This is a genomic window from Pseudomonas sp. NPDC087817 (assembly GCF_044742875.1).
Lineage (GTDB): Bacteria > Pseudomonadota > Gammaproteobacteria > Pseudomonadales > Pseudomonadaceae > Aquipseudomonas.
Genome location: NZ_JBIUVJ010000021.1, coordinates 1 through 57,671 on the forward strand (window position 1 = coordinate 1; position 57,671 = coordinate 57,671).

Consider the following 57,671-nt stretch of genomic DNA (forward strand, 5'->3'; position numbering starts at 1 on the left):
TGATGGGCGTGGCGGATGCGGTACATGATCGGGTCGCGCAGGTTCATGTTCGGCGAGGCCATGTCGATCTTCGCGCGCAGCACGCGGGCGCCGTCCGGGAACTCGCCGGCACGCATGCGGGCGAACCAGTCGAGGTTCTCTTCCACCGAACGGTCGCGGAACGGGCTGTTCTTGCCCGGCTCGGTCAGGCTGCCACGGTATTCCTTGGCCTGCTCCGGAGTCAGGTCGTCGACGTAGGCCTTGCCAGCCTTGATCAACTCCACCGCCCAGTCGTGCAACTGGTCGAAATACTGCGAGGCGTAGCGCACTTCGCCGGACCATTCGAAGCCCAGCCATTTGACGTCGCTTTCGATCGCGTCGATGTATTCCTGGTCTTCCTTGGCCGGGTTGGTGTCGTCGAAACGCAGGTGCGTGACGCCGCCGAACTCCTGGGCCAGGCCGAAGTTCACGCAGATCGACTTGGCGTGGCCGATGTGCAGATAGCCGTTGGGCTCAGGCGGGAAACGGGTGACGATCTGGGTGTGCTTGCCCGAGTCCAGGTCTGCCTGGATGATCGGCCGCAGGAAATTGACCGGCACGGCAGGGCCGGACTTGGCATTCGAGGTAGGGTCGACAGTGGGCTTGCTCATAGGATCCTTGACTTACATGTGCGCGGCCGCAAAGGGGGGCCAGACAAAACAAAGCCGCTATCATAGCCGATGCTGTCAAGGGGCTGACAGAGCACGGCCTATAAAGGAGCGCATTTAATCGCCGGGATTTGAAAAACAGCCTCGAAATTCGCGCCTGTCACGCTAAACTGCGCACCTTGGCCGATGCAGGCTGAACCGGTTGCGGGGCCTGGCGCTCCAAAACCACGAATTCCTTATAAAGAGTAATGACCATGACTCAAGTCAAACTGACCACCAACTTCGGTGACATCGTCATCGAACTGAACGCCGAGAAAGCCCCGATCACCGTGGCCAACTTCATCGAGTACGTCAAAAAGGGTCACTACGAGAACGTTGTGTTCCACCGTGTGATCAAGGGTTTCATGATCCAGGGCGGCGGTTTCGAGCCTGGCATGAAGGAAAAGAAAGACAAGAGCCCAAGCATTCAGAACGAAGCTGACAACGGTCTGAAGAACGAGAAGTACACCCTGGCCATGGCTCGCACCATGGAGCCGCATTCGGCATCGGCGCAGTTCTTCATCAACGCCACCGACAACAGCTTCCTCAACCACACCGCCAAAACCGCTCAGGGTTGGGGTTATGCCGTATTCGGCAAAGTGGTTGCAGGCACTGACGTTGTCGACAAGATCGAAGGCGTTTCCACCACGTCCAAAGCAGGCCACCAGGACGTACCAGCAGACGACGTGATCATCGAGAAAGCCGAGATCATCGAAGCGTGATACTGCTGATTTCAGACTTGCATCTGGAAGAGGAGCGCCCGGACATTACCCGGGCGTTTCTGGATTTGCTCGCCGGACGCGCCCGCTCGGCGAGTGCGTTGTACATTCTGGGCGACTTTTTCGAGGCGTGGATTGGCGACGATGCCATGACGCCCTTTCAGCGTTCCATCTGCCAGGCCCTGCGCCAATTGAGCGACAGCGGCACGGCGATCTTTCTGATGCACGGCAATCGCGACTTCATGCTCGGCAAGGCCTTTTGTAAACAGGCCGGCTGCACACTGTTGAAGGACCCGAGTGTCGTGCAGTTTTACGGCGAGCCGGTGCTGTTGATGCACGGCGACAGCCTGTGCACTCGCGACGTTGGCTATATGAAGCTGCGGCGCTATCTGCGCAACCCGATCACCCTGTTTATCCTGCGCCACCTGCCGCTGAGCACCCGGCACAAACTGGCGCGCAAACTGCGTAGCGAAAGCCGGGCGCAGACGCGGATGAAGGCCAATGACATTGTTGATGTCACGCCTGAGGAAATCCCGCGGATCATGCAGGCATTTGGTGTGAAAACCTTGATCCACGGGCACACCCATCGTCCGGCGATCCATAAGCTGCAGCTCGGTGAGCAGGCGGCGAAACGGATTGTGCTGGGGGATTGGGATCGTCAGGGTTGGGCGTTGCAGGTCGATGAGAGCGGGTATGCCTTGGCGCCGTTCGACTTCGCCCCGCCGCCAGCCCTGCCTGCCCCCGCCCTCTAAAGATCACTACTATCCCTGTGGGAGCGGGCTTGCCCGCGATGAGGCCATCACATTCAACACCTCTGTTGACTGGAAATCCGCCATCGCGGGCAAGCCCGCTCCCACAGGTTATGTATTGCCTTAATGTCCAGAAGCGGCCGGACCGGCCTTCGCGGCAAACGGCGGTTTCGCCAGCCACACAATCAGAATCAACCCCATAAAGCCCCAGCCCAGCAACGTGAAGTAATCCACGGTGGAGAGCATGTACGCCTGGCTGGTCAAAATCTGATCCATCTGCGCGTAAGCCGATTGGCTCGCGCCGCCTAAATGGTTCAAGGTCTCGCGGGTCGCCGGCTCATAGGTGCTGATGCTTTCACTCATGTACGCATGATGCTGATCAGCCCGACGAATCCAGATCCACGTGGTCAGCGATGCCGCAAAGCTACCGCCCAGCGTTCGCAGAAAAGTCGCAAGCCCGGCACCGTCAGCGATCTGGCTTGGCGGCAAGTCCGACATCAGGATGCTCAGGGTCGGCATGAAGAACAGCGCCACGCCAATGCCCATGAACAGCTGCACCAAAGCGATGTGCTGGAAGTCCACTTCATTAGTGAACCCGGCGCGCATGAAGCAGCTCAAGCCAATCGCCAGAAACGCCAGACCGGCCAGCAAGCGCAGGTCGAACTTGTTCGCGTACTTGCCGACAAACGGCGACAGCAGCACCGGCAGGATACCGATTGGCGCCACCGCCAGCCCCGCCCAGGTCGCGGTGTAGCCCATCTGGGTCTGCAACCACTGCGGCAGGATCAGGTTGATGCCGAAGAACCCGGCGTAACCCAACACCAACACCAGCGTGCCGATGCGGAAGTTGCGATGGGCGAACAGGCGCAGATTCACCACCGGGTGCTGATCGGTCATTTCCCAGATGATGAACACCGCCAGCGCGATCACCGAAATCGCCGCGCCGATGATGATGAAGTTCGACTCGAACCAGTCCAGGTCATTGCCCTTGTCGAGGATCACCTGCAAAGCGCCGACGCCGATGATCAGGGAGATCAGGCCAACGTAATCCATCGGCTGACGGCTGGTTTCCACCGGCCGTTTGGCCAGTTGCGAACGCACCACCATCACCGCGAAGATGCCGATCGGCACGTTGATGAAGAAGATCCACGGCCAGCTGTAGCTGTCGGTAATCCAGCCACCGAGAATCGGCCCGGCAATCGGCGCGACCACCGTGACCATCGCCAGTAACGCCAGAGCCATGCCGCGCCTCGCGGGAGGATACACGGCGATCAACAGGGTTTGCGTCATCGGGTACAGCGGCCCGGCCACCAGACCTTGCAGGACACGGAAGCCGATCAGCTCCGGCATCGAAGTGGAAATACCACAGAGGAACGAGGCCAGTACGAACAGCATGGTCGCCCAGAGAAACAGCTTCACCTCACCGAAACGGCGGCTGAGCCAACCGGTCAACGGCAGCGCAATCGCGTTGCTCACGGCAAATGACGTAATGACCCAGGTGCCCTGCTCCGAACTCACCCCAAGGTTGCCGGATATCGTCGGCAGCGCCACGTTGGCGATGGTGGTGTCGAGCACCTGCATGAAGGTCGCCAGCGACAGGCCGATGGTGCTGAGCAACAGGCTGGGCGGCGTGAAAGAGGCGTTATTGCTCATTGTGAATCCTATGAAGCAGGGTTGGCGCCGCGTCTGTTAAAGACACAGCAGCACTTGTAGGAGTGAATCCTGTGGTGAGGGGATTTATCCCCGATGGGTCGCGAAGCGGCCCCTCTTTTGATGGAAAAAGCCGGGCCTGCTGCGCAGTCCATCGGGGATAAATCCCCTCACCACAAGGCTCACTCCTACAAGGTCAGTGCAGATCAGCGTTGCGCGGTTTTGCTGACCGCAGCGCTGTTGTCGTGGATCAGTTGGGCAATCATCGCGTCGGCTTCGGCCAACTGCCGGTCGTAGACGTTGGTGCTGAACGAAGCTTTTTGCGGTGGCTGCTGAGCCAATACCGGGCCGCTCTGGTCATGCAGGTTCACTTCAACGTTGGTCGACAGGCCGACGCGCAGCGGATGCTTGGCCAACTCTTCGGCGTTGATGTGAATGCGCACTGGCACACGCTGAACAATCTTGATCCAGTTACCGGTGGCGTTCTGCGCAGGCAACAAGGCAAACGCGCTACCGGTACCGGCGCCGAGGCTGTCGACGGTGCCGCTGTATTTCACGTCGCTGCCATAGATGTCGGACTCGATGTCGACCGGCTGACCGATGCGCATGTCACGCAGTTGGGTTTCCTTGAAGTTGGCGTCGATCCACAACTGATCCAGCGGAATCACCGCCATCAACGCGGTGCCCGGCTGTACGCGCTGACCGAGCTGCACGGTGCGTTTGGCCACGTAACCGGTGACCGGCGCGATCAAGGTGCTGCGCGCGTTGGTCAGGTAAGCCTGACGCAAATCGGCGGCGGCCGACATCACGTCCGGGTGCGACGACACCACGGTGTCATCAACCAATGCGCTGGTGGTTTTCAGTTGCTGCTTGGCGTTGGCCAGGGCGTTTTGCGCCGAGGTCAGGTCGTCGCGGGCGTGGGACAGTTCTTCCTGGGAAATCGCCCCGCCCTGCGCCAGGTTTTTCCGGCGGTTGTAGTTGTCCTGGGCTTTCTGCACTTCGGCCTGTTGCGCGTTGACCTGGGCTTTCATGCCGTCGACGTTGCTATACAGACCGCGCACCTGACGCACGGTGCGCGCCAGTTTCGCCTGCGCGCTTTGCAGGCCGACTTCGGCGTCATTCGGGTCGAAGTTGATCAGCACCTGACCTTCGTGAACCAGATCACCATCGTCAGCACCAATGCTGACCACGGTGCCGGTCACCAACGGAGTGATTTCCACGACGTTGCCGTTGACGTAGGCGTCGTCGGTGCTTTCGTTAAAGCGCCCGATGAACTCGTGATAGGCCCAGACGCCAGCGCAGGAGAGAAGGACGACAACGGCCAGCACCACCAGCATGACTTTGCGTTTGCGCGGATTGCCGGTGTCGGGGGTGTTGTCTTGAGCTTGAGTGTTTTCGGCAGTGGCCATGACAAATACCTTGAATTAGTTGTGCGGCGTGGCTGGGCTGGCGTTGGCTGCGGTCAGGGTTTCACCCTGGAAGCCGCCGCCCAGCGCTTGCATCAGTTGAATCGACAGGTCGATCTGCTCGGCATTGAGGTTGGCCAATTGACGCTGGGCCTGCAGCAATTGCTGCTCGATGCTGAGCACGTCCAGGTAGTTGCCGATGCCGGAACCGTAACGCTGGACGACGGTGTTGTAAGAGTCCTGAGCAATCTCGGTGGCGTGCTGCTGCGCGCCGATCTGCCGGCCGATGTCACGCAACTGATTGATCGTGTCGCTGACATCGCCCAGTGCTTTCACCAGACTTTTGTTGTACTGCGCCACCGCCAGATCGTAATCGGCGTCGCGCGCATCGAGGTTGGCACGCAGGCGCCCGCCGTCGAAGATCGGCACCGAAATGGTCGGGGCAATGTTGAAGAAGCGACTGGCCGAACCGAACATCGCGTCACCCAACAAAGATTCGGCACCGGCCGAGGCCGTGAGGTTCAAGTTGGGATAGAACTGAGTCTTGGCCGAATCGATGTCTTTGCTCGCCGCTTCGACGCGCCAGCGGGCAGCAACCAGATCCGGGCGACGACCGAGCAGTTCTGCCGGCAAGACCGACGGCACCGCGACAGCGCTGGCTTGCAGGACTTTCGGCCGGGCAATTTCATTGCCGCGATCCGGGCCTTTGCCGAGCAACACGGCCAAGGCGATCTTCGCGCTGTTCAGGCGCTTTTCCGCATCGATCAGGCTGGCTTCGGAGCTGGCCTCCAGACTTTGGGTTTGCTGGAACTGGTACTGACTGTCGATCCCCGAACTCAGGCGACGCTGGCTCAGGTCGAGCATTTGTCTGGTGCGCTTGAGGTCGTCGTTGGCCAGGTCATAAACGATGTGCGCCTGACCGAGATCGCTGTAGGCACGGGCGACGTCGGCAGCCAGCGTCAACTGCGCGGCCTGACGGTCGACTTCAGCGGCGCGGGCCTGACCGAGTGCAGCTTCCCACGCATCGCGCTGGCCGCCCCACAGGTCGAAGTTGTAATTGAATCCGGCGCTGACGTTACGCACGGTGGCGTAGGCATCGCCCTGCCCGCGCGGATCCTGATCCTTGGCCAGACGCGAACGGCTGATGCCGGCGCTGGCGTCGAGGGTCGGATAGCGTGCGGCGTCGGCGGCATACGCGGCGGCGCTGGCCTGATGGGCGCGGGCTTCGGCGATCTGCATGTCCGGGCTGTCGTGCAGGGCTTCGCGGATCAAACCGTCGAGTTGCGGATCGCCGAGGCTGGTCCACCAGTCGCTTTTTGGCCAGGCGGCCGGCGACAGGGTCACGCCGTTCAGGGACTGGCCGACTTTCAGGCTTTTCGCATCAAGGTTCTGGCCGTGGGTATCGAGGCCGCTGTAGTTGGCGCAACCGGCGAGGATCATCGCCGACAGCACCAGCGTCAGGCTGCTGCGCAAGGTTTTACCGCTCATTGTGTTCACCTAACCGCTGGATAGTGATCGGGTCACCGGCTGCCAGCAGGATTTTCTTGAGAATGTATTCCAGGGTTTTCAACTCGTCCGGGGTCACGGCGCCGGCCAGTTCATTCATGGCGTCGGCACCAATGTGCGGCAGGCGATCGGCCAATTGCTGGCCCTGTTCGGTGAGCTTGAGCTGCACCTGACGGCGATCGCCTTCGCTGCGTTGGCGAGCCAGAAAGCCTTTCTGCTCCAGACGATCGAGCATGCGCGTCATCGAACCGCTGTCCAGCGAAAGGTGCCGGCACAGCTCGGCCGGGGTATCGACGCCGAATTGGGCCATGATGATCAACACCTTGAACTGCGCGGCGGTGATGCCGTGGGGTTCCATGTGAGTGTCGATGATCTTGTCTTTGAGCAGCGCAGCACGGCCAAGCAACAGGCCGAGGTGGCAGTGTTTGAATTCGTCCGGGGTGAAATGCTTCATTTGCTCACCTAATAACTGCCTAGGCAGTGAATGTATGTCGAGATGTTACTGCCTAGGCAGCGAATGTCAATGGAATAGTTAGGAGGCTTGGTAATTAGTTGACCAGTGGACTGGGGTTTTCTTTTGCACAGGCGGACGCCATCGCTGGCAAGCCAGCTCCCACAGGGATCTGCGGTGAACACAAACTCGGTGAACACCAGAGAAACCTGTGGGAGCTGGCTTGCCAGCGATTGGGGCGACTCGGTGGAATACCGGTCAGGACTTATCGAAAGGGTTCGCAGGCGGCTGCACCGGATGCACCTCACGCCCACGCAGGGCCGTGGCGACATACCCGCAGGCACGTTTGGCGCCCGCGTACAGGCCATGCCAGCCCGGTGGCGCCGGCTCGATGGCCGCATGCAATGCCCGCGCATAATCGAGCACCAGCCCCGGCGTCCAGGCCATCGCCTCGGCGCGTTTGCGCACTTGCGCCGCCACCCAGAACTCGGGGCTGGTAATGATCCGGGCGAAATCAAGCATGCTCGACTGGCCCCGATTCATCGCCCCCTCAAGGGCCGCTTCGAGGCTATGGGCGACGGCACTGGAACAATTGCGGCTGGTGAGGTTGTACGTGGTGTTCTGCCGATAATCCGCCCAGAACGCCGCCAGCCGCCGGGCATCGTAATGGGCAAAACTGACCTGCACCGAAGACGGACACCAGTCCGCCACCTCGCCCGCATAGTCGGGCAAAAACCTGCCGGCGACATCGTTGTTCGGCGTCGCCCGCAACAACCGGACGAAATCCCCCGCCGATCGATCAATGTCGTCCAGCGGGTAATGGCTGATGTAGATGTCCGGGCCACATGCCAGTGCCGCGTGGCCGGCAGAGATCACGCCGTTGATGTCGACCGCCGCGATATAGCGGTTGAGCAGGCGGTTGCGTACCAAGGTGTCGTCAACTGTGCCACTCGGTGTCCAGACGTGGATCACCAGCGCGGTGCTGGGTGCCGGCGCGCTGACCGAGAAAGGGCTTAACGGCGACTGCCAGTTTTTGAAGCGCAAAGACTGCCGCAGCAAGGCGCCGCCCGAGAGAAAGAGGCTCATGCCAATGCAGAACGGCACAGTGCCCTTATAAAGCGTCGGGTACGGTTCGAGGATGAACAGGCCAAAGCCGATTTCGAACAACCCCGTGAGTAATGACACTTGCCAACCGACAAAGCGCACCACTACCGCCGCCGCCAGCCGAAAGCCGCCATCAAGCAGAAACGCCACACCACACAGCACTGCCAGAATCAGGCTGGCAGCATGTTGCCTGTCGACGATCAGCAGTCCAAGTATCAGGAAAGCCAGACCTCGCACTTTGCGCAGAGCAGTAGCAGTGGCGGTGCCGGTTTGCGGTGCCGGCACCAGCAGAATGATCAGAGCTTCGAGCAACAACAGATAGCCGAACACATGCAGCGGAAAATACAGCACGCCGTCCAGCGCATCGATGAAGATGGCCACGCCGGCCGCCCCCCAGACGATGCCCGTCAGCGCCAGCGCCGACCAACGCTTGCGGACAAAATCGTTACCGAGCAAAACCATACTCAAGCGAACCATAGGCTTCCCTGTTGTCTTCGGGCAGCCGCAAACCGCGCAGCTTTCGAGCTGCGCTGAGTCTAATACATTCGGGCAATGCCGGATCGCTGCGGTGCGATCCGGCGATGGGGAGCGCGACCTAGAAATCGCGCTTGTAGAAGATATCCAGCGAGCTGGCGACGCCACTGGCCGCCTCGACATAAACCTTCTTGCTCAGTTTGTAACGCAGCGCGATGGTGTTGGCCGGCTCAAACACGCCGACGCCATAACGCAAACTGAGTTTTTCGGAGATGTTGCCGCTGGCGACCACGCTGGTGGTGTTGCCGCTGCCCTGGGTGTCGAGCTGGAAGTCCTGAATCCCTAGATCCTTGGCCAGGCTGCTGGTCACCCCGGAACTGCCCATCAAACCCAGACCCAACGCCGCTTGCGCGAGCATGTTGTTGTCTTCGCCGTTGGTGCTCAGAGGGCGGCCCAAGACCAGATAGGACAACGCCTGCTCCTGACTCATGGCCGGCTCGGAGAAGATCTGCGTGGTCGGTTGCTCGGCGCTGCCGCTCAGGCGAATACCGGCGATGACGTCGTCGGTCTGGCGAATCGCTTCGATGTCCAGATACGGCTGGTCGATGGGCCCGGCAAACAGCAGGCGCGCGCGGCGCACCGTCAGGCGTTGGCCGTAGGCGCGGTATTTGCCGTCGTTGAGCCACAGCTCGCCACGGGTGTCCATGTTGTCGCCGATGTGCACATGCCCTTGCAGGTTGGCGGTCAGGCCGAACCCGGCGAAGCTGAGTCTGTCCTCGCCGACCACCACGTCGATGTCCATTTTCATGGCCATCGGCGGCTTGCCCTCTTCGGTCTGCGCACCGACGATGATCGTGTCGTCGGAGACTTTCACCGTGGATGGCGGCAATTCACGCACGGTGATTTCACCTTTGGGCACCAGCACTTTGCCGGCGATCTTCAGCTCGTCGCCGGCCATGGAGATTTTCAGATCCGGCGCCACTTCCAGCTTGGCGTACGGTTCGACGGTGACCGGCAGTTGCGTGCCTTTGAGCGCAAGATCGACCATCAGCGCCTGGCCCCAGGCGACGTTACCGTTGAGGCTGCCCTGCCCGGTCTTGCCGCTTTTCCAGCCGCCGTCCAGACGCAACGACTCACCGGCAATCACCGCTTTGAGTTGCAGGTCCTGCAGCTCCGTCGGCAATTCGGCGCCCGATACCTCGCCATCGCTGAGTTGCACGGTGCCGTTGACCAACGGCGCCAGCAGGCCACCGGAAATCGTGCCGCTACCGTTCAGGCGTCCGGTGAGCTTTTCGACCATCGGCACAAACGGCCGCGCCACCGACAGGTCGAGCCCGGTGAGACGGAACGAGCCGCTTAGCGGTTTGTTTTTCGGCAGCGGATTGAGCTGCGCCTGCACCATCAGTTCACCGAGTTTGCCGCCGACGAAATTCAGTTCGGTATCGACACGCTTGGGCGTCAGTTTGCTGGTGAGTTTCAGGGTCTGGTAAGGGAAATCCAGCCACTGATCCTTTTCCTTCATGCGCAAGGTGCCGCCGCTGGCGTCGATGCTGATCACACCGTTCGGGCCGCTGGCCGGCAGATCCAGTTGCAGGTCGGCGTTAAGCTTGCCCTGCCAGGCGAAATCCTTGGGCAGCCATTGCGCCAGGCTTTCGATCGGGAATTGCTTGAGGTGGTAACGCAGTTTCGGATCGGGCATCAGCCGTTGATCCTCACCACACAGGCTGGCGCTGCCGGACATCCAGCAATGGGCGCCGAAGTTGATTTTGCCGTCAGCCAGACGTTCGAGTTTCGCCGGGTTTTGCAGCTTCCAGTCCTGACCGCCGGCCTGAATATCGCCGCTGGCCAAGCGCCCGCGCCAGTTGCCCTTGTCCAGATTGCCGTCCAGACCCAGAGCCAGTTTCAGCTTCGGCCCGAGCAGGTCGAGACTGAGTTTCTGGTTCTTGATGTCGCCCTGAGCGCTGGCGGTCAACACGCCCAGATTGGTATCGCCGGCCTGAATCCCGCTGCCCTTCAGATCGATCTTGGCTCGTTGCGCACTGTCGAGCGTGGCGTCGAGGTTGAGGCTTTGCAGGCGATTGTCCTGAAACGCCAGTTGCGAACCTTGCAGACCGAGTTTGCCTTGCGGCGCCTTCAGCGTACCGGCGACGTTGACCTGACCGTTGATCTGCCCGCGCAGTTCTGGCCACAGCTGGGCCAGCCGCGACAGCTTGATGTCGATCTGCCCGGTGAGTTTCTGTTGCAAGCTGCCTTTGCCATTGATGCTGTTGTCGCCGAGGCGGATTTGCAGAGCATTGAGGTTCCACTGTTCGCCAGCACCATCAGCCTTGGCTTGCAGAATCGCCGGTTGGCCGCGCAGTTTGCCCTTCAGGTCGAGATCGGCGGTCAGGCTCAGGCGTTCGTTTTTCATTTCGCCCTGGCTTTTCAGCGGGCCGGCTAAAGTGCCCGGCAGCTCGGCGACCCAGTACGCCGGGTTGAGCGCCGACAAGTCCAACGCGGTGTCCCAGGCGATACCGTCAGCGAACTGCACGTTGACGTGACCTTCAGCCTTGCCCTGCCCGGCTTGCATTTGCAGTTGCGGCAAAGCGATCTGTTTGAGGTTGCCACTGAACGGACTGCTCAGACTGAATGCCCCCGCCGGGCCGTCGAGGGCGGCGGCGAAGTTACCGATGTATTGACCGTCGGTGTAGGAGACTTCGCCAGTGAAGGTACGCAAGGCGACTTGCGGCTCGTCGATTTCGTTATAGAGCCGATGCCACGGGAAGTCCTGCCAATTGACGTTGGCTTGCGCCGTGAGGCCTTTGCTCCAGTCGACGCTGCCGGTGAGTTTGAGGCTTTGCTTGTCGTTGGCCGTCAGATCGAGGCCGGCGATCTGCGCGCCGCTGGCGTCGACTTTGCCGGTGAGCAGCAGCGCCACCGGGCCTTTATCCGCCGGCAGCGTGGCGGTGCCGTTGAGCTGGTAACCGTTGTTCAGATCGCCTTCGCCGGTCAGCACCAATTGATTGAGTTGCAGGGTGTCGGGAAGATCGACGCTCGGTTTGAAGGCCTCGCTGGTGATGCGCACCTTGGCCGGGAGGTTTTCCGCCAGCGGTTGCAGCTCGCCAGTCAGTTGACCGTCGAGGTAGCCATGGCTGTCGGCGTGCAAGTTGAGGGTTTTCAATAGATCGCCGTCGATTTTCAACGCCAGCGTCCAGGGACCGGTGCCGGGAGACGGCAGGGTCAGATCCCCGGCGATGTTCAGCGTCCAGTTACCGGTCGGCGTGAGTGTTCCGGACAGGTTCAGGCTGAGCTCGTCGCGCTGCAATTTCACGCTGTCGATCTGCATGCCCTGGGCCGTCCAGTGCGCCGCCAGTTGCAGGCCCTTGAGCTGCTCGCTGCCGTTGAACAGCAAGCTGCCGACCTGCACGTCGCCGAGTTCGATCGCTACGGGCAGTTGCAGATCCGGCAGTTTGATCGGACCGCTTTCAGTGCTTTCTTCACTCGGCGGGAATTGCAGGATGACCTGATCAGCCTTGAGCTGTTCGATGCACAGTGTCATGCGGGTCAGGCACAGCGGTGACCAGGCGAAAATCGCCTTGTTCAACTCGACACGACTGCTGTCCTGCTGCCACAACAGATGATCGGCGCTCCACTGCCCAGCGAGCCGGCCCTGGAAATTCTCCACGCTCAAGCCCGGCACCAGACCCAGCACCCAGCGGCTGCCCGCCTGGGTGCCGAGCACGGTGGCGATGCTCAAGACAACAAAAAGCACCAGCGCCAACAGCGCCAGCGCCGCAATTTTCAAACCACGCTTCACAGCTCAGGCCCCATGGAAAAGTGCAGCCGGATGCCGCCATCGTCGTCCAGCGCATGGGCCAGGTCGAGGCGGATCGGCCCCACCGGCGAGACCCAGCGCACACCAATACCGACCCCGGTCTTGAGGTTCGGCAGTTCGAGTTTGTTGAAAGAGTTGCCCTGGTCGACAAAGGTCGCGACCCGCCATTTCTCGGCAACCGAGTATTGATACTCGACGCTGCCGGCGACCATGTAGCGGCCACCGATGCGGTCGCCGTCGGAGTTTTTCGGCGACAGGCTCTGGTAGTCGTAACCGCGCACGCTCTGATCGCCACCGGCGAAGAAGCGCAGCGACGGCGGCACCGAGTTGTAACCGTTGGTGGCGCTGCCGCCGACCTGCACACGGCCGAGGAAACGGTGTTTGTCGAACACCGTGGTCAGGCCTTTGACCAGCGCGGTGCCATACAGCAGGTTGTTGTCGGAACCGACGCCCTCCTTCGCCACTTTGCTTTCAAAAGTCAGGCGATAGCCGTTGTGCGGGTCGATGCGGTTGTCGCTTTTCAGGTAGGAATAGCTGATGCCGGGCATCAGCAAAGTACTCAGGCCGGAGTCGTCGCCGAGTTCATATTCTTCGCGCTGCCATTTCAGCGAGATCACGCGCTGCCAGCCGCTGGGCAACTTGCTGTGCCATTCCGGGCCGAAGGTCAGCAGTTTGCTCAACGTGTCGGAGCCGTCGATATCTTCAAATTGATAGCCGCCGGCCCAACGCAATTTGTCAGTCAGTGGCGGGTCGAGCGGAATGTCATAGAACAGCCCGACGTTTTGCCGTGGCGCAGAGATTTCCGCTTCCCAGCCATAACTGTCGCCTTGCGGGTTGACCCAGTGGCGTGTCCAGTTGGCTTTGACCCGCGGCCCGACGTCGGTGGAATACCCGAGGCCCAGGCCCATGGTGCGCGGCTTGCGCGTGTCGAGTTTGACGTCCACCGGGATCACGTCGTTTTTCGCCGCGGTCGGTGCGGCATCGACGCGTATGCCTTCAAAATAGCCGCTCGATTGCAGGTCGCGATTGAGTTCGGCGATCAGCTCGGAGTCGTAGGGCTCGCCTTCCTTGAACGGCACCATGCGTTGCAGCAGGTCTTCGTCGAACGGCGTGTCACCCTCGAATTTGACTTTACCCAGCGCATAGCGCGGGCCGCTTTCGTAGATCAATTCGACATCGGCGACGCCAGCGCGTGGGTCGACCAAAAGTTTTTGACTGGTGAAGTGGCCGCTGAAATAACCGAAGCGCGAAGCCTGATTCTGGATCAGGCGCTTGGCGTCCTCGTAGCGACCATGGTTGAGCACCGCGCCGGATTTGAGCACGTCGCTGTTCGGCACACGAAAGGATTTGAGGGAGGCAGCCGGGCCGTCGACGCGAATGGTGACGTTGCGCAGGCGAATCGGTTCGCCGGGATCGATTTTCAGGACAAGACGCGGTTTGTCCCCGCCCTTGACGTCGCTTTCGATCTGCGGCTGATAGTAGCCCAACGCCTGAGCCGCCTTGCGCGCCTGCTCTTCGGCGCCGCGACTGAAGCGCAGCAAGGCTTCTTCGTCGCGATCGCCGAGGCTGCCGATATAGCCTTCTATATTGGCCTTGAGTTCATCGTTGGACGGTTTGATCCGCACATCCAATTCACTTTGCGCCAGTGCCGCACAGCTGGTTAACAGCATGAGCACGCCACTGGTAAATCTTCCTGGAAACTTCATAGGCGCGGATGCTATCACGAGCTTGGGAGCGTGATAGAGCCTGGGGTGCCGGTAAAGTTCGACCTCTAAGCCGTTGCAGTTTGTAACACTTGTGGATTGGCGTGAAAAAATACGTGTTCTCGCACTGGGCCGACGGCAACTTCGCCAATCTCCTCGTAACCCTGACGTTTATAAAATTCCAGGTAACGCGGGTTACCGGTGTCGAGCACCACGCCTTGTGAGGTTTCATCGACTGCGCACCAGTTATGTACGGCGGTCAGCAGTTGTTCGCCGAAGTGTTTGCCCTGGAACTGCGGGTGTACACCAAGCAGCGGCAGCATGTGCACCGAATCGCTGGGCACACACGCGGCCACGGCATCGTGATATTCCAGATAGCGCCGGGTGCAGCGAAAACCGGTGCTGAGCACCATGCGCAAGCGCCACGCCCAACTTTCGGTGATGCCCAGCCGACGTTGCGGCGGTGCGATCAGGGCGATGCCGATCAAGCGGTCGTTGACCAGCAGGCCGATGGCCGGCAAATCCTGAAGGAAATGTTGTTTGACCAACTCGCGCACTGTCGCCCGCACACGCTGCTCATAGCCGGGACGCTCGGCTTCGAACAGGTAACCGAAAGTCGGCTCGTGGCGATAAGCCTGATACAGCAAGGATCGGGCTTCGCGGGAGTAGCCGCGATCAAGCATATGTATGTCGGCGATGGCGGTCTGGGTTTCAGGCATGACGATGATTCTCCCCGGGGCACGGCTCAATTGGCTGCGCTCTTGTTGGTACGAACCCTTTGGCGTTGGCACAGTTCCCCACAGGTATAGACCAACCATGGATCTTCATCGACTGGACTGGCCCTATCGCTGGCAAGCCAGCTCCCACATGGTCCGCGTCGTACACAACATTCCTGTACACCCGAGAAACTTGTGGGAGCTGGCTTGCCAGCGATGAGGCCAAAACAGGCACCGCCCATCCCACAGACCAAAATGATTTCTCCCACACTGGCCCCCATCCCCCATGTCAGCTAGCATCGCCCTTTTGCCAGGACTGCCGACCATGAAGATCGTTTCCTTCAACATCAACGGACTGCGCGCCCGTCCGCATCAGCTGGCAGCGCTGATCGAAAAACACCAGCCAGACGTGATCGGCCTGCAAGAAACCAAAGTCCACGACGATCAGTTCCCGCTGGAAGAAGTCCGCGCCCTCGGCTACCACGTGTATTTCCACGGTCAGAAAGGTCATTACGGCGTTGCCCTGCTCTCGCGCCAGGAACCGATCGCGATCCACAAAGGTTTCGCCACTGACGAAGAAGACGCCCAGCGCCGCTTCATCTGGGGCACTTTTGCCGACGCCAATGGTGTGCCGGTGACAATCATGAACGGCTATTTCCCACAGGGCGAAAGCCGCGACCACCCGACCAAATTCCCCGCCAAACAGCGCTTCTACAGCGACCTGCAAGCGCTGCTGGAAAGCCAGTTCCACAACGAACAGCCACTGGTGGTGATGGGCGATGTGAACATTTCTCCGGAAGACTGCGACATCGGCATCGGCCCGGACAACATGAAGCGCTGGCTGAAAACCGGCAAATGCAGCTTCCTGCCGGAAGAGCGCGAGTGGATGGCCCGCCTGAAAAATTGGGGCCTGACCGACAGCTATCGTCACCTGAACCCGGACGTGACTGACATGTTCAGTTGGTTCGACTACCGCAGCCGTGGCTTTGAAGATGAGCCCAAGCGTGGACTGCGCATTGATGTGATTCTGGCGTCGCACGGTTTGCTGCCACGGGTGAAAGCGGCGGGCGTGGACTATGAACTGCGCGGCATGGAAAAGCCTTCGGACCATGCGCCGATCTGGCTTGAACTGGCCTGACCTTGAAGCCACCACATAATCACATTTGACAATGAGGTTCTGTGGTCGGCTGACCTGTGGCGAGGGGATTTATCCCCGATGGGGTGCGAAGCGCCCCCAAAATTTTTCCTGTTAAACCGCATTCACGAGTTTTGGGTCGGCTTCGCCAACCATCGGGGATAAATCCCCTCGCCACAAAGGCTCCTCTACATTGAATGACTGTCACGTTTTGGTCATACGTCTGACTTAATCTCCCCGGCAATCCCCTTGGCTTGATTCGGTGCCGGCATGACCCTGCGTGTTCTGTGCGTTTTTCTATTCAGTGCATGGCTGTCGGTCTCTGCCGCGGCCCTGCCAATACCCGAAAACGGCCCGGCGCTGCGCATTCAGGGCTCCAACACGATTGGCGCGGAACTCGGCCCGGCGCTGGTCGAAGGCTTGCTGCAAGAGCAAGGCTTGCTGAAGGTCCATCGCGAAACCCCGGACACCGCCAACGAACTACGCGTCGTTGGGCAGACTGCCGACGGCAAACGCGTGGTCGTCGACGTCACCGCCCACGGTTCCAGCACCGGTTTCACCGCGTTGAAAAACGCCAGCGCCGATGTGGCCGCCTCTTCCCGCGAGATCAAAGACAGCGAGTTGCTCGGCCTGCAAGCGCTCGGCGATCTGAAAAGTCCCAGCGCCGAGCAAGTCATCGCCATCGATGGCCTGGCGATCATCCTTCACCCCGACAACCCATTGCAGCAATTGGATACCGAGCAACTGGCGCGGATCTTCGCCGGTGAAGTAAAAACCTGGGAAGACCTCGGTGCCCGTGGCGGGCCGATTCATTTATATGCCCGGGATGATCAGTCCGGCACGTACGACACGTTTAAGGAACTGGTCCTGAGTCGTCGTGGGAAAAGTCTGAGTACTTCAGCGAAAAGGTTCGAATCCAGTGAGCAATTGTCCGACGCCGTCAGCACTGATCCGCAAGGTATTGGCTTCATCGGTTTGCCCTACGTGCGTCAGGCTAAAGCGGTGGCGATTGCCGATGGCGCGTCGCAATCGATGCTGCCGCTCAACAGCCTGATCGCCACCGAAGACTATCCACTGTCGCGACGGCTGTTCTTCTATCTGCCACCGGACAGCAAGAACCCATGGGCCAAAGCGTTGGTGGCATTTGCGCAGAGCCCTCAGGGCCAGGCGATTGTCGCGGCCAACGGTTTTATCAGCCAGACCGTGCAGGCCATGACGGTCGCACCGAATGCGCTGATGCCAGAGGGTTATCAATCCCTCAGCCGGCATGCCCAGCGTCTGACAGTGAATTTCCGTTTTGAAGAAGGCAGCGCGACCCTGGATAACAAGGCGCATCAGGATCTGGCACGGGTACTCGACTATATAAAGCGCCATGACAAGACCGAACGCGCAGTGACATTGGTCGGATTTGGCGATGCCAAGGACGATCCGGCGCGGGCAGATTTGCTATCGAAGCTGCGGGCGATGGCGGTGCGGCGCGAGTTGGTGAAGAACGGGGTGGTTTTACGTGAGGTTCGCGGCTTTGGGGCGCTGATGCCGGTGGCGGCGAACAATGCGGATGAAGGGCGGATCAAGAATCGGCGGGTTGAGGTTTGGGTGTATTGACTTGCGCCTGATCGTTCCCACGCTCCGCGTGGTAACGCCGCCATGGACGCTCCGCGTCCGCTGTGACGCGGAGCGTCACGGGATGCATTCCCACGCAGAGCGTGGGAATGATCAGGGGTGAAGTTCTGGCTCAGCGCTCGCTACGCAACATTTCCTTCGGCACATACTTGCCGATCTCGAACTTGCCGATCGCCGCACGGTGCACTTCGTCCGGGCCATCAGCCAGGCGCAGGGTGCGTTGCATGGCGTACATGTAGGCCAGTGGGAAATCGTTGGAAACCCCTGCCCCGCCATGGATCTGGATCGCCCGATCGATCACGCGCAGCGCAACATTGGGCGCAACGACTTTGATCTGCGCAATCTCGCTCTTCGCCACCTTGTTACCCACGGTGTCCATCATGTATGCCGCTTTCAGCGTCAGCAGGCGCGCCATGTCGATTTCCATCCGCGAGTCGGCGATCTTGTCGACGTTACCGCCCAAACGCGCCAGCGGTTTGCCGAACGCGGTTCGGCTCACCGAGCGTTTGCACATCAGTTCCAGTGCACGCTCGGCCATGCCGATCGAACGCATGCAGTGGTGAATCCGTCCCGGGCCAAGGCGACCCTGAGCAATTTCGAAGCCGCGCCCTTCACCCAACAGGACGTTTTCGTACGGCACCCGCACATTGTCGAACAGCACTTCGGCGTGACCGTGCGGCGCGTCGTCGTAGCCGAACACCGGCAGCGGACGGACGATTTTCACCCCGGGGGTATCAACCGGCACGAGGATCATCGAGTGCTGGGCGTGACGGGGTGCATCAGGATTGCTCAGGCCCATGAAGATGAGGATTTTGCAGCGCGGGTCGCAGGCGCCGGAAGTCCACCACTTCTTGCCGTTGATCACCCACTCGTCACCATCGCGCACGGCACGGGCGGCCATGTTGGTGGCGTCGGAAGAAGCCACGTCCGGCTCGGTCATGGCGAAAGCCGAGCGGATCTCACCGCGCAACAACGGTTCGAGCCAGCGCTGTTTCTGTTCTTCATTAGCGTAGCGCACCAGCACCTCCATGTTGCCGGTGTCCGGTGCCGAGCAGTTGAACGGCTCAGGGCCGAGCAGCGAGCGGCCCATGATTTCCGCCAGTGGCGCGTATTCAAGGTTGCTCAGGCCGGCACCGAGTTCCGACTCTGGCAGAAACAAATTCCACAAGCCCTCGGCCTTGGCCTTGGCTTTGAGCTCTTCCATGATCGCTGTCGGCTGCCAGCGATCGCCTTCGGCAACCTGGCGTTCGAACACCGCTTCAGCCGGATAAACGTAAGTGTCCATGAACGCGGTTACGCGCTCACGCAGTTCTTGCACCTTGTGCGAATAAGCGAAATCCATGAGCAGCTCCCGATGGTTGGCAGTTCTTCAGCAGAGGTTGTTTAAGGCATGCAATCGATGCTAGAACAGCGCTGATAATTTACCTAGCCTATTCTCGGCGTGTATAAACATTCATCACCGATATATGATCCAGTGATCGTCAGCCCTTAAAACACCGCCCTGAATAACAAGAGAAGCCGCGTTATGAATCTGAGCAAGGTCGACCTCAACCTTTTCATCGTCTTTGACGCGATCTATACCGAAGCCAACCTGACCCGCGCCGGGCAGATCGTCGGGATCACTCAGCCAGCGGTGTCCAACGCACTGGCGCGACTGCGCGAGACCTTCAACGACCCGCTGTTCGTGCGCACCGCCCAAGGCATGGTGCCGACGCCGATGGCGCAGAACATCATCGGCCCGGTGCGTAACGCGCTGTCGCTGTTGCGCGTGTCGGTTCAGGAAAGCCGGATTTTCAACCCGGCACAAGCGGTCAAGACCTATCGCATCAGCATGACCGACCTCACCGAAGCGGTGATTTTGCCGCCGCTGTTCCAGCGTCTGCGCCGTCTGGCGCCGACGGTGATCATCGAAAGCTTTCTGTCGAAACGCCGCGAGACCACCAAGGAACTGGCGGCCGGACGCCTGGATTTTGCCGTGGATGCACCGCTCAACACTGACCCGCAGGTGCGTCACGTCAAGCTGATGGAAGACCGTTACGTCTGTGCGATGCGCAAGGGTCATCCGATGGCAGGCAAGGAAAAACTGTCTCTCGATGATTATCTGTCGCTGACCCATATCCACATTTCCAGCCGCCGCAGTGGTCTGGGTTATGTCGATCTGGCGCTGGGCAAAATGGGCATTCAGCGCAAGATCGCCCTGCGCTCGCAGCATTACCTGATGGCGTCGCAGGTGATGCAGCAAACCGATATGGTCATGACCGTGCCGGAGCGCTTTGCCCGCCGGCATGAACTGCATGCATTCAATCTGCCGGTCAACGATGTACCGCCGGTGGAGACGCATTTGTACTGGCATGAAAGCACCGACCAGGACCCGGCGAATCGCTGGATGCGCGAACAGATGATCGAGTTGTGCCAGCAGGTGACGGCGCATGAGAAGAAGCTGGATAAGGTGTAAGACTTTAAACCGAGGCGCGCCCATCGCGAGCAGGCTCACTCCTACAGTTGACCGTGTTTCATCTGAAGAAATGCAACCAATTGTAGGAGTGAGCCTGCTCGCGATGAGGCCAGCATGAACACCACAGATCATCCCGCTTGACGTAAACGTCAACCTGCCATTAGCTTAGCGCCAAGACCTTTTTTCGAGCGCTTTCATGAGCAGCCAGACTTACAGCATTTCCGACCTCGCCCGCGAGCTGGACATCACCACCCGGGCGATCCGTTTTTATGAAGAACAAGGCCTGCTCAGCCCCGAGCGTCGTGGCCAGGAACGCATCTATTCGCCACGCGACAAGGTCAGCCTGAAGCTGATCCTGCGCGGCAAGCGCATCGGTTTTTCACTGGCCGAATGCCGCGAACTGATCGAGCTCTACGACCCGTCGAGCGGTAACACCAAACAACTCAACAGCATGCTGGCGAAAATCAGCGAACGTCGGGAACAGCTGGAGCAGCAGTTGCTCGACATCGAGCAGATGAAACTGGAACTCGACACCGCCGAAGAGCGCTGTGTGCAGGCGCTGGAGCAGACGCTTAAAAGCCAGCAAGCGGCGCAGTAATCAAACCCCTGTGGGAGCGGGCTTGCCCGCGATGAGGCCGGCACCTCCAGCAAATATGCTGACTGACCCGACGCCATCGCGGGCAAGCCCGCTCCCACAGGGGACCTCATGTATTTCAGAAAATGAGCAGGTCAGCCTATGTCCCTCCCCTCCCAAGTACGCCTGATCGAAGTCGGCCCACGCGATGGCCTGCAGAACGAAGCCCAACCGATCAGCGTTGCCGACAAGGTGCAATTGGTCGACGCCTTGAGCGCCGCCGGTCTTGGCTATATAGAAGTCGGCAGTTTCGTTTCACCGAAGTGGGTGCCGCAAATGGCCGGTTCCGCCGAAGTGTTCGCGCAGATCCAGCGCAAACCCGGCGTCACCTACGGTGCACTGGCGCCGAACCTGCGTGGCTTTGAAGATGCGATTGCTGCCGGTGTGAAGGAAGTCGCGGTGTTCGCCGCCGCGTCCGAAGCCTTCTCGCAGCGCAACATCAACTGCTCGATCAGCGAAAGCCTTGCGCGCTTTGCGCCGATCATGGAAGCGGCGCAACAGCATGGCGTTACCGTGCGCGGTTACGTGTCTTGCGTGCTCGGCTGCCCGTATGAAGGCACGGTCGCGCCGGAGCAGGTGGCGATGGTCGCGCGCGAGTTGTACGCGATGGGCTGCTACGAGGTTTCGCTGGGCGACACCATCGGCACCGGCACCGCTGGCGCCACCCGCCGGCTGTTTGAAGTGGTGTCGGCGCAAGTTCCACGCGACAAGCTCGCCGGGCATTTCCACGACACCTATGGCCAGGCGATGGCCAATATCTACGCCAGCCTGCTCGAAGGCATTTCCGTGTTCGACAGCTCTATCGCGGGGCTTGGCGGCTGCCCGTACGCAAAAGGTGCGAGCGGTAACGTCGCCACCGAAGACGTTGTGTACCTGCTCAATGGCCTGGGGATCGACACCGGTATCGACCTGGACGCCTTGATTGCCGCGGGTCAGCAGATCAGCGCAGTGCTCGGTCGGCCGAGCGGTTCGCGCGTGGCCAAGGCTCGCAGCGCACAGTGAGGGACCACGGTGTTACCGCGGAGTCGAAAACGTGGGCATAAGCGAGTAACACGGAAACAAATTGTCTGGCTTTGCTGGAACGAAAAATCCCCGAAAATCATATATTGTTGATTTATAAGGGTTTTTAAAAGTTGGCACGCGTTCTGCTATCTCTATGGCATAACAAGAATAAAAAGCAGCAAACCACAATAAGAATAAGACGTACCGACTCTGACATAACAAAAACAACACGGCAGAGACGCAGCTAACAGATTTTTTTGGAGAAGGTGTGCTTTTCAGGGTGCTCTCAGGAGTGACCCGCAACCGGGCAGAGAACAATAAAACTACCTTCAGGTAGCTCCCGAATCGGTTGGATCGTTTAACGAGAAAGCAGATCAGCGCTCAAAAAAATACGTTTGCTCTTGACCCCGGATGGGGGTCGCCAAAAACAGCGGTAAAGGGCCACGGTTGCCAAAAACAACAACAGACCGACCCTCAATAATAAAAAAGAGCACGCGACGACAAAATTAAAGGGGAGCCTCGGCTCCCCTTTGTGCTTTCTGTGATTCCTGTTTTCACTGCGCATCCCTTGTGGGAGCGAGCCTGCTCGCGAAAGCGGTGTATCAGACACATCTGCGCTGAATGACACACTGCATTCGCGAGCAGGCTCGCTCCCACATTTGATCTTCGTCAGGCTTGCTTTTCGCGTAGCTCTTCAATGCTTATTTCCCGCATCCTGAACTTCTGAATCTTGCCCGTCACCGTCATCGGAAACTCTTCGACGAACTTGAAGTGCCGTGGCGTCTTGAAGTGCGCGATGCGCTCCTTGCACCAGGTTTGCAGCTCCAGCTCGGAAGCGTTGTGGCCGGGGTGAAACTTGATCCAGGCGACGATCTCTTCACCGTAACGCGAACACGGAATGCCGATCACCTGCACGTCCGCTACCGCCGGGTGAGTGAAGAAGAATTCTTCCAGCTCACGCGGATAAATGTTCTCGCCGCCACGGATGATCATGTCCTTGTTGCGCCCGGCGATGTTGACGTAACCCTCCTCATTCATGCTCGCCAGATCGCCGGTGTGCATCCAGCCCGCCTCATCGATAGCCTCTGCCGTGGCTTGCGGATTGCTCCAGTAACCGAGCATCACGCTGTAACCGCGGGTGCACAGCTCGCCGATGGTGCCGCGTGGTACCGGGTTGCCGGCTTCATCAATGATCTTGCTTTCCAGTTGCGGCTGAGTGCGGCCGACGGTGGTCACACGCAATTCAAGCTCGTCATTCGGGCCGGTTTGCAACGACACCGGGCTCGTTTCAGTCATGCCGTAAGCGATCTGCACTTCGTTCATGTGCATCTCGCTGATGACCCGGCGCATCACTTCGATCGGGCAGGTAGCGCCAGCCATGATCCCGGTGCGCAGGCTCGACAGATCGAATTCGGCGCGTTGCGGCTGATCGAGCATGGCAATGAACATGGTCGGCACGCCATACAGCCCGGTGGCCTTTTCCTCGGCGACGGTTTGCAGGGTCAGCAACGGATCGAAGGCATCGTTGGGGTAAACCATCGTGCTGCCGTGGGTAATGCAACCAAGGTTGCCCATGACCATGCCGAAGCAGTGATACAGCGGCACCGGGATCACCAGGCGATCAGTCGGGGTCAGACCAATGCTTTCGCCGACCATGTAACCGTTGTTGAGGATGTTGTAGTGACTGAGGGTCGCGCCCTTGGGGAAACCGGTTGTGCCGGAGGTGTACTGGATGTTCACGGGTTGATCAAAGTGCAGGCTGTTGCTGCGTTCACGTAATTGCTCTGGGGAGGCATTGATGGCCAGACCGGCCAATTGTGACCATGGCAGGAAACCTGACGGCGGCTGTTTGTCGAGACTGATCACTCCGCGCAAATCCGGCAGACGCTCGCTCCGCAACTGACCGATGGATTGCTCGGCCAGCTCCGGCACCAGGCCCTGCAACATGCCGTGATAGTCGGAAGACTTGAACGCCCCCGCACAGACCAGCCACTGACAGCCGGACTGCTTGAGCACGTATTCCAGTTCGGAGCTGCGGTAAGCCGGATTGATGTTGACCAGGATCACGCCGATTTTCGCCGTGGCGATTTGCGTGATGCACCACTGCGCGCAATTCGGTGCCCAGATGCCGAGCCGGTCGCCAGCCTGCAAACCCAATGCGAGCAAGGCTCTGGCATGCACATCCACGGCGTCGGCCAGTTGTCGCCATGAGTAGCGCAACTGCTGATGTCGCACCACCAGCGCCTCGCCGTCCGCGTACTGCGTGACGGTCTCGTCGAACTTCTGCCCGATGGTCATCGCCAGCAAGGCCTTGTCCTGAGAACCGCGGCTATAGCTGCGCTGCGGGTTTGCACTGGGTTGATCCATGACGACCCCTATTGTCTTTATTTATGGGTTGCCGACAGTCACTTGCAGGATTGAGCTTTGTGGCGAGAGGATTTATCCCCGATCGGCTGCGAAGCAGACGAGTACCCGGCGAATGCGTTTTCAACGCGATCACAGGTTTCAGGGCCGCTACGCGCCCCATCGGGGATAAATCCCCTCACCACAAAGGCTCAGTCCTACAGAACCGGTCCGCTTTCAATCTTGAACTGCCCCTACTCTCGCTCAAGTTGACGTTAACGTAAAGGGTGATTGACAGCCATTCGCCGCAGGCTTACGTTAACGTAAAGGTGAGAACTGAAACGCCACTCTCCCCACCCTACAAAAAAGCCAAAAGGTGCCTCATGAGCTATCCATCCCTGAATTTCGCCCTCGGTGAAACCATCGACATGCTGCGCGATCAGGTTCAGTCCTTCGTCGCTAAAGAGATCGCTCCGCGTGCGGCGCAGATCGACAGTGACAACCTGTTCCCCGCCGACATGTGGCGCAAATTCGGTGACATGGGCCTGCTCGGCATCACCGTGCCGGAAGAGTACGGTGGTGCCGGCCTGGGTTACCTGGCGCACGTGGTGGCGATGGAAGAAATCAGTCGCGGCTCGGCGTCGGTGGCGTTGTCCTACGGCGCGCACTCCAACCTCTGCGTCAACCAGATCAACCGCAACGGCAACCACGAACAGAAAAGCAAATACCTGCCGAAGCTGATCAGCGGCGAACACGTCGGCGCCCTCGCGATGAGCGAGCCTAACGCCGGCTCCGACGTGGTTTCGATGAAACTGCGCGCCGACAGACGCGGTGATCGCTTTGTCCTCAACGGCAGCAAGACCTGGATCACCAACGGACCCGACGCCAACACCTACGTGATCTACGCCAAGACCGATCTGGAAAAAGGCCCGCACGGCATCACCGCATTCATCGTCGAGCGCGACTGGAAAGGCTTCAGCCGCAGCAACAAGTTCGACAAGCTCGGCATGCGCGGCTCCAACACTTGCGAGCTGTTTTTCGATGACGTTGAAGTGCCGGAAGAGAACATTCTCGGCGTGCTCAACGGCGGCGTAAAAGTCTTGATGAGCGGCCTCGATTACGAGCGCGTTGTTCTTTCAGGTGGCCCGACCGGGATCATGCAGTCGTGCATGGACCTGATAGTGCCGTACATCCACGACCGCAAACAGTTCGGCCAGAGCATCGGCGAATTCCAGCTGATCCAGGGCAAAGTTGCTGACATGTACACCCAGCTCAACGCCAGCCGCGCCTATCTCTACGCCGTCGCCCAGGCCTGCGAGCGCGGCGAAACCACGCGCAAGGACGCCGCCGGCGTGATCCTCTATACCGCCGAACGCGCCACGCAAATGGCCCTCGACGCGATCCAGATTCTTGGCGGCAACGGCTACATCAACGAGTTCCCGGCCGGGCGTCTGTTGCGTGACGCCAAGCTGTACGAAATCGGCGCCGGCACCAGTGAGATCCGTCGCATGCTGATCGGTCGCGAACTGTTCAACGAAACCCGCTAAAACGGAGCTGGCCATGGCTATTTTGCACACTCAGCTCAATCCTCGATCAGCGGAGTTCGCCGCCAACAGCGCAGCGATGCTCAAGCAAGTCGACGCCTTGCATACCCTGCTTGCCCAAGTGGCGCAGGGTGGCGGCGCAAAGGCTCAGGAACGCCACACCTCACGGGGCAAACTGCTGCCGCGTGAGCGCATCAATCGCTTGCTCGATCCGGGCTCGCCGTTTCTGGAAATCAGTCAGTTGGCCGCGCACGCCGTTTATGGCGAAGACGTGCCCGCCGCTGGCGTGATTGCCGGGATCGGTCGGATTGAAGGTGTCGAATGCATGATCGTCGCCAACGACGCGACCGTGAAAGGTGGCTCGTATTATCCGCTGACCGTGAAGAAACACCTGCGCGCGCAGACCATCGCCCAGCAAAACCGCCTGCCGTGCATTTATCTGGTGGACTCCGGCGGCGCCAACCTGCCGCGTCAGGATGAAGTGTTCCCGGATCGCGAGCACTTCGGGCGGATTTTTTTCAACCAGGCCAACATGAGCGCCATGGGCATCCCGCAGATCGCCGTGGTCATGGGCTCGTGCACCGCTGGTGGTGCGTACGTGCCAGCGATGGCTGACGAAGCGATCATGGTGCGCAATCAGGCAACCATTTTCCTCGCTGGCCCGCCGTTGGTGAAAGCCGCGACCGGGGAAGTGGTCAGCGCCGAGGACCTTGGTGGCGCCGATGTGCACTGCAAGATTTCCGGGGTGGCCGACCATTACGCCGAGAGCGACGAACACGCCCTCGCCCTCGCCCGCCGCAGCGTTGCCAACCTCAACTGGCGCAAACTCGGCGAAGTGCAGCAGCGCGCGCCGATTGCGCCGCTGTACGCCAGTGACGAGTTGTATGGCGTGGTCTCGGCCGACGCCAAGCAACCGTTCGATGTGCACGAAGTGATTGCGCGACTGGTCGACGGATCGGTGTTCGATGAGTTCAAAGCGCTGTTCGGTACCACGCTGGTGTGCGGTTTTGCTCATCTGCACGGCTATCCGATTGCGATCCTCGCCAACAACGGCATCCTCTTCGCTGAAGCCGCGCAGAAAGGCGCGCACTTCATCGAACTGGCCTGCCAGCGTGGCATTCCATTGCTGTTCCTGCAGAACATTACCGGCTTCATGGTCGGGCAGAAATACGAAGCCGGCGGCATCGCCAAGCATGGCGCAAAACTGGTAACGGCGGTGGCCTGCGCCAAGGTGCCGAAATTCACCGTGATCATCGGTGGCAGCTTCGGCGCCGGTAACTACGGCATGTGCGGCCGAGCTTACGATCCGCGTTTCCTGTGGATGTGGCCGAACGCGCGAATTGGCGTAATGGGCGCCGAACAGGCAGCGGGCGTGCTGGTGCAGGTCAAACGCGAACAGGCCGAGCGTAGCGGCCAGGCCTTCAGTGCCGAGCAGGAAGCCGACATCAAGCAGCCGATCCTCGACCAGTACGAAGAACAGGGGCATCCCTACTATTCCAGTGCGCGGCTGTGGGACGACGGCGTCATCGACCCGGCGCAGACCCGCGATGTGCTGGCCCTGGCCTTGTCCGCGTCGCTGAACGCGCCAATCGAACCGAGCCGCTTCGGCGTGTTCCGGATGTGATCGGGAGAATCTCATGAGCGACTTCAACACCCTTGAACTGCAGACTGACCCACGCGGTTTCGCCACGCTGTGGCTCAACCGCGCCGAAAAGAACAACGCCTTCAATGCCGAGATGATCCGCGAGCTGATCCTCGCCCTCGACAAGGTGGCCAGCGACGCCAGCCTGCGTTTCCTGCTGTTGCGCGGGCGCGGCAAACATTTCAGCGCCGGTGCCGATCTGGCCTGGATGCAGCAATCGGCCGAACTCGATTACCACACCAACCTCGACGACGCCCGCGAACTGGCAGAGTTGATGTACAACCTCGCCAAGCTGAAAATCCCGACCCTGGCCGTGGTCCAGGGCGCGGCGTTCGGCGGCGCACTGGGCCTGATCAGTTGCTGCGACATGGCGATTGGTGCGGATGACGCGCAGTTCTGCCTGTCGGAAGTGCGCATCGGTTTGGCACCTGCGGTGATCAGCCCGTTCGTGGTGCAGGCCATCGGCGAACGTGCCGCACGTCGATATGCCCTGACCGCCGAACGCTTTGGTGGCCAACGTGCTCGGGAAATCGGTTTGTTGTCCGAGAGCTATCCGGCGACCGAACTTGATGGGCAAGTTGAACAATGGATCAACAACCTGCTGCTCAACAGCCCCGCTGCCATGCGCGCCAGCAAAGACTTGCTGCGCGAGGTCGGCAACGGTGCACTGACCCCGGCGCTGCGCCGCTACACCGAAAACGCCATCGCGCGCATCCGCGTCAGCCCCGAAGGCCAGGAAGGCTTGCGCGCCTTTCTGCAAAAACGCCCACCGGGCTGGCAAGCCGCAACCACCACCAAGGAGCCGCGTTGATGAGCGCACCTGTTCTCACCACCCTGCTGGTGGCCAACCGTGGCGAAATCGCTTGTCGCGTGATGCGCACCGCCAAGGCTCTGGGCCTGACCACCGTCGCTGTGCACAGCGCCACCGACCGCGACGCGCGGCACAGCCGTGAAGCGGATATCCGCGTCGACCTTGGTGGCAGCAAAGCCGCCGACAGCTATCTGCAAATCGACAAACTGATCGCTGCAGCGAAAGCCAGCGGCGCGCAGGCGATTCACCCGGGTTATGGCTTTCTCTCCGAGAACGCCGGGTTTGCTCGCGCCATTGAAGCGGCGGGCCTGATTTTCCTCGGCCCGCCCGCCTCGGCCATCGACGCCATGGGCAGCAAATCCGCCGCCAAGGCGTTGATGGAAACGGCTGGCGTGCCGCTGGTGCCGGGTTATCACGGCGAAGCCCAGGATCTGGATACCTTCCGTGATGCCTGCGAGCGGATTGGTTATCCCGTGTTGCTCAAGGCCACTGCCGGTGGCGGCGGCAAGGGCATGAAAGTTGTCGAGGACGTCAGTCAATTGGCCGAAGCGCTGGCCTCGGCTCAGCGTGAGGCGCAGTCGTCGTTCGGTGATTCGCGGATGCTGGTGGAGAAATACCTGCTCAAGCCGCGCCATGTGGAGATCCAGGTGTTTGCCGACCAGCATGGCAATTGCCTTTACCTCAACGAGCGTGACTGCTCGATTCAGCGCCGCCACCAGAAAGTCGTCGAGGAAGCACCGGCACCTGGCCTGACACCGGAGCTGCGTCGCGCCATGGGCGAGGCAGCGGTTCGTTCGGCGCAGGCGATCGGCTATGTCGGCGCCGGCACCGTGGAGTTCTTGCTGGATGCACGCGGCGAGTTCTTCTTCATGGAGATGAATACGCGGCTGCAGGTCGAGCATCCAGTCACCGAAGCCATCACCGGACTGGATCTGGTGGCGTGGCAGATTCGCGTGGCCCGTGGGGAAGCGCTGCCGATCACACAAGCGCAAGTGCCGCTCAACGGGCATGCAATTGAAGTGCGGCTGTATGCCGAAGATCCGTCGAACGATTTCCTGCCAGCCACCGGGCGTCTGGAGTTATATCGCGAATCGGCTGAGGGGCCGGGACGGCGGGTGGATAGCGGCGTTGCAGAAGGTGACGAGATTTCGCCATTCTACGACCCGATGCTCGGCAAGCTGATTGCTTGGGGCGAGGATCGTGAACAGGCGCGACTGCGGTTGTTGGGCATGCTCGATGAATTCGCGATTGGCGGACTGAAGACCAACATCAATTTTCTGCGCCGAATCATCGCGCATCCGGCGTTTGCCGCAGCGGAACTGGATACCGGTTTTATTCCGCGTTATCAGGAGCAACTGTTGCCGGTTCCGGGCGAGTTGAGTGATGCGTTCTGGAATGCCGGGGCGCAAGCGTTCGTGCAGACTTTGCCGGCGCTTGCGCGCAAGGATGACCCGAGTTCGCCATGGGCAATGAACAGTGGTTTGCGTGCAGGTCTGCCGCAGGAAATCACTGTGCATTTGAGCTGCGAAGGCCAGGATCGAGCGCTGACGCTGGGTGCCAGTGGCGACGCGAAGCTTGCCGGTGAAGCGCTGGTTGTCGAACACGACGGCGTGCGTCGTTCCTTGCGCGCGATTCGCCAGGGCGATTCGTTGTTTCTGCAATGGGAAGGTGAGTTGCGGCGTATTCAGGCCTTTGACCCGATCAGCGCCGTAGAAGCCAGCCATAGTCATCAGGGTGGCCTGACTGCGCCCATGAACGGCAGCATCGTGCGTGTTCTGGTCGAGGCCGGGCAATCAGTAGAGGCCGGTGCGCAACTGGTGGTGCTGGAAGCCATGAAGATGGAACACAGTATCCGCGCGCCGCATGCCGGGGTGATCAAAGCGCTGTATTGCCAGGAAGGTGAAATGGTTGGCGAAGGCAGCGCTCTGGTTGAATTGGAAGAAGTGTAAATGACGAAGATCGATCCTACGCCAAGCGAGGATCGATCTGACTAGTAACGCGCCGTTGCCTGAACCACTACGCCGATGATTCGACAGTCATCGGTAAACAAGGCTTTCGGCCAGGTCGGATTGAGCGGCACCAGGTAACGCTGGCCGCCCTCTTCGTCCAGCTTGCGGAAGATCGCCTCTTCGCTGTCGGCCCACCGCGCAATCACCAGTTTGCCAGGCACCGCTTCCGCCTCCGGATCCACCAGGATCAGCATGCCTTCGGCAATGCTCGGGCCGCGGGGTGCGGTCATCGAGTCTCCAGCCACCGTCAGCCAGAACGCTGCCCCTCGGGCATGGTAGTCCGTCAGTTGGAAAACCTGCTTGTCTGTCGACGAGACGTAGGCCGGCTGACCGTTTTCGCGCACTTCGCACGGTGTTCGCCAATCGCTGACCGGGTAGCGGAAGTACGGGTTGTACTTCTGCGCCAGCGGCATGTCGTCGTCCGGCGTGACTTGCGGTTCGCGAATCACCAGGACCACTTCAAGGAAGTCCATGCCCAGTGCCTGCAGCACGCGGTTCATTTGCGTGATACCAGGCTCCCGGCGTTTGTTCAGCCAATGGCCGATCCCGCCCTGGGACATGCCGACGCGCTCTCCGAGCTCTGTTTGAGTGATTTTGAGTTCACTCATCTTGGCCTTGACCAACTCAATCCATTTATCCATGTGCGGCACCTTACGCTGACGCCTTCGGCCGACAAAACACATATTGTAGTATTTAAATTCTAGTCACAACTACGCATCGTACTATTCTGAAGCCACGGATTTTCAATCGAACAAGGAGTGGCCCTTATCATGAATATCAGCAGCAAAGACTTGCCAGATCTGCAAATGGACACCACGTTCACCTCTCCCCAAGGCAACGCAGCGGCACAACGTGCCCTGGACTATTACTTGAAACCTGCTGTATCAGAACCCGAAGTCGATGAACGATTTTTCGACGTCAGACGCCATCTCAGTGGCGAAGAGGCCCTGGTCCACGCCTCGGATTTGCTGCGATGTGCGGCGGCGACCGCCTTCAAGGCAGCGGAAAATTTGCAAGGCGCGAGTCGCGACCTGGCCTTTTCGGTGGTGCACATGGTGGATATGGCGCGGGCGATGGTCGACCATTCGCTCGATAGCGAGGAAGTCTGAGGAACGGAATTGGGACGGACAGGAAAGAATTTTCCAATCGCGCAGATAAAAACATTTGACTTGCAAATGATAATGATTATTATTGCAAGCAGCTGGTCGCGAGATCAGTCGATGGACCAGAGACCTTAGGTCGGTCTTCTGGACTATCTCCTCATCAGGCTAATCACGGTTTTTGACCCGGCTTTTTGCCGGGTCTTTTTTTTGCCCGTTTTTCGGGCTTGTGGCTTCAGGCTAATGAAGTCTTTATGTGCTGCAAATTCGATGGCGCGGATAATATCAAAAGAATATCGGTTGGCAAGCCAGGCCCGGCCACATTGGGCCAAACTAATAGCAATTAGCACTTGAGAATCAATCGCATAGCCCCTAAGCTGCGTCCGCGTCATGGAAGACGCCCCCCGCCACACCCCGCAATTTCCCTCGGTTTCACCGCTGTCTTGCGTGTAAAGTAGCCGCCATAAAAATCATATTCAGGAACCGATTATGACCGTGGCCAAATCTTCGTTCGACATCAGCGCCAACTTCGACAGCGGCAACATCCAAGTCATCGACATCAGCAATCCGCTCAACCCGGTTCTGGCTATTCGCCCAGACACCCGCAGCGCGCATTTCCAGTGGTTCCACTTCAAGGCCAGCGGCCTGCATGTCCATCAGGAACACTGGTTTCGCCTGGTCAACGCCAGCCAGTCCTCCTACAACAAAGCCTGGACCGGCTATCAGGCCGTCGCGTCCTACGACCACGTCAACTGGTTCCGCATTCCGACCCAATTCGAAGGTGACAGCCTGCGCTTCTGCCTCGAAGCCGAGCAGACCCACGCCTGGTTCGCCTACTTCGAACCCTATAGCCGTGGCCGCCACGACTGGCTGATCGAGCAGGCACTGACCAAGGCCGGCACCGAGTTGCTGGCGACCGGCAAGAGCGTCGAGGGCCGCGACATTCAACTGCTGCGCAAAGGCAGCGGCGCCGAAGGCCAGCGCAAAGTCTGGATCATCGCCCAACAGCATCCCGGCGAGCACATGGCCGAATGGTTCATGGAAGGCGTGATCGAGCGTCTGGAAAAACACGACGATCCGGTCTTGAACAAACTGCTCGCCAGCGCCGACCTTTACCTTGTACCGAACATGAACCCGGACGGCGCTTTCCATGGTCATCTGCGCACCAATGCAATGGGGCAGGATCTGAACCGCGCCTGGCAGAACGCCAGCCAGGAAGTCAGCCCCGAAGTACTGTTCGTCCAGCAACAGATGGAAAAATACGGCGTCGATCTGTTCCTTGATGTACACGGCGATGAAGAAATCCCTCACGTATTCACCGCTGGTTGCGAGGGCAATCCGGGTTACACGCCACGGATCGAGAAGCTCGAAGAGCATTTCCGCAGCCACCTCAAGCGCACCACCAAGGACTTCCAGACCCAGTACGGCTACACCCGCGACGAGCCGGGCCAGGCCAACATGACCCTGGCGTGCAATAGCGTCGGCCAGAAGTATGACTGCCTGTCGCTGACCCTGGAAATGCCGTTCAAGGATCACGACGACGCGCCGAACCCGCAAACCGGCTGGTCGGGCAAACGCTCGAAACAGCTGGGCAAGGACGTGCTGACCACAATCGCCGATATGGTCGATACCCTGCGCTGATCCCCTCCCCTCGCACCTGCAAAAGATCGCAGCTTGTCTGCGATCTTTTGCTTTGTGTGGTCCACGGATTCGATTAATCAGGTTGCAAAATGAAACCGAATTACTTACCGTGATTCTGGTTTTAATTTGAAACCTAAAAAGGATCCGGGTATGAAACCTCAATCACTCAGTAGCAGCGTGGTGCTGCTCTTCGCCGTGGCCTGTGGTCTGGCAGTGGGCAATGTGTATTACGCGCAGCCATTGCTGGATGCCATGGCCGACGCATTCGCTTTGTCGCCGGCAACCATCGGTATCGTTATCACCCTGACACAGGTGGGTTACGGCGTCGGATTGGTGCTGCTGGTGCCACTCGGCGATTTGCTCAACCGACGGCGATTGATCGTCAGCCAGACGCTGCTATCCGCCGTGGCCCTGTTAATGATCGGACTGGCCCCCAACAGCGTCTGGTTGCTGCTGGGCATGACACTGACCGGTTTACTCGCCGTGGTGACGCAAGTGCTGGTGGCCTATGCCGCGACCCTGGCGATCCCGGCACAACGGGGCCGAGTGGTGGGTGTGGTCACCAGCGGCATCGTCGTCGGCATCCTGCTGGCGCGTACCGTTGCAGGAGGAATGGCTGATCTGGCCGGATGGCGCGCCATCTATTGGCTGTCGGCGGGCCTGACGTTGTTGATGGCGTTGCTGTTGCTTCGCGTATTGCCCAAGCATGAAGACCCACAACCGGCGTCAACCTATCGCGCATTGATCGCCTCGGTATTCGTCCTGTTCAAGGAAGAACCGGTTCTGCGCCAACGCGCGCTGCTCGCCCTGCTGACATTCGCCAGCGCCATGGTGCTGTGGACGCCGATGGTCCTGCCGCTCGCAGCGCCACCGCTCTCGCTGTCGCACAGCGAAATCGGCCTGTTTGGCCTTGCCGGTGCAGCCGGTGCACTGGCTGCGGCGCGCGCCGGGCACCTGGCTGATCGTGGTCTGGGCCAATGGGTCAGCGGACTGTCGTTGTTGCTGATGCTCGGTTCGTGGCTGCCGATCGCCCTCACCCAGTCTTCGCTATGGGCGCTGCTGCTCGGCGTGATCACCCTCGATCTGGGCCTGCAAGCCGTTCACGTGACAAGTCAAAGCATGATCTACAGCGTGCGCCCCGAAGCGCAAAGCCGCCTCACCGCCGGATATATGCTGTTCTACTCGATCGGTAGCGCCCTGGGCTCAATCGGCTCGACCGCCATGTATGCGTGGGCCGGCTGGACCGCCGTGTGCCTGCTCGGTGCCGCAATCAACACCGTCGCCCTGCTCTACTGGTGGAAAACCCTGGCGCCACAACCTCGTGGCGAGGGAGCTTGCTCCCTGACCACAGAGGCCCGGCGTTAATCGCGATCACGCCCGCGCAACATGCTGTCGAGCACTTCGTCGCGGCGTACCCAGCCGTGAAACAGCGCCGCCGCCAAGTGCAGCAGCACCGTCAGGAACAACAGGTAGGCCAGATAACCATGAGCCTTGCGCAGCAGCGCAAACAGCTGCGCATCCGCCGGCACAATCGACGGCAACTGCAGCGAACTGCTGAGCATGACGGGCTCGCCCGACGCGCTGATCATCGCCCAGCCGAGCAACGGCAGCGCCAGCATCAGCGCGTAGAGCAAGACGTGCGAAGCCTTCGCCGCCAGTACCTGCCAGTCCGGCAGGTCTGCCGGCAGCGGTGGCTGGCGAGTCGAGAAACGCACCAGCAGGCGCACAATCACCAGCGCGAGAATCGCAATCCCCAACGGTTTGTGCAGGTGGATCAGCCATTCATGCCGTTCTGACACCGAGGTGACCATTCCGGCCCCGATAAACAGCATCGCAATGATCATCAGCGCCATCAGCCAGTGCAGCAACCGCGCCAGCAGCGCGAAATGAGTCGGTTGAGTTCTCATTGACGAGCCTCCTGTTTGGCGGCGGGCAACTGGCTGACTTCGCTGGTACGGCGCAGATAGGAATCGGCGTAGCCGGCCGAACGGGCGGCTAGCAACGGGTCGTCGGTACCTTGAATCCCGGCTGGCAGCACCAGCGGGTCATAGTTGATGTCGCGGCACTCGCCACTGAGTTGCGGCTGGGTCTTTTCCAGCACCAACGTGCCGGCGTTCAACACCTTGCGCCCGGCGGGCCAGGTTTTGCTGGCATCGTTTACCGGGTCATCGGCGTTCGCCAGGGTGATGTTCAGCTGAAAACGCAGCGGCGCAGCGGCCAAGCGTTGCACCAAGTCTTTTTCCAGAAAATCTGCGCCCTCAGGTGCACTGGCACCGGCCGCGTCTTGCGCCAACGGCGTCATGCTCCAGCGCACCGCCTGCTTTTTGCCGCTGGCGTCGACCAGATAGAACGCGTTGACGCTGTTATAGGTTTCGGTGGCATAACTGGCGGACGGTTTTGCAGTCTTGACCCACGTGAGAAACGGCACGGCTTCCGGGTGAGAGGCGAAGAACGCCGGAACCTTCGCCGGGTCAGGCTTACCCGTGGCCGGATCCGGCGACTGCGCCTGCTGCAATTGATAGAACGCCTCAGGCGTGCCAACCGGGAACACCGGCATGCTGTTCATCCCGGTGCGCCATTGCTGCCCATTGGCCTGGGTAAATCGCAGCGCCAGACTGCGGATCGGCACGCTGCTGTCCGGCGCATAAGGATTGCCCGCCGGCAACGCAAAACGCCCGACCACCGGAGTGCGTGGCTCGTTGAACACCTGCGCGGTGGAGAACACCCGCGCCTCGCCACTGCTCTCGAAATGCCCGATCACGCACACACCTTTGGCGTGATTGCGGCGAAAGCCCGGGTGCACGCCGTTGTTCTTTTCCAGTACGTCGACCAGCGCCTTGGGCGTCAGACGCTGTGGGTCAAAGTTACCGTGAACGTAGGCAAACGCTCCGGCCACCGCAGCGACTACCACAGCAATGCCGCCCAGACGCAGAATCCGGCTCGCCGCACTCAATGGCGGGCGTTGCGGCCCGCCGGGCCTCTTGATATCGGGTGAGATGCGATCAACCATGAAAGACTCCAGGGCCAATGGCCATAGGGAAAGGTGCTATGAGACGCACGCCTCGTAGGTTTATTCCCTTTGAACTGTAGTTTCTTTCACCGCACTACGTGTGACGCTGCGTTTGAGTAATTTAAACATGCTCGAATCGGGGTTCACGCTTCTCCAGAAACGCCTGCATTCCCTCTTTCTGCCCGGGGGGTGGCAAACAAGCCATGAAATACCCGACGCTCAAACAATATGCCTTCGCGCAGTGCTAATTCCTGCGCACGATCTACCGCTTCGCGGGCAGCCGCCGTCGCCGCGCCTGAAAATCCGGCAATCCGCTGCGCAACCGCCAGTGCCTGTTCGAGCAATTGATCGGTGGCCGTTACACGCGACACCAGTCCCGCCTGTTCGGCCTCCCTGGCGTTGATAGAACGTCCGGTGAGAATCATGTCCATGGCTTTTGCCCGACCTATTGCGCGCGTCAACCGTTGAGTTCCGCCCATGCCCGGCATTACACCCAGGGTAATTTCCGGCAACGCAAACTTCGCCGATTCAGCCGCGATGATCACATCACACATCATCGCCAACTCACAGCCACCGCCAAAGGCAAAACCCGCGACGGCGGCCACCTTCGGCGTCCGGAATCCGGTGAAAGCATCCCATCCGGCAAAGTAATCCTCCTGGATCATTTCCACGCAGGATTTCGCATACATTTCCTTGATATCGGCGCCCGCGGCAAAGTACTCCTTCGTACCGGTAATCACGAAACAACCCACATCCGGATCAGCATCCAGCCCACGAAGCGTATCCAACAGCTCCTGCATCATCTGCGTACTCAGGGCATTTCGGGCTTGCGGGCGATTCAGCCGGATCAGCACAACCCGGCCCAGTCGTTCAATCAGTAGATTCATGTTCATCTCATTCCTTGAAAAAAGTGCCTGTCAGAAAAACTTCGCAGCCTGTCAGGAATCCCAGATAGCGCCGTAGGCCGGTATGCCCCGAGCTTCCATTTCCTCGACCACGCGCTCAGTCAATGTCTGATTGGAGATGCAAATGACCGCTTCAGCGCCGAACGACTGTACGGCGGTATAAGCCAGGGTCACCAGATCGGGTTTTCCCCGCACGTCCGTGTCCCAGATCAGGGCGTCAGGCTGGGCTTCGAGGATTTCGTCCACCAGCGGATCGCCGTAGGTGGCTCTCGGACTGCGAGTCGACCAGATCAAGCGTATGGGCACTTGTCTGGCCAACAGATGTGGCAGCACCGGCCCGATACCGCTGCCGGTGGCGATATACACCACCGATTTGAACAGCGTTTCAATGTGCGCCACGCCGGCGGTGGTAATGCCCTTGACCCAAACATGCGTTGGCGCCTGCTCGATAAAAGCACCGGTCCAGTCGCCGGCACGGGAAATAATCAGTCGGAAACCGTCCTGCCCCGGGGCAGGAATATTGGCGAAAGAATGCCATTCCCACAGCGGATTACGGCTGATGGCCGTCGCGGACCCGGCAAACGGTGTGTGGTGACTGAAGTGGGCAATCACTGCATGTGACGAAGGCCGAACCAGACTGACAGGCACTTTTCGCAAATGCAGCCAGGGCAACGCGATGCTGAACGTCACCAGCAGCAACACCCAGAACGAGGCAGACACAGAAAGAACGTCCATCATCGCCGCCGTCGGATTCTGCTCTCGGGCAGACACCAGCGTCATCGCCCAGAACATCGCGAGCGCAGCCCATCCGGCAAAACGGTGAGTTCGTTCGAATGCATTGTGGAATCGCCCGCGAATGGCCGGCATGGCCATGATTGCCACCAGCAACATTAACCCTAGCAGCCCACCACTCACTCCGATCAAGGTCAGCGAAACACCGCCCGGCCCCAGGAAACGCTGCCAGAGCATCGAACCGAACAACAACGCAAACCACGCAATCGCAGCCATCGCCCCACCGCTGTGCAGCCCGCCGAAGTGGAAGACCTTGGCCAGCGTTCGCCGAATCGCCAGCGGCCAGCTGGTGGGCGCCCGGGTAGCCAGCCAGAACAACAGATTGATGAGGTACTGCTGACGAATCAGTATGGCCAACGACAGGTTAGCCACCACCAGCCCGGACAGCGTCTGCAAATCCGCACCGGCGGTCGACCACCATTGCCCGACCTTGATGCCGTAAACCAGCACGGCGATGTTGCAGGCCAGCACCAGCACCACCAGTCGATTGTAATGCGAGAACATCGGCAGCGTTCCCAGGCGCCGCCAGAGCACCCGTCGAGCAGGTAAAACGATGTTCAAATCAGGCCCGCTCATGCCTTCACCTGAGCATCGACGCCCGCATTTGACGTCTGATGCGCCACAGCCCACTCGAGCAGTAATCGCTTGTCGATTTTGCCCCGGGACGTGAGCGGAATCTCATCCACAGCGAGAATCAGCGAGGGCACACAATAATAGGCAAGCCGTGCTTCACAGCAGACTCGCGCCGCATCGACGTCAGTTCTGGCGGGATAGACGAAGGCTACCAAATGACGATTATCGAGCTTCAGTGTGACCGCGCGTTCACAGTTCGGCGCAGACTCCAGGACCGCAGACACCGAGTCGAGCTCAACCCGAAAGCCCCTGACCTTTACCTGATCATCGACACGTCCCAGGTGCTCAAGCTCACCGTCTGCCGTCCAACGCCCCAGATCGCGGGTCCGGAACATCACGCGCCCCTGGCCCAGAAATGGGTCGGGCCGATAACGCTCACGGGTCAGTTGAGCATTGCCCAGATAACCCGCCGTCACGCAATCGCCGCCCGCCCACATCTCGCCCTGCTCACCCGGCTCGCAAAGTTGCCCTGCTTCATCGAGCACATACACCGTGTTGTTGGGCGTCGGCTTGCCAATCGTCAGTGCTCCCGAGCCCCGATAGTGCTGCATGGTATTGACGATCGTGGTTTCAGTCGGCCCACACGCATTGTAAAACGTGCAAATCGCTGCCCAGCGATCCGCCAACGGCTGTGGGCAAGGCTCACCCGCCAAAGCGACCACTTTCACTTGGCCACAACGAGCGGGGTCAAGCGTGGCAAGAATCGACGGAGTCGCGATTAACACGTCACACTGTTCAGCGGTCTGCGCGATGTCTTTGCCTCGGATCATGAGCGTCGCACCGTGGGCCAGACACCCCAGCACTTCCCAGGCCGCCATATCGAACGCGATGTTGAGGATCTGACCGACTTTCAACCCCGGTCGCATGCCGAGATTGCCGGGCTCGGTCAGCAGAATGTTGCAGACGTTGCGCTGAGTCACACGTACGCCATTGGGCAGTCCGGTGGTGCCCGACGTAAACAATACAAAACACAGTGAGTCAGCTGATGATGTTGCGCCAAAGGTATTCAGTTCGTCCGCGGCGACACTGGCGACACGGATGAATTCATCCAGGTGGATGCAGTGTTGTGCCGTGGCCAGCGGAATCGCCGGCGCCAGTTCGGATAGCGTCAGGACTACCCGCACCTGGGCGACGTCCATGATGTGGCGTAATTGCGCAGCGGGGGTAATACCCACATGCTGCGGAATATAGGCGGCCCCGGCTTTCAGCGTGGCCAGCATGCCCACCAGCATCGGAATCGACCTTTCGACGAACAGTCCCAAATGGTCGCCCGGTAACACGCCTTGTTTGAGCAAAACTGCGGCGAGTCGATTAGCCTGGCGGTTCAGTTCGCCGTAGGTGATGGAATGGCCCTGATGCCGAGCGGCGACAGCCTGAGGCCGGGCAAGGGCTTGTGCTTCGATTGCGCGATGAATCAACCTCGCGTCAGGCTCGACTTTTGGGCCGCAGCCAAAGCGCTGCCATGGGTTGGACTGAACTTTCAACCGGGAATCGAAGCCCCGTGTCGACCGGTTAGTTATCGCGAACGCATTCATTGGAAATTCCCTTTTCTGATTTCAACCATTTTCTGGTCACGTCCGTCATCGGTGGCCTTGGCTGCACCGGTAGAAAAACGCGCCTTTCAAATGTGTTGAGCAGGGAAATTGAAATCCATTACATGGACTACAACTCGCGGAGAGCCGTCATACAAAACGAAGGATAAAAACTTACAGCTACGAGGATGGAATAAGCTTCGCTGAGGGGCGTCTTCCTTCTCAACACTGTCTTTCTGGCTCAGGGTATTGCCTTCGATGAAAACCTCGGCATGAACGCACTCGATGAACAACTGCGTGAGCTGATCCCCAGATTGCGCCGCTTTGCCGTGTCACTGACACGCAACAGCAGCAGCGCCGACGATCTGGTGCAGGCGAGTCTGGAGCGCGCCCTGTCGGGTTGGGGCGACAAGCGCGCCGACGGCGATTTGCGTGCATGGCTGTTCGCGATCCTGTACCGCCAGTTTCTCGATGCCCATCGTCGTTCGCGCCGCTATGCGCGGATGCTCGAGTTTTTCACCGGCCGCGACGATGCCGAACCTTCGGTGGAGCGCACCGTCATCGCCCAGTCGACCCTGCAAGCCTTCGACCGACTGCCCACCGAGCAGCGTGCCCTGCTGCTCATGGTCTCGGTCGAAGGCCTTTCCTACAAAGAGGTCGCCGAGATCCTTGGCGCCCCGATCGGCACCGTGATGTCGCGCCTGTCCCGCGCCCGCCAGGCCTTGCGCCAACTCAGCGACGGCGAAATCAGCAGTCCTTCTTTGCGGATACTCAAATGATCAGCATGCCTCCCAACGAGCGTGACCTGCACGCTTATGTCGACCACCAGCTCAGCGATGCCGATCGGCGTGTGCTGGAGACCTGGCTGGCCAGCCACCCGGATGACGCCGCGCAGGTTCGCGCCTGGCAACAGGATGCCCAGCAATTGCGCGCGGCGCTGAGTGGCGCGTTGCAACAACCGATGAATCCAGCGCTTGATCCGGCGATGATTCGCCAGCGCCAGAAACGTCAGTCACGCCGTCATCTGGCCAGCGCCGCGGTGTTGCTGATCGCGGTGAGCGTCGGCGGTTTCAGCGGTTGGCAGGCTCGGGAAATGACCTTAGTGCGCTCCTCTGTATTACCCATGACCGACGCCTTGCAGGCTTATCGACTGATTGCCCAGAAAGGCATGCTGCCGGCGGATTACCAAGTGACCGGCGACGGCAATATGCAGCGCTGGCTCGACCGCTATTTCACGCAGGCCCGTCGTTTGCCGGATCTGACGGCGGCCGGGTTCCAACCGGTCAGCGGACGTCTGCTCAGCACCGATGAGGGGCCAGCGGCGATGGTGATGTATGAGGATGCGAGTGGGCACAAGGTGAGTTTTTACGTTCGCCCACCCGGACCAAAAAATACCTTTCTGCCGCGTGGCAGCCGTAGCGATGGGGATTTGCAGGCCGAATACTGGTCGGGTGGTGGTTACAACTATGCGATGGTCAGCCCGGTTGATACACCGGCTGCCCCCCTGCTGAAACAGTTTTGAAACACTGCATGACCCTGTGGGAGCGGGCTTGCCCGCGATGGGGCCGGCATGTCCAATACACGTGTCGCCTGATCTGACGCCATCGCGGGCAAGCCCGCTCCCACAAGGGGTCGGCGCAAGGTTCAGAACCCCACATCCAGCACCACATTGTCCAGATACGTCCCTGCCGGCGGTGTGGTCTGGTCGGTGTAGATCTTCGCGTTGTAATTGAAAATCTGGCTGCCAGTCCCGAGTCCATTGCCCGGATTGACCTCGGCATCGGTACTCGCCCGACGCGCGGCCCCGACACTGCCCCAGCGCGTCGTGCCGGCACTTTTGAAAATGTCATAGGCCAGATAGTTGCTCCCGGAAATCATCCGTCGTCGCCCACCCGCGCTGACCGGGTTTTGCCCGTCGCTCAGGCCCACGGTGTAGGCGCTGCCCTTGGTGCAGGCCAGGTTGATGGTCTGCCCGGTGACTGGTGTGAAGGCGCTGACCACCGGTGCGCTGCCGAACGCGATGTTTGGCGCCGTGATCGTGCAGTCGTTGGAGACGGTCAGGTTCACGGTCAACGTGGTAGTGCCGCTGTTGATGTCGCGCCCAAGGCAAATGGCGCCGATGCCGATACCCGAACAGTAATTCCAGTTCCAGAAGATGCTCAGGGTTTCGGTATACACCCCCGCTGCGACGTTGCTGCCGATGGTCGTCCCCAGGTAGAGCGGCACGGTTTTCGGCGTCGTACCGCCCAGCAGTCCCAAGGCATCGATGATGCCATTGCGGGCGAAGTCATACGCCGTGCCGCGAGTCAGCGGGTAACTGGTGCTGTTGTTGGCGTAGACCGTGTAACTGATGACATCGCCAGTGGGCCCGAGCAGTCCGCTCTGGGTCGACGAAACGGTGCCCCAGAAGTGGTCATTGCTGGTGAGCAGTGACAGCAAAGAGCCGGTGCAACTCAGCCCGCCATTGAGCGTGGAGCTGGGTTGCGATGTAGTGCGAACGGCAATCGAACTGAGCGTTCCGAAGGCCGCCGGCGTGGTACTGACCACCGAGCAAGCGGCCTGCGCCGCCCCCGGCGACAACAGCGCCAACCACAACAGCCAGCGTGCGCCGATCATTGGCACACCAGCGGGCCGATCAGCGGCACCTGATTCTGGTTCATGTCGACATTGAACTGCGCCTTGCAAGTTTTGCCATCCGCCAGCGTTACTTGTAGCGAGTTTTGCGCTTGCAGGTTTTCCAGATAGACCAGGCCATCCCAACCGACCACGGTGCGTGCGCCGCTCTCTTCATGCAGCACGCCTGCGCCCAACGGCAGCTCACGTTGCTGCGCATCGACCAGGACGATACTCGCGGCAATGATTTTGCTCAGCGGAAATTCCAGCAGATAACCGCTACCACGGCGTACCGCGATGCGCTGTTCAACATTGGGGCTGCGCACATTCGGCGGCAGGTTCAGCGGATCGATTTCGTACTTGCCACGGTAGTAAGCGCTGCTCCACGGCACCAGGAGATGACCGTTTTTATCGGTCTGGCCCACCTGCTGGTTTTCGTAACGCACCGGAATGTCGGCAAAACCATCGGTGCTGACCACCACAAAGGCATCGTCGATGCGGTTGGCGGCAAACACCTGCCGGTCCATCCACACCAGCGATCCACTGGCATCGGCCCAACGGGTTTCGGCGTCGGACGTGCCATACACCCCGGCCTGCAACTGCACCGATTGCAGGCGCCAGGTCACGTCGGCCTGGCGATAATCGGCGCCATCACCCTTGGCGTACCCCAGATTGAAGCCGACCCCGCCCTCGGTCGGCACCGAGCGACTGTAGTTGACGCGCTGCTGGGTTTGCCCGGTCTTGCTGCGCTCGCTGCTGATCGCCAGGCTGCCACGCAGATCGAACGGGATCACCAGTTGCGCCTGCACAGCCCAGTTGCTGTCGCCGATCTCGCGGTTGGCCGACAGATAAAAACTGCTGTTGCGCCACAACGGTTTGCTCCAGCTCAGGTTGAGCAGGCGCGTACGGGAATCGTCGGCGGCACGCACATCGAAATACCCGGCACCGAGACTGCCCCAGCGATCCAGGTTGAGGCTCAGCGTGGCCTGTTCGCTGCGGCGGCTGAGGCTGATGTAGGGGCTGTCGACCACGGTCAGGTCAGCGTATTGATCGTGGCGTTGCAGGCGCTGGTAAGAAAAGCTGAAACGCTGATTGCTGTACTGATAACCGAGGCTCAATTGCTCGCCACTGTCTCCGTCGAAACGGCTCTGGCTGATGGCACTGTTGAGCACGCCGAAATTGCCCAGGCGCAGGTTACCGCCGAGCCCGCCGAGGGTCAGGTTTTGCGCGGCTTCGGCATGGCTTTCCAGGGTAAAACTGTCGCTGACGCCATAACGCAGACTGCCGGAAGTGACGCCCGGCCCATAGTTGAAATCCTTCAGTGCGTAGTCGCGACGCAATGTCCCGGCCGCCACGGAAAAGTCGCTCAGGCCCTTTTGCAGCAAACTGCTGGTCACATAAAAAGGCACCGTGGTCGACACTTGCCGCCCCAATGCATCCGTGGTCACCACCACCGCTTCGCCGGCACCGTTGATGAACGGAATGTTGGTCAGCGTATACGGCCCCGGTTGCAGCTCCGCGCTACTGGATTTGTAGCCATTGATGAACAGATCCACCGAGGATGGCACCGCCGCCTCCCCGGCAAACTGTGGCAGCGGATAGGTCACCAGATCCGGGCGCACTGCAAAGTCGCGGGAGAATTGCACGCCCCCCAGGCGCACCGAACTGCTCCAGGGCAGCGCGCCGCTGATCACGTCGCCCGCCTCGTAGGTGAGCATTCGCTCGTCATCGGAGTAACGCCACGTGGTGTCGTAACGCAGGTAACCGTTGCTCATCGTGTTGAGCGAATCACCGGACAAGGTGCGCCGGTATTGCCCGGTATTGGACAACGTGCCCCAGCTGTCGAACAGCCGCACCTCGTTCCACGCCGCCAGGTAGGTGCCGGCATCGTCGGTGTCGTTGAGGTACAGGTCATAGTTGAACAGCGCGCCGAAACTGCTCAGTGCCGGCGTGCGCGGGTAGTTCTGACGATTGCCGATGAACTGCTCCGGCAACCACTCCGGTGGCACATCCAGCAGCAGGCGCTGGCCGACACTGTCGTAATCGCTGTGCAGCCCCGGCAGGCTGTCGAGGTCGACTTCCGCGCCAACACCGTCGGGCAGTTTCATGCCGGTTTCGCGTAACGCCGTGCTCGGCAGAAACAGCCGCCCGTCGCGCTGGTCCACCGCCACCACACGTCCGGTATTCATCTGGTTGACCACCAGTTCGAGAAACAGCTGTGCATCGCTGACGGCCTCCATGCCGCTGGGAGGCGGCGGCAGTTCACCGGCCCCGGATGGTTGAACGAACACCAGGCAACACGCGCCGGTCATGAGCCACAACGGACGCTGAATACGGCGAGCCCATCCTGGGCTCATACGCGCTTTACGTCCGTCAATGGACTGATTCCTCCTGATACTTCCCTAGCCAGACTCATATCTCAGTGACACTACCCAACCCATGTGGCGAGAGAGCTTGCTCCCGCTCGGCGGCGCAGCCGTCGTAAAACCAGTCACCCAAATCTAACTGAGACACTGCAGTCATCTGTTTTGGGGCTGCTTCGCAGCCCAGCGGAAGCAAGCTCCCTCACCACAAAAAGCACAGCTAAAAAATCTTCGTCCGGCTACCGTGCCTGGCTGATGCTCTGCACCTGCGGCGCCCCATTGACCCGTACCTGCAACGCCGAATCAGCCGCCGCAGCACCCGGTGCCGGCCAGCGCATCACCGCGCCCGGCAACACGTAACCGAGCAGTCCCTCGGCCAATGGCTTGCTCTGCCCGCCCTGCTTGATCGCCACGTCGGTCAATCGCGCATGCACCGCGCCCTGATTGCGCACCTCTACATAAGGCCGCCCCTCCACGGCCACCGTGCGCCAGCTCAATTGCGGCAGGCCGATGCCTTTGGGATCTCGCGGGCGAGTGCTGTCCTCCTTGCTCCACAGGCCCACGCCGTAGGCAAACAGCGGCACCGAATAGCGCATCTGGAAGCGGATGGCAGCGGCGGTCTTGCCGCCGTCAGCGGAGGCCGGTTGTGCGGACGGGATTTCGTCGATGATGATTCGATAAGCCAGTTCCTGCCCCGGCGGCACGTCTTTGGTGCGGGTCAGGCGCACCAGTTGTTTTTGCCCCGGCTCGATCTTTGCCACCGGCGGACTGCCGATCACGTCGCGTTGATTCTGGTATTGCTCCTCGAACCCGCTCTGGCTCCAACTGAACACGCGAATCTGCAGATTGGCGGTTTCGTTGCCGCGGTTCTCCAGCCATAACGCACTGGCCTGCTGATCGGCCTCCAGCACCGGGTCAATCGGCCAGATCAATACCGAACTGGCCGCTAGCGCGTTGCCGGTCCCAAGCATGACCAGCGCCAACATCGCGCACTGAACCAACGAAAGCCGTGATGTAACTGACCCCATAGACCTGCTCCTTGTCGGCAATCCAGCCTTCGCCTCACCACGACAGTTGCACCTGCAACACGTCGCTGTACGTCCCCCCAGGCTGATTGCCCGGCAATTGCACCTGACCGTAAATCGGCAGGCTGATGTTGTTCGCATCGCTATAGGCCACCGCCACGCTCTGGCCGATGCCCAGGCTCTGGCTGTACGCCGCATCGCGAAACAGCGTATACGCCACCCGCGCGCTGCCACTGTTGATCTGCATGTGCCGGCCGCTGCTGTTGTACTGACCGCCATCGACGCTCATGTTCAGTGTCACCCCCGGTGTGCACTGCAATTGCACACCGCCGGTCAGCGCGACCTGCACCGTGCCGGTGGCCAGGGCCGAACGTGAACCGAAATTCAGCCCGCCATAGTTCGACACCCCACCGACCACCAGACACCCCGCCGTGACCGTGGCGCTGACCTGAAAGCTCTGACTGGTCGCAGCGGTCAGCGGCAGCGGCGCACTGCCCGCACAAAGCAGGAGCAGCGCGATGCAGCCTTGACGGCGCATGGCATCAGAACGTCAGTTCAACAGCGACAGTGTCGGTGTAGGTCCCTGCCGGCAAACCGGCCTTGCCCACCGCTTGACCGTAGATATTCACCGTTTGCGCCACGCCGGTGCTGGCGGCCAGATTGATCGTGCCGTCAATCGCCAACAGCTGCGAATGCCCGGCGTCGGTGTACAAGTCGTACGGCACATAATTGGCGACGCCGTCGTACAGCGCGCGCGTCCCCCCCGGTGACATGCCGTCATGGGAGCCCGCCCGGACCTTGACCGTCGGTGTGGTGCCACTGGAGCAGAGAATCGACAACGCCCCGCCACCACCGCCCAGCACTTGCCCGGTGGCCGTGGTGAACAGGCTGTTGGCGGTGCCGAAGTTCAACGCACCGAAGTTCAGACCGGTGGAGCCTCCGGCGCCGTTGACCTGACAGCTGCTGGTCAGGATCAGGCTCGAGGTGATCTGGCCGGTGACAGTGGTGGCGGCATGGGCACTGGAAAACAGTGCCAGACCAAGCAACGACAAACCTATCCTTGATGCATACATACGCATGGTTTCCGTCCTCTACGGGGTTACCAGTCGAGCGTCACCGTCAGGGTGTCGGTATAGACACCTGCCGGGACCGCGCGGGTATTCGCCACCACCGAGCCAAATACCGGGATCGGTATCTGCGCACCGCTGGTGACAGCGAAATTGTGTTGTTGACCGATGCTGTAGCTCTGACTGCCGGAGGCATCGAGAAACAACTGATAGGGAATGGTCTGGCGGCCGTTGCTCAGGCGCCGGGTGTTGCCGTCACCATGGGCGCCACCGTCGATGCTGACGGTGAAACCGGTGACCGAAGGGTTGCAGGCGACATTCAGTCTGCCACTGCTGTCACCATCGAGACTGGCCTTGATCGGTGCGTTCCAGGTCGGGCCCTGAAGTCCGAAGTCAAGCTTGCCCAGATCGCTGACCGGGCTGGCGGGGTCGCTGGTGTTGGTCACTTCGCAGCCGGCAATGAGGATCAGCCGCGCATGAATCTGCCCGCTCACCGCCGCTTGTGCGTCGTTAGCGAGTAACGCGAGCGTACCTGCCGCCACGACCATCCAGTACTTGCCTGTCATTGTGTCCGTCCCTGCTCCTTGAGGAATGGCTCAACCACCACGTTCATTGCTGAACACCTTCCTTGCACAATCCGCATCCGGCGGATTGCCAATCACAACCTGGCGATCACCAGGTCACCGTCACCTTGACCAGGTCCGAATAACGACTGACCTTCGGAACCTCCGCCAGGCGCTCGATCCGCGCATACAACGGCAGCTCCACGGTGCCCGTGTCCGGCACTCGACCGCTGACGGGTACATCCACCACCAGTGGCACACGACGCGCGGCGTCCTGATACAAGCGGTACGGAATCGGCTTGCTGTCAGCCGCCCCGGCCATGTAACGGACTTCCCCGACACCGCCGTGCAAACCGCCATCGACGCGCAACTGATAAGGCGTGTCCGGGTTGCATTCCAGGCGCGGCAGCCGTTGATTGGTCAAGGCCGCTCCGAGTGGCCCGGCCGGGTCGTCGAGGCGCGCGGTACTGCCGAAATCAAGCACGCCGAGCTGCTCGATACCGGCCTCGCGCTGCTGGCCGATCAACTGGCAGCCGCGCTGCACATCGACACGTACCTCGACCTGAAGATCCGCCGCGTACACGGGTGCAACACACGCACCCAGCAGGCCTATGACCACCCGTAGATTCACTAGCCGGTTCCTTGTCAGCGATCACTTGCGTTGTCGTTACTGTGTTTCAGGTTAGCAACGGACGGCGATTGCGCCAGTCGATTGGATCCATGGACAGAGCGGGATATGTTTCGAAAGATTGGCAACAGGCCGAATTATCTCGCTGAAAATAGCTGTACGGGCCGCACAATATTGTTCACTGACCGCCCACTTTCCAGCGGCGGCACTGGAGCGTCCGTTGCACGTCTGGTTACACTGTGCCGCCGCGCTCCCGGGCGCCGGATTGATGACTCGGAGTGACGCAGCGTGCCCGCCCAACCACCGAAACGATCACGCCTGACTCAGCGCTGGCCGGCGTTGCGCCGCCTGTTCGGCAGAGGCCTGCCCGCCAGCACGGGGCATGACGCCAGTGCGCAGTCGATCCGCGATTACTTCGGCAACAAGGCCCGCAGCCAGGGCTACACCCTCAGCCATGCCCAGCAGCGAGTGATCGATTGCATGGCGCAGCAGGCCAGCCTGCTGTTCGGCGCGTCAACGCACACCCCGCCGAGCCTTTATCTGTACGGAGCGGTCGGACGCGGCAAGAGCTGGTTACTGGATGGCTTTTTTCAGGCACTGCCGATCACGCAGAAGCGGCGCCTGCATTTCCATGAATTCTTTGCGCAACTGCATCAGGGCATGTTCCGCCATCGCCGGGAGGACGATGCCTTGGCCATCACCCTCGACGAGCTGTTGCAGGACTGTCGGGTGCTGTGTTTCGACGAGTTTCACGTGCATGACATTGGCGATGCGATGCTCATCACGCGGTTGTTCAAGGCGTTGTTCCAGCGCGGCATTCTGCTGTTGCTGACCTCCAACTATCCGCCTCAAGGCTTGCTGCCCAATCCGCTCTATCACGCGCGTTTCAAACCGGTGATCGAGCTGATCAACGCACGCATGCAGGTCATGGAAGTGGGCGGCCCGCACGACTACCGCACTCTGGCGCACAACCATGCGCATCAACTGTTCACTCAGGGCCAATACGTGTGGCCAGCCACGTCAGCGCAGCGTCAGGCCTTGAGTCTGCCAGCAGAGAATGCGCCAGCCATTTCGTTAGTGGTCGGCAATCGGCCGTTTCAGGCGCGGCTGCATGACGATCGACGTGTGGTTTTTACCTTCGCCGATCTGTGCGAACAGCCGACGGCCGTGGTGGATTATCTGGAGTTGTGTCGGCGTTTCGACCACTGGATCATCGACCACCTGCCGCTACTGGACGGGTGCTCGATCGCCACACAACAACGCTTCATCAACGTGATCGACGTGCTTTACGACCAGGACAAACATCTGACATTGCTGGGGCGACTGCCGCTGCACGAAAGCCTGGCGGGCGACGCCATCGACCTGGCCCGCACCCGCAGCCGACTGGGCCAGTTGCAGCACCTGACAACCACCGCACACTACTTGTAGGGTTTCAGCGCAGTTTCGCACTCGGGTCTGCGCCGGGCAGGCATCTGCCGTTATGATGTCGCCCATTCTCAGCGACCCTCTATTGCGAATACCTTCATGCATACCCTTGCTCAATTGCGCGCCGGCGAATTGTCGGGCATTACACGGCTGGATCTGGCCTGTGGCCTGACCGAGTTCCCGTCGCAGATCTTCGACCTGGCCGACACCCTTGAGGTGCTCAATCTCAGCGGCAACGCCTTGAGCAGCCTGCCGGATGATCTGCACCGCCTGACCCGGCTGCGTGTGCTGTTCTGCTCCGACAACCAGTTCACCGAACTGCCAGCCTGCCTCGGCCAATGCGCTGCGCTGAGCATGATCGGCTTCAAGGCCAACCGCATCGTCGAGGTGCCCGGCGCAGCGCTGCCGCCCTTACTGCGCTGGCTGATCCTCACCGACAACTGCATCGAAACCCTGCCGGACGAACTCGGCGAGCGCCCTTACCTGCAAAAACTCATGCTGGCGGGCAATCGCCTGCAATCGCTGCCCGTATCTTTAAGCGGTTGTCATCGCCTGGAACTGATCCGCATCGCCGCCAACCACCTCACCGAGTTGCCCCCGGCGCTGCTGACATTGCCGAGCCTGACGTGGCTGGCCTACGCGGGTAATCCGCTGGAAACCGAGGCCGATGCCGCCGCCCTTGAAGCCACACCGCTGATCGACTGGTCGGCGCTGCGTCTGGAGCAACAACTGGGCGAAGGCGCCTCCGGGGTGATTTCCCGGGCGATCTGGCAACTCGCCGACGGCTCGCAGCAGCCGGTCGCGGTGAAACTGTACAAAGGCGAGATGACCAGCGACGGCTCACCGCTGCACGAAATGAACGCCTGTATTACCGCAGGATTGCACCCGAATCTGATTCGCGTGGAAGGTCGTATTCATGGCCATCCCGACGGCCAACAGGGTCTGGTGATGCAACTGATTGATCCGAGCTTTCACAACCTCGCGGCATTGCCGAGCCTGGCGTCATGCTCGCGGGATGTCTATGCCGAGGATTGCCGCTTCACCGCCGAGGTGGCGCTGAGCATTGCCAAGGGCATCGCTGCGGCCGCCGAGCATCTGCATCAGCAAGGCATCACCCACGGCGATCTCTATGGGCACAACATTCTGTTGAACGATCAGGGTGAGTGTTTACTGGGGGATTTCGGCGCGGCGTCGTTTCATGCCACCACGGACAGCGTCGAAACACGCGCGCTGCAACGCATCGAAGTAAGGGCGTTCGGGATTTTGCTTGGGGAACTGCTGGCGCGGATCGACTCGGGGTTGAGCGATGAGCAGCGTGTGCTGCTGGAAGCGCTGGAGCAGCGCTGCTGTCAGGCGGATGTGCTGGCGCGGCCGGGGTTCAGTGAGGTCGTGCAGCAGTTGCAAAATCTCTGATTAATACAACACCTGTGGCGAGGGAGCTTGCTCCCGCTCGGCTGCGCAGCAGTCGTCGCTTTGGGACGGCTTCGCCATCCAGCGGGAGCAAGCTCCCTCGCCACAGGTCAGTTTTGAAACAAATCAGCCAGCCAGACCGACGAACATATCCTGCACGTCGTCATGGTTGTCGAGGCCTTCAAGGAACGCTTCGACTTCAGCCATCTGCTCATCGCTCAAGCCGCTGACCGGGTTCTTCGGCTGGTAGCCCAGCTTGGCCGACAGCACGGTGAAACCTTGTTCCGGCAGGGCTTTCTGCACAGCATCGAGGTCGGTCGGATCGGTCAGGAACAGGGTCGCGCCCTCTTCACCGGGTTCAAAATCCTGGGCACCGGCTTCAATCGCGGCCATTTCCGGATCGGCGTCCGGGGTGTCCGGCGACGCTTCGATCATGCCCACATGGTTGAAGTCCCAGGCCACCGAGCCCGAAGCACCCAGTTGCCCTTTGCGGAACGCCACGCGGATTTCCGCGACGGTGCGGTTGATGTTGTCGGTCACGCACTCGACGATCAGCGGCACCTGGTGCGGGGCAAAACCTTCGTAGGTCACGCGATGGTATTGCACGGTTTCGCCCAACAGACCGGCGCCTTTCTTGATGGCGCGATCCAGGGTTTCCTTCGGCATCGAGGCTTTCTTGGCCTGTTCGACCACCAGACGCAGGTGTGCGTTGGTGGTGGTATCGGCACCGTTGCGGGCAGCAATGGTGATTTCTTTCACCAGTTTGCCGAAGATTTTGCCCTTGGCGTTGGCTGCCGCTTCTTTGTGTTTAACCTTCCACTGTGCGCCCATTACTCACTCTCTTGATCTGTGGCGCCGAGACATCTATTGGCCGACGCGTGCCGGCCAGTTTATACGGCCTAAAGTCGGCAATCGACCAAAAAAATCCGATGGGGAATCGACTTCTTCACCAGAGCTTGTAGGGCGATTCTGAAAACCCCCTTTGACATGACCATTCAGCGCTGGGGTTTCGTACCCTCTGAGACCCGTATTGCCTGACAGAGCCTGTGCGAATGCTCAATGACAAGGAAAGTCCGTTCACCCTCACCCTGACTGATAGCGGATTGTGCCTGCCGGTATTGCGCTTTCACGGCGAGGAAGCGCTCAACCAGCCCTATCGCTTCGACATCGAACTGATTGGCCTGGCGCCCGCCGTGACGCCAGGCGCATTGTTGCAGCAACCCGTGTTTCTGCGCCTGGACGACCAGCATGGGATTCACGGCGTGGTCCACAGTGCCAGCTGCGAACACCGCGGTACTCACCGGATCGGCTATCGACTTGTCGTGGTGCCGGCCCTGCAAAAGTTGGCGCAACCGAGCAAACGGCGTGTGTTCGTGCAACTGAGCGTGCCGCAGATCCTGCAGCAGTTGCTCGCGGAAAATACCCTGCCCGGCGATGGCTATCGGATTGAAATGACCGTGGGCCACTACCCCGCACGGCCATTCTGCATCCAGTTCGACGAAAGCGATCTGGCGCTGCTGCACAGGCTTTGTGAAGAGGAAGGCATCCATTATCACTTTGAACACCGGGCGGACACTCACGTAGTCGTGTTCGCCGATGACAGCTTGAGCCTGCCGCAGGAACCGGCGCTGCTGCCGTTCACCGATGATGCGCAAGCGCCAATGCCCAGTGTCAGCGCGTTGTACCAGCATCACCACGCCGCGCCCATTGCGACGCTGCATGCCGTGCGCAATCGAGGGCCGCAGGCAAGCAGAGAAGCGGCCGCCAATCAGACCCCGCCCAATGCGCAAGCAACCCTGCCGTCACTGGAACAACGCCACAGTGAACAACGCAGTCGTCGCCACCTGGAGCGCCAACGTTGCCAGCACCGTTCGATCAATGGTCGCAGCGACTGCATCGGTTTACTCAGCGGACATTTGCTGCAGGTGACGGAGCACCCGATCAACAGCTTCAACGAACAATGGCGGATCACCTCCATCCGCCACCAGGGTCAGCACCCATCGATTCTTGACCCGCGTCCGAGCGAACATCGCTATCACAACGACTTCACCGCTCAACCCTGGTCAAGCGACTTCCGCCCGCCGCTCAAACAACCGCGCCCCGGCATCGCCGGCTACCATCTGGCGCAAGTGCTTGGCGCAACGGGGCAACCGGCACGACTCGATGAACAAGGGCGCGTCGCCGTCAGATTGTGGCCTGCGCAACCGTCGTCAACCGCCGATAGCGATGCAATCTGGCTATCTGTCGCCATGACCCGAGCCAACGGCCGAGTCGCCCCCGATGACTTGCCTTGTGCAGGCAGTGAGGTATGGGTGAGTTTTCTTGATGGCGATCCGGACCGACCGATTCTATGCCTGGGCACCCAGCGCAATCCGCCGCCGCACAAAACACCGCCCCTGCACGACGACAGCTTATTGCTCGACTGGCTGCTCAATCAGCCGCACTCCCTGTAGGCGCCGTCAGCCCTTGTCGGCCTTGCCCGCCGCCGCTGCAAATTTCGCCAGGCGTACGTCCAGATGCCGGGGGCGCCGGCCATGATCTTCGGCGCGCTCCTTGCGGCGGATGGCGTTGCGCACCATCAGCGAGCCGAGGTAACGGATCGGCTCCGGCGGAAAATACCCCAGCGGCCCGTTGACCAGTGGCGAGCGGGTCCACGGGTTATCCAGGCCCTGCACCAGCGACGCGAGAATCTGCCCGCCCATGTGACACGGGCCGACACCACTGCCGGAGTAACCAAAGCCGTAAAACACATTGCCGCTATTGCTCATCTGGCCAAAGAACGGCAAACCGGTGACCGAGCGATCCGAGGGCCCGTTCCACGTCGCATCGATTTTTACTTCGGCAAACGCCGGGAAAAAGTCGCCGAGACTGCGCTTGAGCAAGCCCGCATACGGCGATGGCTGATCGAACACCGGCAGCATTCGCCCGCCATAGGCAAAGGTGTTGCCGCCCTTGCCGAGCATGATCCGGCCGTCAGCGGTGTTGTGGTAGTAGTGCACGAAAATCCGCGAGTCGAGTACGGTGACGCCACTGGTCAAACCGATGTCCTGCAACAGATCCGGACGCGGTTCGGTGATCAGCATGTCGCTGGAGACAATCGCCACACTGCGTTCGAACTGTGGAAAGGCACGGGCCATCCACGCGTTCATCGCCAGCACTACACGGTCGGCGATGACATTGCCGTTCGCCGTCTGGATCCGCGCCGGGCGCCCTTCTTCGAGGCCGGTCATCGCCGTGTTTTCGTGGATTTTTACCCCCAATTGCAACGCCACCCGGCGCAATCCGCGCACCAGTTTGCCCGGTTGCACACTGGCCGCCGCTGGCGAAAACCAGCCTTCCAGATGCTTGCTCGACCCGGCCATGCGCTGCACATCGGCGACCGGACGTTGGCTGAACGAGTTGATGCCGTTGCGCTCAAGCGCCGCGATCACTGCATCTGTCGAGCCGACCTGCGCCTGATTGGTCGCGGTGTACAAGGTGCCGTCGAGACGGTATTCGGCATCGACGCCGTACTGCTCGCAGAACTCGCCGATGGCGTGAATGCTGCGCTCGGACTCCTTGACCAGCCGCACTGCTTCCTCGACACCGAACAAGCGCTCGAGGGTGAAATACTTGGCCGACCACGACAGCGCACAGCCGCCATTGCGGCCACTGGCGCCGGCGCCGCAGATGTCGGCCTCGATCAACAGCACATCGAGTTCGGGGTTCTGTTGCTTGAGCATGATTGCCGTCCACAACCCGGTGTAACCACCGCCGACGATGCACACATCGGTGCGGACTTCGCCTTGCAGAGGTGGGCAAGTCGCCGACGTATCGGCCTGCAAGGCCTGCTCCAGCCAAAACGGTCTCATGGGTTTTCTCCAGTCAGTGGGCCACGGCACAGCCTGCCGCGAACGCCGCAGCAGGCCACGAGGCAAGGGTTTTCAGGTACGCAGCGGTTTGATCGTCAGCCGGCAATTGGGAATTGAGGCGCGCGGCTCCATCAGGCCAACCGGGCGGCTGTTCCAGTGTGGAATCAGCACCAGCGCCGAGAACAGCGCGCAACCGGCGAAGACGATGAACACCGTCACCGAATCGAAGTACCCAGGCAGCAAGCCACCGAGCACCGCGCCGACCGAGCCGCAGCCGTTGACGAATCCGGCCGCCGTGGCGCCCGCCTTGGCTTTGCCGAAGTCGATGGCGGCCGCGCCGCTGATCATCGAGTCCGGGCCGTAGAGGGTCAGGCCCATGACAAACAGCAGCGCCACCACCAGCAACACGCTGCCGGTGTGTAACGCGCCCATGAACAACGCCAGCGTCACGGTCAGTGCCAACAGACTCAGCACGCAGGCCGGCATGCGCCGGGCGCCGAAAAGTTTGTCCGAAGCCAGACCGATCATGATTGGCCCGAGCAACCCGGCCAGTTCAAAAGACGTGGGAATGATCGCCGCGCCAACCTTGCCGACGCTGGGCATTTGCTCGAAAACGATCACAGGCCCCCACAACAGAATCGCGTAACGCGCCGGTTTCAGCATGAAATACGCAAGACCGAGCACCAGCACCGTGCGGTTGCGCAGGATCTCCTTCAACGGCTCCCACACACTGAGTTTACTGTTGGCTTCGGCCTCTTCAGCACTCAGTTCCGGCTCCGGTTCCACCGCTGGCAGGCCGACGTCTTCCGGTTTGTCGCGCTGGAAGATAAAGAACAGAACAGCCACCACCGCCACCACCACCGCGCTGGAGATAAACGCCGCGTGCCAGGTACCGACCAGCGTGTACGCCCACCAACCGGCGAATGGCGACGCCACCAGACCGCCAAAGGCGTAGCAGGAACTCCACAACCCGAGCACGCGCCCGCGCTGCTCGGAAGGGAAAAAACTGCCCAGGTTTTTACACAAGCCCGACCATCCGGTGGACTGCGCCAACCCCTGGATCAACATGCAGGTGGCGAAGATCGGCAACGTCGCAAAACTGCCCATCACCAGCGCCGCCGCCGCGGAGATCAGCAAGCCACCGAGCACCACGACCCGTGGGCCAAAGCGGTCGGCGAGCATGCCCCAGGTGAATTGGCCGATGGCATATGCCGCCAGATAGATCGCATCGAGGTTGGCCATGGCCATCTTGTCGAGCATGAACGTCGGGTCTTCGCCGATGCCCAGTTTGGCCACCGAGAACGCTTTGCGAGTGAAGTAGAAAGCGGCGTATGCAAGCCAGGTGATCGCGAAAATCTGCATGCGCCAACGCGCAATGGTGCCGATGTGCTTGTTCATGGTGGTTCTGACCTCAGGGTGTGAGTGTGCCGGCAGAATCGTTGAGTAAACGCCTGTGTTTTTTATTGTTGAGCACTGCGATATCACCCCATCCCTATGGCGATACCGGTCAGATGAGTCCTGCTTTTGCACACGCAGGCTCATCGCCAACCCTGCTGTCCGAGCGGGCAGTCAGCGATGGCGTGAGCGGATCAAAGCAATTACTGTTTAATAAATAAAATCGATTTATCGTATTTCACACATAAGCTCAGCTTGTTACTGACCGTTTAATCAGGAGCCACCATGTCTGTCTCCCACGCTCAGCTCAAAGCGTTTCATGCCGTGGCCGTACACGGAAGCTTCACCAAAGCCGCCGAGCGGCTTTTCCTCACGCAACCGGCGATTTCCGACCAAGTGCGCAAACTGGAAGAACGCTTCGGCGTTCTGCTGTTTCATCGCAATAAACGTTCGGTACGCCTGACGGATCTGGGCGAGCGCTTGCTGGCGATCACCCAGCGCCTGTTTGTGATTGAAGCCGAAGCACAGGAATTGTTGCAGGAGTCCCAGGCCTTGCAGACCGGCAGCCTGATTCTGGCGGTGGATGCGCCGGTGCATGTGCTGCCGCAGATCGCGCGATTTTGCGAGCGCTATCCGGGGATCAGCGTGAAGATCGAGACCGGCAACACCGATGAATCACTGTTTCGGCTGTTCAACTATCAGGCCGATCTGGCGCTGCTGGGCCGCGATGTCAGTGATGAGCGCTTGCTCTGCGTGCCACTGCGCAACGATCCGATGGTGGCGTTCGTGTCGCGCAATCATCCGTGGGCCGAACGCGAGTCGATCTGTCTGGCGGACCTCGACGACACGCCGCTGGTTTTGCGCGAACATGGTTCGGTGACGCGGCAGACGCTGGAAGAGGAAATGGCCCGGGCCGGATTTCGCATACGCCCGGCCATTCAGGTCGAAGGCCGGGAAGCGGCACGCGAGGCGGTGGTGGTGGGGATTGGTGTCGGGGTGGTGTCGGCGGCGGAGTTTGGTGCGGATTCGCGGGTGTGCGCATTGCCGATCATCGATTGCACTCGGCGCTTGACCGAGACACTGGTGTGTTTGCGCGAGCAGAGTTCGCGGCGGGTGGTGGCGACTTTCCTGGAGATGGTCCGCGAGAGTCTTGTGTAATCAGAACCTGCCCCATCGCTGGCAAGCCAGCTCCCACAGGGATTCAGCCGTTCACACATTTTGTGTACACCAGAAAAACCTATGGGAGCTGGCTTGCCAGCTCCCATAGGGATTCAGCCCGTTCACACATTTTGTGTACACCAGAAAAACCTGTGGGAGCTGGCTTGCCAGCGATGAATGCGCCACGGTGTATCAGACTGGTGCGAGACCAAAAAAAGCCTGAATCAAGCGCAACTCCCGTCGCCGCTCCATGCAGCCGATCATGTGTCGATTGACCAAGCCCTCGCCAATAATCGGAATCGCCACCACTCGCGGGTCATGGCTGATTTCCACCGAGGACACCACGCCCACCCCCAGTTCTGCCGCCACCGCTTCCGTTACTGCCTCGCGGCTGTCCAGTTCCAG

Annotated in this window: 48 protein-coding genes and 1 pseudogene (1 of these 49 running past the window's edge); 20 read left to right on the plus strand and 29 right to left on the minus strand. The window is 60.4% G+C overall.

Features of this window, described 5'->3' with window-relative positions:
• The coding region (locus ACIONG_RS15695) for a glutamate--tRNA ligase family protein (RefSeq protein ID WP_401300787.1) at positions 1-629 on the minus strand (629 nt) is incomplete at its 3' end.
• A 251-nt stretch (positions 630-880) separates the two neighbouring features.
• Between ACIONG_RS15695 and ACIONG_RS15700 the strand changes: the two genes are divergently transcribed.
• Both ACIONG_RS15700 and lpxH read left to right on the plus strand, forming a co-directional pair.
• Positions 881-1,387, plus strand: a complete 507-nt coding sequence (locus tag ACIONG_RS15700) for a peptidylprolyl isomerase (RefSeq protein WP_103305286.1) — start codon at positions 881-883, stop codon at positions 1,385-1,387.
• A complete protein-coding gene (gene lpxH, locus ACIONG_RS15705; protein WP_401300790.1) occupies positions 1,384-2,136 on the plus strand; it encodes a UDP-2,3-diacylglucosamine diphosphatase in 753 nt (250 codons plus the stop codon). Before ACIONG_RS15700 ends, lpxH begins: the two co-directional genes overlap by 4 nt.
• 120 nt (positions 2,137-2,256) lie before the next feature.
• Here lpxH and ACIONG_RS15710 read toward each other — a convergent pair whose 3' ends face one another.
• The 8 genes from ACIONG_RS15710 to ACIONG_RS15745 form a co-directional block, all read right to left on the minus strand.
• The gene (locus tag ACIONG_RS15710; RefSeq protein WP_103305284.1) at positions 2,257-3,786 is read right to left on the minus strand and encodes a DHA2 family efflux MFS transporter permease subunit; all 1,530 of its coding nucleotides are present in this window, start codon (positions 3,784-3,786) and stop codon (positions 2,257-2,259) included.
• Between the two features lie 203 nt (positions 3,787-3,989).
• Positions 3,990-5,192, minus strand: coding sequence for an efflux RND transporter periplasmic adaptor subunit (locus ACIONG_RS15715; RefSeq protein WP_401300793.1), 1,203 nt, complete (start codon positions 5,190-5,192; stop codon positions 3,990-3,992).
• 15 nt (positions 5,193-5,207) lie between these two features.
• Entirely contained in the window at positions 5,208-6,677 is a 1,470-nt protein-coding gene (locus ACIONG_RS15720) for an efflux transporter outer membrane subunit (RefSeq protein WP_212809506.1), read from the minus strand.
• A complete protein-coding gene (locus ACIONG_RS15725) occupies positions 6,667-7,149 on the minus strand; it encodes a MarR family winged helix-turn-helix transcriptional regulator (RefSeq protein WP_103305281.1) in 483 nt (160 codons plus the stop codon). Before ACIONG_RS15725 ends, ACIONG_RS15720 begins: the two co-directional genes overlap by 11 nt.
• A gap of 255 nt (positions 7,150-7,404) precedes the next feature.
• Complete coding sequence (locus ACIONG_RS15730; protein WP_401300797.1) at positions 7,405-8,727, minus strand: HdeD family acid-resistance protein; 1,323 nt, start codon at positions 8,725-8,727, stop codon at positions 7,405-7,407.
• 118 nt (positions 8,728-8,845) lie between these two features.
• Positions 8,846-12,520, minus strand: a complete 3,675-nt coding sequence (locus ACIONG_RS15735; RefSeq protein WP_401300800.1) for a translocation/assembly module TamB domain-containing protein — start codon at positions 12,518-12,520, stop codon at positions 8,846-8,848.
• The gene (locus ACIONG_RS15740) at positions 12,517-14,244 is read right to left on the minus strand and encodes an autotransporter assembly complex family protein (protein WP_212809512.1); all 1,728 of its coding nucleotides are present in this window, start codon (positions 14,242-14,244) and stop codon (positions 12,517-12,519) included. The genes ACIONG_RS15735 and ACIONG_RS15740 overlap by 4 nt, the downstream gene beginning before the upstream one ends.
• A gap of 65 nt (positions 14,245-14,309) precedes the next feature.
• Positions 14,310-14,960, minus strand: a complete 651-nt coding sequence (locus ACIONG_RS15745; protein ID WP_103305277.1) for an N-acetyltransferase — start codon at positions 14,958-14,960, stop codon at positions 14,310-14,312.
• 322 nt (positions 14,961-15,282) lie between these two features.
• Between ACIONG_RS15745 and xthA the strand changes: the two genes are divergently transcribed.
• Both xthA and ACIONG_RS15755 read left to right on the plus strand, forming a co-directional pair.
• Entirely contained in the window at positions 15,283-16,095 is an 813-nt protein-coding gene (gene xthA, locus ACIONG_RS15750; protein ID WP_103305276.1) for an exodeoxyribonuclease III, read from the plus strand.
• A 267-nt stretch (positions 16,096-16,362) separates the two neighbouring features.
• Positions 16,363-17,697, plus strand: coding sequence for a substrate-binding domain-containing protein (locus ACIONG_RS15755; RefSeq protein ID WP_401300805.1), 1,335 nt, complete (start codon positions 16,363-16,365; stop codon positions 17,695-17,697).
• Positions 17,698-17,827: 130 nt separating this feature from the next.
• Here ACIONG_RS15755 and ACIONG_RS15760 read toward each other — a convergent pair whose 3' ends face one another.
• Positions 17,828-19,057: an acyl-CoA dehydrogenase gene (locus ACIONG_RS15760; RefSeq protein ID WP_401300808.1), complete on the minus strand. Its 1,230-nt coding sequence runs from the start codon at positions 19,055-19,057 to the stop codon at positions 17,828-17,830.
• A gap of 183 nt (positions 19,058-19,240) precedes the next feature.
• On the opposite strand from ACIONG_RS15760, the gene ACIONG_RS15765 reads away from it, so the two are divergent.
• From ACIONG_RS15765 to ACIONG_RS15775, 3 genes are all read left to right on the plus strand, one after another.
• Positions 19,241-20,170, plus strand: coding sequence for a LysR family transcriptional regulator (locus ACIONG_RS15765; protein ID WP_095189900.1), 930 nt, complete (start codon positions 19,241-19,243; stop codon positions 20,168-20,170).
• Between the two features lie 196 nt (positions 20,171-20,366).
• The gene (locus ACIONG_RS15770) at positions 20,367-20,768 is read left to right on the plus strand and encodes a MerR family DNA-binding transcriptional regulator (RefSeq protein ID WP_212809518.1); all 402 of its coding nucleotides are present in this window, start codon (positions 20,367-20,369) and stop codon (positions 20,766-20,768) included.
• Between the two features lie 138 nt (positions 20,769-20,906).
• On the plus strand, positions 20,907-21,806 hold the full coding sequence (locus ACIONG_RS15775; protein ID WP_103305273.1) for a hydroxymethylglutaryl-CoA lyase: 900 nt from the start codon (positions 20,907-20,909) through the stop codon (positions 21,804-21,806).
• Positions 21,807-22,475: 669 nt separating this feature from the next.
• Here the strand turns inward: ACIONG_RS15775 and ACIONG_RS15780 are convergent.
• A complete protein-coding gene (locus tag ACIONG_RS15780; protein WP_401300812.1) occupies positions 22,476-24,173 on the minus strand; it encodes an AMP-binding protein in 1,698 nt (565 codons plus the stop codon).
• Between the two features lie 359 nt (positions 24,174-24,532).
• Between ACIONG_RS15780 and ACIONG_RS15785 the strand changes: the two genes are divergently transcribed.
• From ACIONG_RS15785 to ACIONG_RS15800, 4 genes are read left to right on the plus strand one after another with little or no spacing between them, the layout of a single operon-like run.
• Positions 24,533-25,696: an isovaleryl-CoA dehydrogenase gene (locus ACIONG_RS15785; RefSeq protein WP_103305271.1), complete on the plus strand. Its 1,164-nt coding sequence runs from the start codon at positions 24,533-24,535 to the stop codon at positions 25,694-25,696.
• 13 nt (positions 25,697-25,709) lie between these two features.
• Complete coding sequence (locus tag ACIONG_RS15790; protein ID WP_401300815.1) at positions 25,710-27,317, plus strand: carboxyl transferase domain-containing protein; 1,608 nt, start codon at positions 25,710-25,712, stop codon at positions 27,315-27,317.
• Between the two features lie 13 nt (positions 27,318-27,330).
• A complete protein-coding gene (locus tag ACIONG_RS15795) occupies positions 27,331-28,146 on the plus strand; it encodes a gamma-carboxygeranoyl-CoA hydratase (RefSeq protein WP_401300818.1) in 816 nt (271 codons plus the stop codon).
• Entirely contained in the window at positions 28,146-30,095 is a 1,950-nt protein-coding gene (locus ACIONG_RS15800; RefSeq protein ID WP_401300821.1) for an acetyl-CoA carboxylase biotin carboxylase subunit, read from the plus strand. Before ACIONG_RS15795 ends, ACIONG_RS15800 begins: the two co-directional genes overlap by 1 nt.
• Positions 30,096-30,136: 41 nt before the next feature.
• Here ACIONG_RS15800 and ACIONG_RS15805 read toward each other — a convergent pair whose 3' ends face one another.
• Positions 30,137-30,796, minus strand: coding sequence for a LexA family transcriptional regulator (locus ACIONG_RS15805; RefSeq protein WP_249412051.1), 660 nt, complete (start codon positions 30,794-30,796; stop codon positions 30,137-30,139).
• A 129-nt stretch (positions 30,797-30,925) separates the two neighbouring features.
• On the opposite strand from ACIONG_RS15805, the gene ACIONG_RS15810 reads away from it, so the two are divergent.
• Positions 30,926-31,264 (plus strand): DUF6124 family protein, encoded by a 339-nt coding sequence (locus tag ACIONG_RS15810; protein ID WP_103305266.1) that lies wholly within the window; start codon positions 30,926-30,928, stop codon positions 31,262-31,264.
• A 143-nt stretch (positions 31,265-31,407) separates the two neighbouring features.
• On the opposite strand, the gene ACIONG_RS15815 is transcribed toward ACIONG_RS15810, so the two are convergent.
• Positions 31,408-31,647 carry a hypothetical protein gene (locus ACIONG_RS15815; protein WP_103305265.1) on the minus strand — a complete coding sequence of 80 codons (240 nt, stop codon included), beginning with the start codon at positions 31,645-31,647 and terminating at the stop codon, positions 31,408-31,410.
• Between the two features lie 97 nt (positions 31,648-31,744).
• Between ACIONG_RS15815 and ACIONG_RS15820 the strand changes: the two genes are divergently transcribed.
• Both ACIONG_RS15820 and ACIONG_RS15825 read left to right on the plus strand, forming a co-directional pair.
• On the plus strand, positions 31,745-32,896 hold the full coding sequence (locus ACIONG_RS15820; protein ID WP_103305264.1) for a M14-type cytosolic carboxypeptidase: 1,152 nt from the start codon (positions 31,745-31,747) through the stop codon (positions 32,894-32,896).
• A 150-nt stretch (positions 32,897-33,046) separates the two neighbouring features.
• Entirely contained in the window at positions 33,047-34,261 is a 1,215-nt protein-coding gene (locus tag ACIONG_RS15825) for an MFS transporter (protein ID WP_103305263.1), read from the plus strand.
• Here ACIONG_RS15825 and ACIONG_RS15830 read toward each other — a convergent pair.
• The 5 genes and pseudogenes from ACIONG_RS15830 to ACIONG_RS15850 all read right to left on the minus strand — a co-directional run bounded on the left by ACIONG_RS15830 (position 34,258) and on the right by ACIONG_RS15850 (position 39,771).
• Positions 34,258-34,803: a cytochrome b gene (locus ACIONG_RS15830; protein ID WP_103305262.1), complete on the minus strand. Its 546-nt coding sequence runs from the start codon at positions 34,801-34,803 to the stop codon at positions 34,258-34,260. The genes ACIONG_RS15825 and ACIONG_RS15830 overlap by 4 nt on opposite strands.
• A complete protein-coding gene (locus ACIONG_RS15835) occupies positions 34,800-35,906 on the minus strand; it encodes a catalase family peroxidase (RefSeq protein WP_401300827.1) in 1,107 nt (368 codons plus the stop codon). The genes ACIONG_RS15830 and ACIONG_RS15835 overlap by 4 nt, the downstream gene beginning before the upstream one ends.
• A gap of 121 nt (positions 35,907-36,027) precedes the next feature.
• Positions 36,028-36,793 (minus strand): annotated as a pseudogene (locus ACIONG_RS15840) (enoyl-CoA hydratase-related protein).
• Positions 36,794-36,844: 51 nt separating this feature from the next.
• Positions 36,845-38,179, minus strand: coding sequence for a hypothetical protein (locus ACIONG_RS15845; RefSeq protein WP_401300830.1), 1,335 nt, complete (start codon positions 38,177-38,179; stop codon positions 36,845-36,847).
• The gene (locus ACIONG_RS15850; RefSeq protein ID WP_401300833.1) at positions 38,176-39,771 is read right to left on the minus strand and encodes an amino acid adenylation domain-containing protein; all 1,596 of its coding nucleotides are present in this window, start codon (positions 39,769-39,771) and stop codon (positions 38,176-38,178) included. Before ACIONG_RS15850 ends, ACIONG_RS15845 begins: the two co-directional genes overlap by 4 nt.
• 269 nt (positions 39,772-40,040) lie before the next feature.
• Between ACIONG_RS15850 and ACIONG_RS15855 the strand changes: the two genes are divergently transcribed.
• Both ACIONG_RS15855 and ACIONG_RS15860 read left to right on the plus strand, forming a co-directional pair.
• Positions 40,041-40,547 (plus strand): RNA polymerase sigma factor, encoded by a 507-nt coding sequence (locus tag ACIONG_RS15855; protein ID WP_212809542.1) that lies wholly within the window; start codon positions 40,041-40,043, stop codon positions 40,545-40,547.
• Complete coding sequence (locus ACIONG_RS15860; protein ID WP_401300836.1) at positions 40,544-41,290, plus strand: anti-sigma factor family protein; 747 nt, start codon at positions 40,544-40,546, stop codon at positions 41,288-41,290. The genes ACIONG_RS15855 and ACIONG_RS15860 overlap by 4 nt, the downstream gene beginning before the upstream one ends.
• A 122-nt stretch (positions 41,291-41,412) precedes the next feature.
• Here the strand turns inward: ACIONG_RS15860 and ACIONG_RS15865 are convergent, their stop codons facing one another.
• The 7 genes from ACIONG_RS15865 to ACIONG_RS15895 all read right to left on the minus strand — a co-directional run bounded on the left by ACIONG_RS15865 (position 41,413) and on the right by ACIONG_RS15895 (position 48,030).
• Complete coding sequence (locus ACIONG_RS15865; protein WP_103305256.1) at positions 41,413-42,384, minus strand: spore coat U domain-containing protein; 972 nt, start codon at positions 42,382-42,384, stop codon at positions 41,413-41,415.
• Positions 42,381-44,738 carry a fimbria/pilus outer membrane usher protein gene (locus ACIONG_RS15870; RefSeq protein WP_401300839.1) on the minus strand — a complete coding sequence of 786 codons (2,358 nt, stop codon included), beginning with the start codon at positions 44,736-44,738 and terminating at the stop codon, positions 42,381-42,383. The genes ACIONG_RS15865 and ACIONG_RS15870 overlap by 4 nt, the downstream gene beginning before the upstream one ends.
• A gap of 245 nt (positions 44,739-44,983) precedes the next feature.
• The gene (locus tag ACIONG_RS15875; protein WP_401300842.1) at positions 44,984-45,772 is read right to left on the minus strand and encodes a molecular chaperone; all 789 of its coding nucleotides are present in this window, start codon (positions 45,770-45,772) and stop codon (positions 44,984-44,986) included.
• A gap of 34 nt (positions 45,773-45,806) precedes the next feature.
• The gene (locus ACIONG_RS15880; RefSeq protein WP_103305252.1) at positions 45,807-46,307 is read right to left on the minus strand and encodes a spore coat U domain-containing protein; all 501 of its coding nucleotides are present in this window, start codon (positions 46,305-46,307) and stop codon (positions 45,807-45,809) included.
• Positions 46,308-46,311: 4 nt separating this feature from the next.
• Positions 46,312-46,848, minus strand: coding sequence for a spore coat U domain-containing protein (locus tag ACIONG_RS15885; RefSeq protein ID WP_103305251.1), 537 nt, complete (start codon positions 46,846-46,848; stop codon positions 46,312-46,314).
• 20 nt (positions 46,849-46,868) lie between these two features.
• Positions 46,869-47,402 carry a spore coat U domain-containing protein gene (locus ACIONG_RS15890; protein ID WP_401300845.1) on the minus strand — a complete coding sequence of 178 codons (534 nt, stop codon included), beginning with the start codon at positions 47,400-47,402 and terminating at the stop codon, positions 46,869-46,871.
• A gap of 106 nt (positions 47,403-47,508) precedes the next feature.
• Positions 47,509-48,030 (minus strand): spore coat U domain-containing protein, encoded by a 522-nt coding sequence (locus ACIONG_RS15895; RefSeq protein WP_401300848.1) that lies wholly within the window; start codon positions 48,028-48,030, stop codon positions 47,509-47,511.
• A 285-nt stretch (positions 48,031-48,315) separates the two neighbouring features.
• On the opposite strand from ACIONG_RS15895, the gene zapE reads away from it, so the two are divergent.
• Both zapE and ACIONG_RS15905 read left to right on the plus strand, forming a co-directional pair.
• The gene (gene zapE / locus ACIONG_RS15900) at positions 48,316-49,455 is read left to right on the plus strand and encodes a cell division protein ZapE (RefSeq protein WP_401300851.1); all 1,140 of its coding nucleotides are present in this window, start codon (positions 48,316-48,318) and stop codon (positions 49,453-49,455) included.
• Between the two features lie 96 nt (positions 49,456-49,551).
• Entirely contained in the window at positions 49,552-50,865 is a 1,314-nt protein-coding gene (locus ACIONG_RS15905; RefSeq protein WP_401300854.1) for a leucine-rich repeat-containing protein kinase family protein, read from the plus strand.
• Between the two features lie 123 nt (positions 50,866-50,988).
• Here the strand turns inward: ACIONG_RS15905 and ACIONG_RS15910 are convergent, their stop codons facing one another.
• The gene (locus tag ACIONG_RS15910; RefSeq protein WP_007917279.1) at positions 50,989-51,693 is read right to left on the minus strand and encodes a YebC/PmpR family DNA-binding transcriptional regulator; all 705 of its coding nucleotides are present in this window, start codon (positions 51,691-51,693) and stop codon (positions 50,989-50,991) included.
• A 221-nt stretch (positions 51,694-51,914) separates the two neighbouring features.
• On the opposite strand from ACIONG_RS15910, the gene ACIONG_RS15915 reads away from it, so the two are divergent.
• Positions 51,915-53,315, plus strand: a complete 1,401-nt coding sequence (locus tag ACIONG_RS15915) for a type VI secretion system Vgr family protein (RefSeq protein WP_401300857.1) — start codon at positions 51,915-51,917, stop codon at positions 53,313-53,315.
• A gap of 6 nt (positions 53,316-53,321) precedes the next feature.
• Here the strand turns inward: ACIONG_RS15915 and ACIONG_RS15920 are convergent, their stop codons facing one another.
• Positions 53,322-54,713 carry an FAD-dependent oxidoreductase gene (locus tag ACIONG_RS15920; RefSeq protein ID WP_212809556.1) on the minus strand — a complete coding sequence of 464 codons (1,392 nt, stop codon included), beginning with the start codon at positions 54,711-54,713 and terminating at the stop codon, positions 53,322-53,324.
• A gap of 72 nt (positions 54,714-54,785) precedes the next feature.
• Positions 54,786-56,111 carry an MFS transporter gene (locus ACIONG_RS15925; protein WP_103305244.1) on the minus strand — a complete coding sequence of 442 codons (1,326 nt, stop codon included), beginning with the start codon at positions 56,109-56,111 and terminating at the stop codon, positions 54,786-54,788.
• Between the two features lie 282 nt (positions 56,112-56,393).
• Between ACIONG_RS15925 and ACIONG_RS15930 the strand changes: the two genes are divergently transcribed.
• Positions 56,394-57,266 carry a LysR family transcriptional regulator gene (locus ACIONG_RS15930; RefSeq protein WP_103305243.1) on the plus strand — a complete coding sequence of 291 codons (873 nt, stop codon included), beginning with the start codon at positions 56,394-56,396 and terminating at the stop codon, positions 57,264-57,266.
• A gap of 192 nt (positions 57,267-57,458) precedes the next feature.
• On the opposite strand, the gene ACIONG_RS15935 is transcribed toward ACIONG_RS15930, so the two are convergent.
• Positions 57,459-57,671, minus strand: partial view of a LysR substrate-binding domain-containing protein gene (locus ACIONG_RS15935; protein WP_401300861.1) — the final stretch only. 648 nt of this gene lie beyond the right edge of the window; only the last 213 of its 861 coding nucleotides appear in the window; its start codon lies beyond the right edge, outside the window; its stop codon occupies positions 57,459-57,461.

Coding starts and splice junctions, on each gene's coding strand:
- ACIONG_RS15890 (WP_401300845.1), bottom strand. CDS start 47,402: ATGACAGGCAAGTACTGGATGGTCGTGGCGGCAGGTACGCTCGCGTTA.
- ACIONG_RS15920 (WP_212809556.1), bottom strand. CDS start 54,713: ATGAGACCGTTTTGGCTGGAGCAGGCCTTGCAGGCCGATACGTCGGCG.
- ACIONG_RS15780 (WP_401300812.1), bottom strand. CDS start 24,173: ATGGATCAACCCAGTGCAAACCCGCAGCGCAGCTATAGCCGCGGTTCT.
- ACIONG_RS15845 (WP_401300830.1), bottom strand. CDS start 38,179: ATGAGCGGGCCTGATTTGAACATCGTTTTACCTGCTCGACGGGTGCTC.
- ACIONG_RS15785 (WP_103305271.1), top strand. CDS start 24,533: ATGAGCTATCCATCCCTGAATTTCGCCCTCGGTGAAACCATCGACATG.
- ACIONG_RS15910 (WP_007917279.1), bottom strand. CDS start 51,693: ATGGGCGCACAGTGGAAGGTTAAACACAAAGAAGCGGCAGCCAACGCC.
- ACIONG_RS15820 (WP_103305264.1), top strand. CDS start 31,745: ATGACCGTGGCCAAATCTTCGTTCGACATCAGCGCCAACTTCGACAGC.
- ACIONG_RS15710 (WP_103305284.1), bottom strand. CDS start 3,786: ATGAGCAATAACGCCTCTTTCACGCCGCCCAGCCTGTTGCTCAGCACC.
- ACIONG_RS15830 (WP_103305262.1), bottom strand. CDS start 34,803: ATGAGAACTCAACCGACTCATTTCGCGCTGCTGGCGCGGTTGCTGCAC.
- ACIONG_RS15730 (WP_401300797.1), bottom strand. CDS start 8,727: ATGGTTCGCTTGAGTATGGTTTTGCTCGGTAACGATTTTGTCCGCAAG.
- ACIONG_RS15855 (WP_212809542.1), top strand. CDS start 40,041: ATGAACGCACTCGATGAACAACTGCGTGAGCTGATCCCCAGATTGCGC.
- ACIONG_RS15740 (WP_212809512.1), bottom strand. CDS start 14,244: ATGAAGTTTCCAGGAAGATTTACCAGTGGCGTGCTCATGCTGTTAACC.
- ACIONG_RS15875 (WP_401300842.1), bottom strand. CDS start 45,772: ATGGGGTCAGTTACATCACGGCTTTCGTTGGTTCAGTGCGCGATGTTG.
- ACIONG_RS15815 (WP_103305265.1), bottom strand. CDS start 31,647: ATGACGCGGACGCAGCTTAGGGGCTATGCGATTGATTCTCAAGTGCTA.
- ACIONG_RS15865 (WP_103305256.1), bottom strand. CDS start 42,384: ATGATCGGCGCACGCTGGCTGTTGTGGTTGGCGCTGTTGTCGCCGGGG.
- ACIONG_RS15760 (WP_401300808.1), bottom strand. CDS start 19,057: ATGGATTTCGCTTATTCGCACAAGGTGCAAGAACTGCGTGAGCGCGTA.
- ACIONG_RS15720 (WP_212809506.1), bottom strand. CDS start 6,677: ATGAGCGGTAAAACCTTGCGCAGCAGCCTGACGCTGGTGCTGTCGGCG.
- ACIONG_RS15810 (WP_103305266.1), top strand. CDS start 30,926: ATGAATATCAGCAGCAAAGACTTGCCAGATCTGCAAATGGACACCACG.
- ACIONG_RS15925 (WP_103305244.1), bottom strand. CDS start 56,111: ATGAACAAGCACATCGGCACCATTGCGCGTTGGCGCATGCAGATTTTC.
- ACIONG_RS15825 (WP_103305263.1), top strand. CDS start 33,047: ATGAAACCTCAATCACTCAGTAGCAGCGTGGTGCTGCTCTTCGCCGTG.
- ACIONG_RS15885 (WP_103305251.1), bottom strand. CDS start 46,848: ATGCGTATGTATGCATCAAGGATAGGTTTGTCGTTGCTTGGTCTGGCA.
- ACIONG_RS15870 (WP_401300839.1), bottom strand. CDS start 44,738: ATGAGCCCAGGATGGGCTCGCCGTATTCAGCGTCCGTTGTGGCTCATG.
- ACIONG_RS15795 (WP_401300818.1), top strand. CDS start 27,331: ATGAGCGACTTCAACACCCTTGAACTGCAGACTGACCCACGCGGTTTC.
- ACIONG_RS15725 (WP_103305281.1), bottom strand. CDS start 7,149: ATGAAGCATTTCACCCCGGACGAATTCAAACACTGCCACCTCGGCCTG.
- ACIONG_RS15850 (WP_401300833.1), bottom strand. CDS start 39,771: ATGAATGCGTTCGCGATAACTAACCGGTCGACACGGGGCTTCGATTCC.
- ACIONG_RS15915 (WP_401300857.1), top strand. CDS start 51,915: ATGCTCAATGACAAGGAAAGTCCGTTCACCCTCACCCTGACTGATAGC.
- ACIONG_RS15770 (WP_212809518.1), top strand. CDS start 20,367: ATGAGCAGCCAGACTTACAGCATTTCCGACCTCGCCCGCGAGCTGGAC.
- ACIONG_RS15715 (WP_401300793.1), bottom strand. CDS start 5,192: ATGGCCACTGCCGAAAACACTCAAGCTCAAGACAACACCCCCGACACC.
- ACIONG_RS15905 (WP_401300854.1), top strand. CDS start 49,552: ATGCATACCCTTGCTCAATTGCGCGCCGGCGAATTGTCGGGCATTACA.
- ACIONG_RS15930 (WP_103305243.1), top strand. CDS start 56,394: ATGTCTGTCTCCCACGCTCAGCTCAAAGCGTTTCATGCCGTGGCCGTA.
- ACIONG_RS15860 (WP_401300836.1), top strand. CDS start 40,544: ATGATCAGCATGCCTCCCAACGAGCGTGACCTGCACGCTTATGTCGAC.
- ACIONG_RS15745 (WP_103305277.1), bottom strand. CDS start 14,960: ATGCCTGAAACCCAGACCGCCATCGCCGACATACATATGCTTGATCGC.
- ACIONG_RS15880 (WP_103305252.1), bottom strand. CDS start 46,307: ATGCGCCGTCAAGGCTGCATCGCGCTGCTCCTGCTTTGTGCGGGCAGT.
- xthA (WP_103305276.1), top strand. CDS start 15,283: ATGAAGATCGTTTCCTTCAACATCAACGGACTGCGCGCCCGTCCGCAT.
- ACIONG_RS15790 (WP_401300815.1), top strand. CDS start 25,710: ATGGCTATTTTGCACACTCAGCTCAATCCTCGATCAGCGGAGTTCGCC.
- ACIONG_RS15805 (WP_249412051.1), bottom strand. CDS start 30,796: ATGGATAAATGGATTGAGTTGGTCAAGGCCAAGATGAGTGAACTCAAA.
- ACIONG_RS15800 (WP_401300821.1), top strand. CDS start 28,146: ATGAGCGCACCTGTTCTCACCACCCTGCTGGTGGCCAACCGTGGCGAA.
- ACIONG_RS15775 (WP_103305273.1), top strand. CDS start 20,907: ATGTCCCTCCCCTCCCAAGTACGCCTGATCGAAGTCGGCCCACGCGAT.
- ACIONG_RS15765 (WP_095189900.1), top strand. CDS start 19,241: ATGAATCTGAGCAAGGTCGACCTCAACCTTTTCATCGTCTTTGACGCG.
- ACIONG_RS15700 (WP_103305286.1), top strand. CDS start 881: ATGACTCAAGTCAAACTGACCACCAACTTCGGTGACATCGTCATCGAA.
- ACIONG_RS15755 (WP_401300805.1), top strand. CDS start 16,363: ATGACCCTGCGTGTTCTGTGCGTTTTTCTATTCAGTGCATGGCTGTCG.
- ACIONG_RS15835 (WP_401300827.1), bottom strand. CDS start 35,906: ATGGTTGATCGCATCTCACCCGATATCAAGAGGCCCGGCGGGCCGCAA.